This window comes from Acerihabitans sp. (genome assembly GCF_036398755.1).
Lineage (GTDB): Bacteria > Pseudomonadota > Gammaproteobacteria > Enterobacterales > Enterobacteriaceae > Acerihabitans.
The window spans coordinates 1-56,641 of sequence record NZ_DASWOM010000016.1 but is presented as its reverse complement, the minus strand read 5'-3'; the positions used below and the strand labels follow the sequence as shown (position 1 = coordinate 56,641).

General features: G+C 58.9%; 54 protein-coding genes and 3 pseudogenes. 24 read left to right on the top strand and 33 right to left on the bottom strand.

Going from position 1 to position 56,641, the window contains the following annotated elements; translation table 11 throughout:
* Window positions 1-209: 209 nt before the first annotated feature.
* The gene (locus tag VGC33_RS02675) at window positions 210-947 is read left to right on the top strand and encodes a GntR family transcriptional regulator (protein ID WP_331118755.1); all 738 of its coding nucleotides are present in this window, start codon (window positions 210-212) and stop codon (window positions 945-947) included.
* A gap of 72 nt (window positions 948-1,019) precedes the next feature.
* Here the strand turns inward: VGC33_RS02675 and VGC33_RS02670 are convergent, their stop codons facing one another.
* From VGC33_RS02670 to otnK, 8 genes are all read right to left on the bottom strand, one after another.
* Window positions 1,020-1,676: an aspartate/glutamate racemase family protein gene (locus tag VGC33_RS02670; protein WP_331118753.1), complete on the bottom strand. Its 657-nt coding sequence runs from the start codon at window positions 1,674-1,676 to the stop codon at window positions 1,020-1,022.
* A 34-nt stretch (window positions 1,677-1,710) separates the two neighbouring features.
* Window positions 1,711-2,133: a GlcG/HbpS family heme-binding protein gene (locus tag VGC33_RS02665; RefSeq protein ID WP_331118751.1), complete on the bottom strand. Its 423-nt coding sequence runs from the start codon at window positions 2,131-2,133 to the stop codon at window positions 1,711-1,713.
* 9 nt (window positions 2,134-2,142) lie between these two features.
* Window positions 2,143-3,486 (bottom strand): bile acid:sodium symporter family protein, encoded by a 1,344-nt coding sequence (locus VGC33_RS02660; RefSeq protein ID WP_331118749.1) that lies wholly within the window; start codon window positions 3,484-3,486, stop codon window positions 2,143-2,145.
* A gap of 72 nt (window positions 3,487-3,558) precedes the next feature.
* The gene (locus VGC33_RS02655) at window positions 3,559-4,365 is read right to left on the bottom strand and encodes a beta-keto acid cleavage family enzyme (RefSeq protein WP_331118747.1); all 807 of its coding nucleotides are present in this window, start codon (window positions 4,363-4,365) and stop codon (window positions 3,559-3,561) included.
* 50 nt (window positions 4,366-4,415) lie between these two features.
* On the bottom strand, window positions 4,416-5,195 hold the full coding sequence (gene otnI, locus VGC33_RS02650; RefSeq protein ID WP_331118745.1) for a 2-oxo-tetronate isomerase: 780 nt from the start codon (window positions 5,193-5,195) through the stop codon (window positions 4,416-4,418).
* A complete protein-coding gene (locus tag VGC33_RS02645) occupies window positions 5,176-5,979 on the bottom strand; it encodes a DeoR/GlpR family DNA-binding transcription regulator (protein ID WP_331118743.1) in 804 nt (267 codons plus the stop codon). Before VGC33_RS02645 ends, otnI begins: the two co-directional genes overlap by 20 nt.
* Window positions 5,980-5,984: 5 nt before the next feature.
* Window positions 5,985-6,638: a 3-oxo-tetronate 4-phosphate decarboxylase gene (gene otnC, locus VGC33_RS02640; RefSeq protein WP_331118741.1), complete on the bottom strand. Its 654-nt coding sequence runs from the start codon at window positions 6,636-6,638 to the stop codon at window positions 5,985-5,987.
* Between the two features lie 2 nt (window positions 6,639-6,640).
* Entirely contained in the window at window positions 6,641-7,909 is a 1,269-nt protein-coding gene (gene otnK / locus VGC33_RS02635) for a 3-oxo-tetronate kinase (RefSeq protein WP_331118739.1), read from the bottom strand.
* A 618-nt stretch (window positions 7,910-8,527) separates the two neighbouring features.
* Between otnK and VGC33_RS02630 the strand changes: the two genes are divergently transcribed.
* From VGC33_RS02630 to VGC33_RS02620, 3 genes are all read left to right on the top strand, one after another.
* On the top strand, window positions 8,528-8,797 hold the full coding sequence (locus tag VGC33_RS02630; protein WP_331118737.1) for a type II toxin-antitoxin system TacA family antitoxin: 270 nt from the start codon (window positions 8,528-8,530) through the stop codon (window positions 8,795-8,797).
* Complete coding sequence (locus VGC33_RS02625) at window positions 8,794-9,318, top strand: GNAT family N-acetyltransferase (RefSeq protein WP_331118735.1); 525 nt, start codon at window positions 8,794-8,796, stop codon at window positions 9,316-9,318. The genes VGC33_RS02630 and VGC33_RS02625 overlap by 4 nt, the downstream gene beginning before the upstream one ends.
* Before the next feature lie 186 nt (window positions 9,319-9,504).
* The gene (locus VGC33_RS02620; protein WP_331118733.1) at window positions 9,505-11,286 is read left to right on the top strand and encodes an EAL domain-containing protein; all 1,782 of its coding nucleotides are present in this window, start codon (window positions 9,505-9,507) and stop codon (window positions 11,284-11,286) included.
* 33 nt (window positions 11,287-11,319) lie between these two features.
* On the opposite strand, the gene VGC33_RS02615 is transcribed toward VGC33_RS02620, so the two are convergent.
* On the bottom strand, window positions 11,320-12,372 hold the full coding sequence (locus VGC33_RS02615) for a LacI family DNA-binding transcriptional regulator (RefSeq protein ID WP_331118731.1): 1,053 nt from the start codon (window positions 12,370-12,372) through the stop codon (window positions 11,320-11,322).
* A gap of 295 nt (window positions 12,373-12,667) precedes the next feature.
* Here VGC33_RS02615 and VGC33_RS02610 point away from each other — a divergent pair, with 295 nt between their 5' ends.
* Genes VGC33_RS02610 through VGC33_RS02595 form a run of 4 tightly spaced genes read left to right on the top strand, consistent with a single transcriptional unit; the run spans window position 12,668 to window position 16,135 of the window.
* Entirely contained in the window at window positions 12,668-13,561 is an 894-nt protein-coding gene (locus VGC33_RS02610) for a CoA transferase subunit A (protein ID WP_331118729.1), read from the top strand.
* A complete protein-coding gene (locus VGC33_RS02605) occupies window positions 13,558-14,400 on the top strand; it encodes a hypothetical protein (RefSeq protein ID WP_331118727.1) in 843 nt (280 codons plus the stop codon). The genes VGC33_RS02610 and VGC33_RS02605 overlap by 4 nt, the downstream gene beginning before the upstream one ends.
* A 21-nt stretch (window positions 14,401-14,421) precedes the next feature.
* Window positions 14,422-15,315, top strand: a complete 894-nt coding sequence (locus tag VGC33_RS02600) for a CoA transferase subunit A (RefSeq protein WP_331118725.1) — start codon at window positions 14,422-14,424, stop codon at window positions 15,313-15,315.
* A 4-nt stretch (window positions 15,316-15,319) separates the two neighbouring features.
* Window positions 15,320-16,135: a CoA-transferase subunit beta gene (locus VGC33_RS02595; protein WP_331118723.1), complete on the top strand. Its 816-nt coding sequence runs from the start codon at window positions 15,320-15,322 to the stop codon at window positions 16,133-16,135.
* Window positions 16,136-16,199: 64 nt separating this feature from the next.
* Here VGC33_RS02595 and VGC33_RS02590 read toward each other — a convergent pair whose 3' ends face one another.
* From VGC33_RS02590 to VGC33_RS02525, 14 genes are all read right to left on the bottom strand, one after another.
* Window positions 16,200-17,255: a LacI family DNA-binding transcriptional regulator gene (locus VGC33_RS02590; protein WP_331118721.1), complete on the bottom strand. Its 1,056-nt coding sequence runs from the start codon at window positions 17,253-17,255 to the stop codon at window positions 16,200-16,202.
* A gap of 163 nt (window positions 17,256-17,418) precedes the next feature.
* On the bottom strand, window positions 17,419-18,801 hold the full coding sequence (locus VGC33_RS02585; RefSeq protein ID WP_331118719.1) for an MFS transporter: 1,383 nt from the start codon (window positions 18,799-18,801) through the stop codon (window positions 17,419-17,421).
* A 120-nt stretch (window positions 18,802-18,921) separates the two neighbouring features.
* Window positions 18,922-19,857: a MaoC family dehydratase gene (locus tag VGC33_RS02580; RefSeq protein WP_331118717.1), complete on the bottom strand. Its 936-nt coding sequence runs from the start codon at window positions 19,855-19,857 to the stop codon at window positions 18,922-18,924.
* 22 nt (window positions 19,858-19,879) lie between these two features.
* Window positions 19,880-21,049, bottom strand: coding sequence for a CaiB/BaiF CoA transferase family protein (locus VGC33_RS02575; protein WP_331118715.1), 1,170 nt, complete (start codon window positions 21,047-21,049; stop codon window positions 19,880-19,882).
* A complete protein-coding gene (locus VGC33_RS02570) occupies window positions 21,046-21,672 on the bottom strand; it encodes a dihydroxyacetone kinase subunit L (protein ID WP_331118713.1) in 627 nt (208 codons plus the stop codon). Before VGC33_RS02570 ends, VGC33_RS02575 begins: the two co-directional genes overlap by 4 nt.
* Window positions 21,672-22,676, bottom strand: coding sequence for a dihydroxyacetone kinase subunit DhaK (locus VGC33_RS02565; RefSeq protein WP_331118711.1), 1,005 nt, complete (start codon window positions 22,674-22,676; stop codon window positions 21,672-21,674). The genes VGC33_RS02570 and VGC33_RS02565 overlap by 1 nt, the downstream gene beginning before the upstream one ends.
* Window positions 22,677-22,692: 16 nt before the next feature.
* Window positions 22,693-24,429, bottom strand: coding sequence for an acetolactate synthase catalytic subunit (locus VGC33_RS02560; RefSeq protein WP_331118709.1), 1,737 nt, complete (start codon window positions 24,427-24,429; stop codon window positions 22,693-22,695).
* Window positions 24,430-24,836: 407 nt separating this feature from the next.
* The gene (gene hpxK / locus VGC33_RS02555) at window positions 24,837-26,108 is read right to left on the bottom strand and encodes an allantoate amidohydrolase (protein WP_331118707.1); all 1,272 of its coding nucleotides are present in this window, start codon (window positions 26,106-26,108) and stop codon (window positions 24,837-24,839) included.
* Window positions 26,108-27,352, bottom strand: coding sequence for a (S)-ureidoglycine--glyoxylate transaminase (gene pucG, locus VGC33_RS02550; RefSeq protein WP_331118705.1), 1,245 nt, complete (start codon window positions 27,350-27,352; stop codon window positions 26,108-26,110). The genes hpxK and pucG overlap by 1 nt, the downstream gene beginning before the upstream one ends.
* A gap of 93 nt (window positions 27,353-27,445) precedes the next feature.
* Window positions 27,446-28,189 (bottom strand): amino acid ABC transporter ATP-binding protein, encoded by a 744-nt coding sequence (locus VGC33_RS02545; protein ID WP_331118703.1) that lies wholly within the window; start codon window positions 28,187-28,189, stop codon window positions 27,446-27,448.
* Window positions 28,170-28,826, bottom strand: coding sequence for an amino acid ABC transporter permease (locus VGC33_RS02540; RefSeq protein ID WP_331118701.1), 657 nt, complete (start codon window positions 28,824-28,826; stop codon window positions 28,170-28,172). The genes VGC33_RS02545 and VGC33_RS02540 overlap by 20 nt, the downstream gene beginning before the upstream one ends.
* Window positions 28,823-29,491: an amino acid ABC transporter permease gene (locus tag VGC33_RS02535; protein ID WP_331118699.1), complete on the bottom strand. Its 669-nt coding sequence runs from the start codon at window positions 29,489-29,491 to the stop codon at window positions 28,823-28,825. Before VGC33_RS02535 ends, VGC33_RS02540 begins: the two co-directional genes overlap by 4 nt.
* Before the next feature lie 13 nt (window positions 29,492-29,504).
* Window positions 29,505-30,296: a transporter substrate-binding domain-containing protein gene (locus tag VGC33_RS02530; protein WP_331118697.1), complete on the bottom strand. Its 792-nt coding sequence runs from the start codon at window positions 30,294-30,296 to the stop codon at window positions 29,505-29,507.
* A gap of 228 nt (window positions 30,297-30,524) precedes the next feature.
* A complete protein-coding gene (locus VGC33_RS02525; RefSeq protein ID WP_331118695.1) occupies window positions 30,525-31,370 on the bottom strand; it encodes a MurR/RpiR family transcriptional regulator in 846 nt (281 codons plus the stop codon).
* Between the two features lie 145 nt (window positions 31,371-31,515).
* Here VGC33_RS02525 and VGC33_RS02520 point away from each other — a divergent pair.
* The 3 genes and pseudogenes from VGC33_RS02520 to VGC33_RS02510 all read left to right on the top strand — a co-directional run.
* A pseudogene (locus VGC33_RS02520) lies at window positions 31,516-31,689 on the top strand (gamma-glutamyltransferase); the annotation flags it as partial.
* A 247-nt stretch (window positions 31,690-31,936) separates the two neighbouring features.
* A complete protein-coding gene (hpxX, locus tag VGC33_RS02515) occupies window positions 31,937-32,083 on the top strand; it encodes an oxalurate catabolism protein HpxX (RefSeq protein WP_331118794.1) in 147 nt (48 codons plus the stop codon).
* Window positions 32,084-32,085: 2 nt separating this feature from the next.
* Window positions 32,086-33,489: an AtzE family amidohydrolase gene (locus VGC33_RS02510; protein WP_331118792.1), complete on the top strand. Its 1,404-nt coding sequence runs from the start codon at window positions 32,086-32,088 to the stop codon at window positions 33,487-33,489.
* A 67-nt stretch (window positions 33,490-33,556) separates the two neighbouring features.
* Here the strand turns inward: VGC33_RS02510 and VGC33_RS02505 are convergent, their stop codons facing one another.
* Together VGC33_RS02505 and VGC33_RS02500 are read right to left on the bottom strand one after the other, a co-directional pair.
* Complete coding sequence (locus tag VGC33_RS02505; RefSeq protein WP_331118692.1) at window positions 33,557-34,297, bottom strand: aspartate/glutamate racemase family protein; 741 nt, start codon at window positions 34,295-34,297, stop codon at window positions 33,557-33,559.
* A gap of 120 nt (window positions 34,298-34,417) precedes the next feature.
* Window positions 34,418-35,134, bottom strand: coding sequence for a GntR family transcriptional regulator (locus tag VGC33_RS02500; protein ID WP_331118690.1), 717 nt, complete (start codon window positions 35,132-35,134; stop codon window positions 34,418-34,420).
* A gap of 178 nt (window positions 35,135-35,312) precedes the next feature.
* Between VGC33_RS02500 and VGC33_RS02495 the strand changes: the two genes are divergently transcribed.
* Window positions 35,313-36,809 carry an NCS1 family nucleobase:cation symporter-1 gene (locus VGC33_RS02495; RefSeq protein ID WP_331118688.1) on the top strand — a complete coding sequence of 499 codons (1,497 nt, stop codon included), beginning with the start codon at window positions 35,313-35,315 and terminating at the stop codon, window positions 36,807-36,809.
* 76 nt (window positions 36,810-36,885) lie between these two features.
* Here the strand turns inward: VGC33_RS02495 and VGC33_RS02490 are convergent, their stop codons facing one another.
* Window positions 36,886-37,869: an NAD-dependent epimerase/dehydratase family protein gene (locus tag VGC33_RS02490; RefSeq protein WP_331118686.1), complete on the bottom strand. Its 984-nt coding sequence runs from the start codon at window positions 37,867-37,869 to the stop codon at window positions 36,886-36,888.
* Window positions 37,870-37,987: 118 nt separating this feature from the next.
* Between VGC33_RS02490 and VGC33_RS02485 the strand changes: the two genes are divergently transcribed.
* A complete protein-coding gene (locus VGC33_RS02485) occupies window positions 37,988-38,875 on the top strand; it encodes a LysR family transcriptional regulator (protein ID WP_331118684.1) in 888 nt (295 codons plus the stop codon).
* An 83-nt stretch (window positions 38,876-38,958) separates the two neighbouring features.
* Here the strand turns inward: VGC33_RS02485 and VGC33_RS02480 are convergent.
* Window positions 38,959-39,334: pseudogene (locus VGC33_RS02480) on the bottom strand (zinc-binding dehydrogenase); the annotation flags it as partial.
* Between the two features lie 133 nt (window positions 39,335-39,467).
* Here VGC33_RS02480 and VGC33_RS02475 point away from each other — a divergent pair.
* Entirely contained in the window at window positions 39,468-40,271 is an 804-nt protein-coding gene (locus VGC33_RS02475) for a shikimate dehydrogenase family protein (RefSeq protein WP_331118682.1), read from the top strand.
* Between the two features lie 153 nt (window positions 40,272-40,424).
* On the opposite strand, the gene VGC33_RS02470 is transcribed toward VGC33_RS02475, so the two are convergent.
* Window positions 40,425-41,516, bottom strand: coding sequence for a LacI family DNA-binding transcriptional regulator (locus VGC33_RS02470; protein WP_331118680.1), 1,092 nt, complete (start codon window positions 41,514-41,516; stop codon window positions 40,425-40,427).
* A gap of 495 nt (window positions 41,517-42,011) precedes the next feature.
* On the opposite strand from VGC33_RS02470, the gene VGC33_RS02465 reads away from it, so the two are divergent.
* The 6 genes from VGC33_RS02465 (at window position 42,012) to VGC33_RS02440 (ending at window position 46,991) form a co-directional block, all read left to right on the top strand.
* Window positions 42,012-42,755: a glucosamine-6-phosphate deaminase gene (locus VGC33_RS02465; protein ID WP_331118678.1), complete on the top strand. Its 744-nt coding sequence runs from the start codon at window positions 42,012-42,014 to the stop codon at window positions 42,753-42,755.
* Between the two features lie 154 nt (window positions 42,756-42,909).
* Window positions 42,910-44,088 carry an extracellular solute-binding protein gene (locus VGC33_RS02460; protein WP_331118677.1) on the top strand — a complete coding sequence of 393 codons (1,179 nt, stop codon included), beginning with the start codon at window positions 42,910-42,912 and terminating at the stop codon, window positions 44,086-44,088.
* Window positions 44,089-44,161: 73 nt separating this feature from the next.
* On the top strand, window positions 44,162-44,695 hold the full coding sequence (locus VGC33_RS02455) for an ABC transporter ATP-binding protein (protein WP_331118675.1): 534 nt from the start codon (window positions 44,162-44,164) through the stop codon (window positions 44,693-44,695).
* Entirely contained in the window at window positions 44,696-45,232 is a 537-nt protein-coding gene (locus VGC33_RS02450) for a TOBE domain-containing protein (RefSeq protein ID WP_331118673.1), read from the top strand.
* Window positions 45,229-46,128 (top strand): ABC transporter permease, encoded by a 900-nt coding sequence (locus VGC33_RS02445; protein ID WP_331118671.1) that lies wholly within the window; start codon window positions 45,229-45,231, stop codon window positions 46,126-46,128. The genes VGC33_RS02450 and VGC33_RS02445 overlap by 4 nt, the downstream gene beginning before the upstream one ends.
* Window positions 46,129-46,151: 23 nt before the next feature.
* Window positions 46,152-46,991 (top strand): ABC transporter permease, encoded by an 840-nt coding sequence (locus tag VGC33_RS02440; protein WP_331118669.1) that lies wholly within the window; start codon window positions 46,152-46,154, stop codon window positions 46,989-46,991.
* A gap of 38 nt (window positions 46,992-47,029) precedes the next feature.
* Here VGC33_RS02440 and VGC33_RS02435 read toward each other — a convergent pair whose 3' ends face one another.
* From VGC33_RS02435 to VGC33_RS02425, 3 genes are all read right to left on the bottom strand, one after another.
* Entirely contained in the window at window positions 47,030-48,193 is a 1,164-nt protein-coding gene (locus tag VGC33_RS02435) for a metallophosphoesterase (protein ID WP_331118667.1), read from the bottom strand.
* Window positions 48,194-48,436: 243 nt separating this feature from the next.
* Window positions 48,437-49,030: a hypothetical protein gene (locus VGC33_RS02430; RefSeq protein WP_331118665.1), complete on the bottom strand. Its 594-nt coding sequence runs from the start codon at window positions 49,028-49,030 to the stop codon at window positions 48,437-48,439.
* A 972-nt stretch (window positions 49,031-50,002) separates the two neighbouring features.
* Window positions 50,003-50,881, bottom strand: a complete 879-nt coding sequence (locus tag VGC33_RS02425) for an AraC family transcriptional regulator (protein WP_331118663.1) — start codon at window positions 50,879-50,881, stop codon at window positions 50,003-50,005.
* Window positions 50,882-51,044: 163 nt separating this feature from the next.
* Here VGC33_RS02425 and VGC33_RS02420 point away from each other — a divergent pair, with 163 nt between their 5' ends.
* Both VGC33_RS02420 and VGC33_RS02415 read left to right on the top strand, forming a co-directional pair.
* Window positions 51,045-52,115 (top strand): aldo/keto reductase, encoded by a 1,071-nt coding sequence (locus VGC33_RS02420; protein WP_331118661.1) that lies wholly within the window; start codon window positions 51,045-51,047, stop codon window positions 52,113-52,115.
* A 111-nt stretch (window positions 52,116-52,226) separates the two neighbouring features.
* Window positions 52,227-53,072: an SDR family NAD(P)-dependent oxidoreductase gene (locus tag VGC33_RS02415; RefSeq protein WP_331118659.1), complete on the top strand. Its 846-nt coding sequence runs from the start codon at window positions 52,227-52,229 to the stop codon at window positions 53,070-53,072.
* 53 nt (window positions 53,073-53,125) lie between these two features.
* Here VGC33_RS02415 and VGC33_RS02410 read toward each other — a convergent pair whose 3' ends face one another.
* Entirely contained in the window at window positions 53,126-53,899 is a 774-nt protein-coding gene (locus VGC33_RS02410) for an SDR family NAD(P)-dependent oxidoreductase (protein WP_331118657.1), read from the bottom strand.
* 137 nt (window positions 53,900-54,036) lie between these two features.
* On the opposite strand from VGC33_RS02410, the gene VGC33_RS02405 reads away from it, so the two are divergent.
* On the top strand, window positions 54,037-54,918 hold the full coding sequence (locus VGC33_RS02405) for a LysR family transcriptional regulator (protein ID WP_331118655.1): 882 nt from the start codon (window positions 54,037-54,039) through the stop codon (window positions 54,916-54,918).
* A gap of 166 nt (window positions 54,919-55,084) precedes the next feature.
* A pseudogene (locus VGC33_RS02400) lies at window positions 55,085-55,479 on the top strand (transposase); the annotation flags it as partial.
* On the opposite strand, the gene fic reads toward VGC33_RS02400, so the two are convergent.
* Complete coding sequence (fic, locus tag VGC33_RS02395; protein ID WP_331118653.1) at window positions 55,479-56,555, bottom strand: protein adenylyltransferase Fic; 1,077 nt, start codon at window positions 56,553-56,555, stop codon at window positions 55,479-55,481. The pseudogene VGC33_RS02400 and the gene fic overlap by 1 nt on opposite strands.
* Window positions 56,556-56,641 lie beyond the last annotated feature (86 nt).

The window sequence follows — 56,641 nt, the reverse complement described above, 5'->3', positions numbered from 1 at the left end:
TTTGTATAGTCATCTTTAGGATGCACCTGGACGTGACTATACACAAGAGGTAAGCTTGCAAAGATGAACAGACAGGATTGCTTTACTGTAAAGCTGTTAACTTGATCACAATTTTCACGAGCAAGGCGCCGGAAAGTGATTTTTTGTCTCCCGGCCCGTAAACATTGCCATTGATACGCACAACCGATAACGCGGCGGAAGAGTTAGAGATGACCGACAATATTACGGAAAAACAGAAAGGGGTTATCGACTATATCCTCGCCAAAATCAAAGAAGAGGATCTGCAGCCCGGGGATAAGCTGGACACTGAAATCGCCATTGCCAAGGCATTGTGCCTCACCCGCGCCACGGTGCGCGAGGCGACAAGGATCCTTATCGATCAGCGCAGGATTTATCGCATCAAGGGGTCGGGTATTTATATTGGTTCAATCGGTAAAAATAACCAGTCCGGACGGTTCCATGCGCTATCCCCTTTTGATTACCAGGCGCAGAAAGGCGGGCATCGCGCCGGCCGAAAGGTGATTTCCGCCAGTATCGTCACCGTGCCCGATGCGGCGATGGCCCAGGCGTTGCGCATCAAAAATAGCGATTCGGTATATAAAATACTTCGGCTGATGAGCTTCGACGACATCCCGGTGTCACTGGAATATATCCATTTCCCGGTATCGCTGTTTAATTCGATAGAATTCAGCGAGCTGGAGAATTCCAAATATTCATATATCGAGCGGATCACCGGTAAAAAGGTGTATAAACGCGATCAAAACTTCCATGCGTTCAACGCAACGGATGAAGAGATGATGAAGCTGATGAATATAAAGCCTCATGACGCCATGATGGAATTGTACGAAGTGGTTTATCTGGAAGACGGCACGCCGTTTGAAGTGAATATCGCCATCGTGAATACCAATATGCTGCATCTGAGCCAGGTTTCGGTGCGCGGCGATTAATCATGGCGTTTAAAGGGTCGGCGCCCTTGCTGCAGGCGCCGATCACATCTAAAAATCAAGACCGGTTATAACTTACGCCTGCGCCAGCTGTTTTAGCCACAGCACCCCGCGCTCCGGCGACGTGAGCACCGGGATCGCCGGCGGCGTCGAGAGCGTCTGGAGCACGCGCGCCATGGAGGCCTGCGCCAGCATCACCACATCGCTATTGGCCAGCGCATCGCGCAGGCCGGCGGCAACGATGCGGTCATGGGCGGCGTTGTCGCCGGCCAGCAGCGCGGTGAACGCCTCGGGCATCAGTTTTGGTATTATCTCCAGTTCCTTACCGGCCGCGGCGGCCTTGCGGCGCACAAAGTCCAGCGTCGGCTCCAGGGTGGTGGCGACGGTGGCGAGTACGGCGATGCGCCCGCCCAGGGCGATGGCCTCCTCCACCATGGCGGTGTCGATCCGCGTCAGTTGCATGCTGGTCATAAACTGGCATTGTTCGACCGCGCCGCCGATGGATGAGCAGGCGGTCATGAAAATCTCGCACCCCGCAAGTTGGGCATTAGCGATATAACCCGCGATGCGGGCGCTGATGTCGGCGCTTACGCCGCCGTGCTTCATCACCTGTTTTATCATCGAGTCTTCAACAATATGCATCACCTCGGCCTGCGGCATATGATCGGCCAGCAGGGTCTGCATCATGCCAAGCGTCGCGGCGCTGGTATGGAATAGGGCAATTTTTTTCATGGTGTTATCCTTTACGTAATCAGGTAAACGCGGATTATTGCGCCAGCTCATGTACCCACTGGGCAACCTTTAGCGCCGCCTCATGGTCTTCCGCCGCCGATAAGCCGCCCACCGCCACGGCGCCGAGGCAGCGTTTGCCGGCGTCAAACAAGGGTATGCCGCCGGGCAGCGCGGTAAAGCGATCGTCGCCGAAATAGCCGATATCCAGCCGTTCGGTTTGCAGGCGCTGCAAAAAAGCGTCGGTGGCCGAACCCAGGCGGCTGCTGGTGTAGGCTTTGCGCTGCGTCAGCTCTATGGTCATGAGCTTGGCGCCGTCCATGCGGGCGAAGGCCAGTAAAAATCCCTGCGGGTCGCATACCGCCACGCTGAGCGGGCGGTTCTGGTAGTCGGTTTTCGCCAGCGTCAGCGCATGGTCGACGGCGGATGACGCGATGGCCGAGGTAAGATGAGTCAACATACAATGTCCTTATGAGTGGGATTCGGTGACGGAAGCGGACTGTGGCGCCACGGTGGCCCGCGCCCGTTGCCGGTTCTGATCTTGTTTGCGCCAGTAATTCGCCAGCAGCGAGCCGGTGACGTTGCCAAGCGGCGTCATTACCGCCGACGCCAGGCCGACCGTCGCCAGTTTGCCCATGGCGGCCGCCAGGCCGGAGGCCATGCCGCCGTTCTGTAAGCCCACTTCAAAGGCGATGGTGCGCGAGGATTCCACATCCAGGCGGAACACCCAGCGGCTCATGGTGTAACCGATAAGGAACCCGCCGCAGTTATGGATAAGCATCGCCACGCACAGCAGCACGCCAACCTGCACCAGATTGTCGCGGCCGGCGGCGGCGGCGGTGGTGGTGAAAAAGATAATGCCCATCATGGAAACCTTCGGCATCACCTGTTTGACCTTATCGGATTTGGTGGTCAGCCAGTTGTAGAACAGACTCCAGATAATGGCGCCGGCAAAGAAGTTGGCCACCACCGCCAGCATCTGCGCGTCGGCGGACGCCGCCTCGAACTGCCGATCCCAGCCGCCGAATACCATATACAGCAGCCACAACGCGCACAGGCCGGCAATGAACCGCACCACCCGGGTGGCGCGCGCGCCGGCATAGGTTTTCAGGTAGTCGTGCAAAATGGCGGCGCCGATGGGGATCATCACAATCTTGATAACATCCATCACCATCGACATCAGGTGCACTTCTATCAGCGAACCGGCCAGCAGGTTAACCCACAGCGGCGTCATTACGGTTGCGACCAGGGTCGACACGGCGGTTACCGAGATGGCCAGCGCCAGGTTGGCATTGGCGATATAGACCATCACCGTGGACGACAGGCCGCTGGAACAGGAGCCGATAAGGATGATGCCCACCGCCACTTCCGGCGGGAAATGAAACAGCAGCGTCAGGGAATACCCGAGCAGCGGCATGATTAAAAAATGGCAGAACGTGCCGACAAACACCGCCCAGGGCATTTTCGCCACATCGGCAAAATCCTTAATGGTGAGCTTGGTGCCCATGCTGAACATCGTCGCCTGGATAACCAGGAACACGATCCACTTATGGGTAATATTAAAACCACCCCAGATGATCAGATCTTTTGAGTAAATCATCGCCGCGACAAAGCCGGCAATAATCCACAGGGTAAACTGATAGCTGCGCAATCCCGGCCAGTAACCCGCGCCGACGGCGGCGCCGGTAATAAATATCACCAATCCCGGATGCCATAATCCGCTGGATTGCGTGACAAGCCCAGCAATGGACAGCAATACGCCCAATGCTGAAACGACTAATCCGGCTTTATAGACAGACGTGCTGATAGCCATGTAAGACCTCACTTGCCGCAAAAGGAATGCGGCACGTTAATAATAGGGTAAGAAGAAAGGTTAAATTAATAATTACTGTTCGTTGATATTCAGTAATTGCCTGGCTTGTTGTGGCGTGGCCACTGTTTTATCCATGCCGGTAATAATATCGGCCAGTTTTTTCACCAAAGGCGCGTTGCTGGTTACAATGTCGGTGGCGTTAATATAGCGGCTGTCTTCAAAACCGATACGCACTTCGCAGGCTCCCATACCGACCGCCGCGGCAATCAGCGAAAAATCACGCCGGCCGAAGTGGGTAATGGCCCATAACGCGTCGCGGGGAATAAATTGCCGCATGGCGATCAGGGCATCCACGGTGGCCGGAGTGGATCCCCGATGGCCCAGGACAATATTGAACAGCAGGGGGCGTTTGAAGTTTATTTTTTCCTGTAGCAGCAGGATATTATTAATCATGCCGAGTTCAAACACTTCGAATTCCGGAATGATATTTTTCTCCACGATAAGGCGGGAGCAATATTCCACATCCGGGGTGGGATTATAATAGACATGGTCGCCCAGGTTGACCGAACCCACGTTCAGCGAAGCCATGCCGATGCCACGACAGTGCAGCGGCGCGCAGCGCTGCTGGATATCCATGGCGGAAATGCCGCCGGTCGACGCCTGGATAATCAGATCGGTTTGCGCAAGCACAGGCGCGATGGTTGCTTCGAAATCACGGACATCCGGGGTGAGCTTACCCTGGCGATCGCGCACATGGAGATGCACGATCGACGCGCCGTATTCCACACAGGACAGAATATCCTGCGCGACTTCAGCCGGCTCCACACGGGTTGAATCCGCCGCGACCGGAGCAAGGGAAATAATGACTTGATTAGACATATTTTATTTCCTGAGATAAATGATGGTGTAGGAATTCCCTGATGGAGACGTCATTGTTTATAATTTTCCAACCAGCCCAGCCCGGCATGGGTTTCCGTGGCCGGCCGATATTCGCAGCCTATCCAGCCCTGGTAATCCTGCTGTTCCAGCTGTTTTAAAATCCAGGGCAAATGCAATTCGCCGCTATCGGGTTCCTGGCGCTGGGGTACCGATGCTATCTGGATATGGGAAATTAACGCCCGATAATGTTGCAGGGCGGCGCTCAGGTTCCCCTGTATTTTCTGGCAATGGTAAATATCAAACTGCAGGTAAATATTCTGCTTATTGCAATCCATGATTAATTTATCCGCCAGGTAAAATGACGGGATAAAATAACCCGGCATATCCCCGCCGTTCAGCGGCTCCACCAGCACGCGGATGTTGTCGGGTAAAAAGAAGTCCGCCGCGTAGCTCATCCTGTCTTTCAGCAGAATATATTGCCGCTCGAAACTGATGCTTTCATCCCGATTGCCCGCCATGACATGCACCTGACGGCAGCCCAGCGCGCGGGCATACTCCCGCGCCAGATGCAGGCTTTGCCTGAACTCTTCGTCCCGGCCCGGCAGGGACGCCAGCCCGCGTTCCCCCCGCGCCCAGTCGCCGGCCGGGGCATTGATCAGCACCATCTCCAGGCCGTTTTGTCGCCGCGCGTCGGCGATACCGCCGAGCGGTTCCTGATAAGGAAACAGGCACTCCACGCCGTTGAAACCCGCGCGGGCGGCCAGCGCAAAACGTTCGATAAAAGGCGCCTCGTTGAATAACCAGGTCAGGTTAGCCGCGAACTTGAGCATAGTGCTTGACCTCCGGATCCACTAAATGCAGCTTAACGCCGGCTTGTTCAATCTGCTGTTGCGCCGCCTCGGGTAATTCAGCATCGGAAATAATGTCGGTCAGCTGCTGTAGATTGCAGATATGGAACATGCCGTACTTACCGTATTTACTGCTGTCGGACGCCAGGACAGTGCGTCGGGACGCGCGCAGCACGGCGGCTTTAACCATGGCCTTGCCTTCGCTGGGCGTCGACATGCCCCGTTCCGCATCCCAGGAGCTGCTGCTCAGGAACGCCACATCGATATTAATCGCATTGAAAAAGTTGGCGGCGCTGTTGCCCAGGCAGGAGCGGTTGCGCCGGTCCACCAGTCCCCCGGTGTGGTAAAGGCTGATATGCGGCATATCCATCAGATAGCTGCTGATGGTGAAATCATTGGTCACCACCGTCAGGTTAAAACAGTTGCTGGCGGCAATGGCCCTGGCCACTTCAAACAGCGTGGTGCCGGCGTCGAGATAGAGCGTTTGCCCAGGCTCGACCAGCATCGCCGCCAGCTTGCCGATTTGCTGTTTGATCTCATGGCGCAGGGAGGACTTTTCGCTATAGGCCAACTCCAGCTTCAGCATATTGTTCAGCTTTACTCCGCCGTTGATGGACACCACTTTGCCTTCCGCCTCCAGCATCTGGATATCGCGGCGGACGGTCATATGCGACACATTCATCAATTCGGCCAGGTCCTTGAACGACGCCAGGGTATGCTCATGGACATAGCGATAGATAAAATCACGACGTTGTTCCGGGATCATGGTGGTCATCCTATGTTGTTGCGGTACGCTTGCTGCAACGCGCTGATATCCTGCGGCGCCAGCTGGGTGTAGCCATAGGGTTTCAGCAGGAAATAAAGCCGCGCCGTATCCTCCAGCTCCTCGGCGTTAAACACCGCCTCGCGCAACGTGGTGCCGCTGACCACCGGGCCATGGTTCGCCAGCAGCGCGGCGTTGTGGTCCAGGGCGATTTCGGCCAGGGCGACGGCGATGGCCGGATCGCCGGGTTTCATATAGGGCAGCAGGGGAAGCCGGCCGATGCGCATGACATAATAGGGTGTAACGGGCGGCAAACAGTTTTGCGGCGGGATATCCGCCAGGCACGACAGCGCGGTTAAATAGGGCGAATGCAGATGTACCACGGCGCCGCACCGCGGCCGCGCGCGGTACATTGCCAGATGCATCGGCACCTCTTTGGAAGGCTTGTCCCCACTGACGTGTAAACCCCCGGCGTCCAGTTTGCTCAGGGTGCGGCCGTCAAGCTCGCCAAGGCAGGAATTGGTGGGCGTGACCAGGAACCCGCCGTCGGGCAGCTTCGCGCTGATATTACCCGAACCGCCGCTGCTCAGGCCGCGCTGGAACAATGATCGCGCGTACCTCACCATATCGTCGCGCAACTGTTGTTCTGAAGATGAAATCATAGTCACTCCGCATACTCCTGTGCCGACATGAAGAAGTCTTCCGTGCCGAAATTGCCGGATTTAAGCGCCATCGCCAGGCCGCGTTCCTTATCCCGCACCCAGGGCACCCCGGGGGCGATGGAACGGCCTATCTCCAATTGGCTGACGCCCAGCTGTTTTACCACCGTGCCGGAGGTTTCCCCGCCCGCCACGATAAAAATAGTCACGCCGCGCGCCAGCAACTGCGTGGTCAGGCGGGCAAATGCGTCCTCTACCGCCGCGCTCGCCCGCTGTTCGCCATACTGGCGCTGGATTTGCGCGATAACCTCCGGCGGCTGGGTGGCGTACACCAATGGGGCAAGCCCGTCCGCCAGATGTTGTTCCACCCAGTCCGCCACCTGGGTGATATAGGACTCGTGCGCCTGGATGCATAACGCCACGTCCAGCATAAAGTGCGCGGCGCGTTGGCGATAATGCGCCACTTGTTGATTGGTCATCACCGAACAACTGCCGGCAAGCACCACCGCCGGTTGGCGCGCCGGAACAGAAAACGCCGGCGTGGCGTGTTTTTGGATCGTCGGCAACCGTTTCGCCAGGGCACCGGCCAGGCCCGAGCCGCCGGCGAGCAAGGGACTGTCCGTCAACGCCCCGGCAAGGATATCCAGGTCATCGGCCGTCAGGGTATCGGCAATAACGTGATCGATACCCCGCGTTGCCAGCGCGGCCAGTTGCCGCTCAATCGCCGCCGCGCCTTGTTGTATCACCGCCAGGTCAAGCGACCCGGCCGCGCCGCGGATCTGCGGCGACAACACGCGGATCAGATTGGCGTCGCGCATCGGGTTGATGGGATGGTTTTCCATCCCCGATTGGTTAAGCAACACGCCGTTGACAAACAGGTGTCCATGGATAACGGTGCGCAGGTTTTGCGGTAACGCCGGGCAGTGAACCAGTTGCCGGACTTCGAGGGCCGACATCAGGGCATCGCTCACCTGGCCGATATTGCCGCGCGGCGTCGAATCGAAGGTGGAACAGTATTTGAAATAAATCTGCCGGGCCGCGGCGGTTTCCCGCAGCCAGCGCAGGCAGTTCAATGATTGCCGCACCGCCACGTCCACGGCCGCCGAGCGGCTTTTCAGTGAGATGACTACCGCATCCGCATCCCGCGGGCAAACCGCGTCCGGGGACGGTTCGCCGATAAACTGCACGACTCGCCAGCCGTTGTCCGACATAAAACTCGCGATGTCGCTGGCGCCGGTAAAATCATCAGTAATGACGCCAAGTTGGATAGACATCTCAACCACTCCTGTAAAGCGTTTTGAATAGCGTCTATTGTTAAGTTTTGTGCTTCACATTGAGATGATAGTTATCACAAACCTTAAAATTGCGCCACCGGCTTTTTATCGCTTAACAACTTGTTAAATAACATTTTTAGTTAAATAAGGCAAAAATATCCGTTCACAGCCCGCTGTGAAATTTTGTGCGAATACGTTACGCCTATGCGGGAACCCGCTCAGGAAAGGGCGATAATGTCATGTTCCGTGAAAAATCCCATCGCCAGGCGGTATGGCCAATCCGTATTTCATCGTCTGCCGAATGGCCCGGGCCTTTTCGTGAAATCAGTTAATGATTAATCCTTCATAATTGCTATATTTTCGCAAAAATAGCATTTAAAGCTTATTTTAATCCTGACGCGCCGGGGAATATAGCAACGTTGCTTATCGCCTATCCCCGATTTTTAATAAAAAATGATTAAGATGTTTAATTGGAAAAATATTTTGCAACTCTTTTTATTTATTAAATCATATAAGCAGCGAGTAATTTATATCTCTAACAGTTATTATAAATAGAGATATAATTCAGATAAACTTAGCGTACGGCACATTGCCGGATTCTGAACAAGAGGGGTGATCATGGCAACAACCGCCAGGCTCGAAGCCCGTATCCCGCTGGAGCTTCACGCGTTAATAAGGCATGCCGCCGATCTGCAGGGGATCACCATCACCGACTTCATCATTACCGCGACCCATGGCGCCGCAAAACGGGCAATAGAGGAAGCGGCGGTCCTGCAATTAGCGGTGGAAGATCAGCTACGGTTTGCCGAGACATTACTGGAGGATCGCAAGACGCCGGCCGGCCTGCTGCGCGCCATGAGCCGGCGCAGGGAACTTGGGGGAAAATGAAGACACTTCGCGGGCTGAGCTTTACGCTGCTCTCGGCACGGCATAATAAAGCGCAATTCGATTGCGGCGTCCCCTGCCTGAACCATTATCTGGCGGAATATGCCGGTCAGGACATCCGCGAACGTTTTACCCAATGCTATGCGGCGGCGGATAATGATAATAACGTGCTGGGATTTTACACGCTCTCATCCTATGCGGTGAATATCAACGCCCTGACGGCCTCCGCTTCGCAAAAACTGCCGCGCTATCCGACGGTGCCCACCGCCCTGCTGGGTCGTCTGGCGGTGGATTTGCGTTATCAGGGCAAAGGGCTGGGCGGCTCGCTTATCGTCGACGCCATATATAACACGCAGCGTTCGGCCATCGGCGTGTGGGCTATTAACGCGCGGGTAAAAAACGCCTCGGCCAAATCCTTCTATATAAAATATGGTTTTTATTCCTTTGAAAAAAACCAGCAATCCTTATATTTACCCTTGCATAGCGATATCACCCGTAATATCTCTTTTTTAAACCTGCTTTAATCCGGCAACCCCTTCTGATACCGGCATCAATCACGTATCCCCCTGCTACCGGGGATCATCCGCCGCGGCGCGAGCATGTCTCCCGATGAAATGCTATGGTAAAGAGCACTCCGGCAATCCACTGCCGCCGTAGGCGTTAGATGTTAAACCGGCTTCCCGTGGGGATTGCCCAGAAAGAGTCCTATCATGCTGACAAATCTGAGTCATGACGAAAAAAAACGATTGGCGGCGATTGAACTGCTAAAAGCGGATGAGCATGATCGCGATGAAATCCTGGCCAAGATGACCCAACTGACCGGCAAAACATTGGGCATCGGCACCAGCTTTATTTCCATCCTTGACGGTGAAAAACAGTATTTGAAAGCGCCCTACGCGCTGCCGGTCGTGGTCAGGGAAACCCGGCGGCAGGATGCCTTTTGCCTGTTAACCGTTGCGGCCAACGACATAGTGGTCTGTCATGACATGCGCCTGGATCCCCGGTTTCGCGAAAATCCGTTTGTCCATGGCGAGCCTTATATCCGCTTTTACGCCGGAGCGCCGCTGCGGTCGCGCGATGGCGTGATTATCGGCACCCTGTGCCTTATCGATACCGCGCCCCATGGTTTTACTGACGAACAGACAGCGACCTTTCGTATTTTGGCCGGGCTGGTTTCGGCGTTCCTGGAAGCCTGGCATAACATCGGCTATATCGACGCGGTGACCCTGTTGCCCAACCGCCAGCGGTTGATGAACGATCTGCGCCTGCTGAGCGCGCCCGGCGCCACGGGGCGTTATCGCCTGATGCTGTTTGACTGCATCGACATGCCTTTTGCCTATGAGATTGCCCGCTCCCTGGGTATGACGGTGGTTGAGGACATGCTCAGGGATATGGCCACCCTGCTCAGGCTCAAGCTGGAATGGCATGATACGCTTTATAACGTCGCCACCGGCCGGTACGCGGTGATTATGGAGGATGCCGGCCCCTTATCACCGGCCATAATCACCGAGCGTCTGGCCGGGTTAAGCGCCCATATCAGCACGCAAATCAACATAGATCTGCATATTACCGCGGGATTGGTGAGTTTTACGCCGGGTGAGCTCGATCCCACTGAAATCCTGCGCCGGGCGGTAAGCGCCCTGCATGACGCCATCGGCCAGAAGAAACGGGTCATGGCCTACGAGGCCGCCGCCGATGCCCGTGAAAAACAGGATTTCCGGTTGCTCAATGATTTTTATCCCTATCTGCATGGCAAATCCGGCCTGTATCTGGTGTTCCAGCCCAAAATCGCCTTGCGGGACGGGCGGGTGACCGGGCTTGAAGCCCTTATTCGCTGGCAGCATCCGGAGCTGGGCAATATCACGCCCGACCGCTTTATTCCGCTGCTGGCCAAAACCACCCTGATGGCCGCCCTGACCGACTGGGTTATCAACGCGGCCCTGGACCAGATCAAGGCCTGGTCGGCGAAAGGCATACATTTGCCGGTCTCGGTCAACGTCAGCGTCAGCGATTTATCCCGGCCGCTTTTTGCCGATACCTTGCTGGAAAAAATGACGGCGTATGGCCTTCTGCCCGCGCTGTTGGGCATCGAGTGCCTGGAAACGGAAAGGGTTCTGGAAAACGCCGAGGCGCTTCAAGGCCTGGAAATGCTTAAACAACGGGGCTTTACCATTTCGCTGGATGACTTTGGCACCGGCTACAGCAACATCAGTTATCTGCGTAAAATGCCCATGGACATTATTAAACTCGATCGCTCCATTATAAATAGCCTGACCACCGACAAGGCCAGCCATATTATCGTCAGCCATGTGATAGCCATGATCAAGGCGCTGGACTATACCGTGCTGGCGGAAGGGGTCGAGGACGTGGCGACATTTACCGCGCTGCGCGAACTGGGCTGTGATGAGGTACAGGGTTATTATCACTCGCGCCCGCTGACGGCGGAACAACTGGAAACCTGGCTGGCGCATTATCAAACGGCGCAGGATTGATGCCCGCGGTTGCCCGCCGGCGCGGCGGCCCCGTCAGGGTTTTGCCGGCGCCGTGCTCTCCCCGAGAATTAACAGGGTCGGCAGGATGGTGATGGCTGACGGCGCCCCCGGTTGGACCATGCGTTTAAGCAAGGCATTGCCCGCCTGGCGGCCCAGCTCCCGTTTAGGCTGATCGATGGTGGTCAGGTACTGCGCGCGTAGCGGATACCGGCTGGCGGCGCCCTGCTTGAACGCGTCGTCAAAGCCGGTCACCGAGATATCGTCCGGCACCCGTAAACCCCGCTCATGTAAATAGGCGATAATCTCCAGGGCGACAAAATCATTGGACGCCAGAATGGCGGTGGGCCGGGGGCGGTTTTGCAATAAAGCCGCGGCGGCGGCGCGTCCGCTTTCGCCCTGATAGGACCCGTCGATAATATATTCATCCGGCACCGGGCAGCCGAGGCGCGCCATTTCCCTGATAAAACAGGCCCGCCGCTCCCGGGCGGTGGAGGATGCCGCCGGCCCGGCCACATAGGCAATGCGGCGATGACCCCGTTGGTACAGATGTTCCAGCAATTGCGTCACCCCCATGGCGTTATCGGGGCCGAGATAATCGCCGAACAGCGAGTCGGGCCGGCGATTGACAAAGACGCAGGGCGGGCCAGCCTGCAGAAGATCGAGCGTTTCCTCATCGAGGGTTTGCGAGATCAGGAGTAGCCCGTCCACCTGGCGGTCCAGCAGGGAACGAATCAACGCCCGTTGCTTATGGCCGTCCTCATCGGTGTTGCACAGAAAAAGGCTGTAGTTGTCCAGGGATACCGCTTCGTCGATGCCCTTCACGATCTCGGGAAAAATGGGATTGGTGATATCGGCAATCAGTACGCCGATAGTGGCGGATTTATGTGTGCGCAGCGCGCGCGCAATGGCCGAGGTACGGTATCCCAGGCGCGCCGCGGTGTCCTGGATAAGCTGCCGGCGCTGCGCGTTGACATAGCCGGTGCCGGACAATGCGCGGGCCACCGTCGCGCGCGACAGGCCGCATTCACGGGCAATATCCAGCAGCGTCGGGCGCTTGGCCGCCGACGTTTTATTTTCTGTATTCATTTCTCCCTCTTCCCGCCGCCCAGATGATGTTACGCATTGGGTTATACAATGGTTAACGATGTTAAAACTGGGATCGATCTCACAGCCGCCGCGCGTAAAGCCCGATAATTTATAAACAGGGCGATCGTTGCCCTTACCCAGTGCTTTATAGCACTGTATTAACGGCAGATCGATCTTTCACCCGCCCATACGGGTGATTTTTTGCCCTGCGTATGAGATCGATCTCATATCGAGAGCCGCCGCAATGCGGATTGCCGATGAACCAACGCTAAACGCGCAGGGCCCAGGGGGAATAATGAGCCGCACGACCAAACTGACCACGCTTGAAACCGCGGTGCGAACCGTGCGGGATGGGCAGCGCATTGCCCTGGGAGGATTCGCCATCTACCAGCGGCCCATGGCCCTGATGCGCGAGCTGGTCCGCCAGCAACGGCGCGGCCTGACCATTGTCGGCATCGTTAACGCCATTGAGGCCGATTGGCTGATCGGCGCCGGCGCCGTGGCGCGCATCGAGACGTCTTATGTCGGGCTGGAAAAATTCGGTCTGGCGAGGAATTTCCGCCGGGCGGTGGAAGCCGGCCGGCTTGAGGTGGTGGATTATCCCGAACTGCTGGCCTGGGACCGTTTTCGCGCCTCGCAGGAAGGCTTGCCTTTCTGGCCCTGCACCTTTCTCGGCGGCAGCGGCGTGGCGAAATACAATGCGGATATCGTGCCCTTCACCTGCCCCGTTACGGCGGCCCGGCTCTGGGCGGTGCCGCCCGCCCGGCCGGATGTGGTAATGGTGCATGCGCCGATTGGCGATGAATACGGCAACGTGGCGTTTCACCGGCGCAAGATGTTGCCGCAAAGCGTGGATATCACATTAACCCGCGCCTGCGATACGGTTATCGTCAGCGTGGAAAAAATCGTTACCCCGCGGGAGCTGCAAAAACAGCCGCATTTGGTGGAAATCCCGGCCTTTCGCACCACACATATCGTTGAAGCGCCCTTCGGCGCGCACCCTACCTCGCTGCCCGGGATTTACGACTGCGACGACGCGGCTTTTGACGAATACGTGGCGGCCAGCGCGACGCCCGGGCAATTCGCCGCCTGGCTGGCCGATACCCGGGCGCTGACGCCGATGGACTGGCTGGAACGCGTCGGGCTGACGCGGCTGCTGGCCTTGCGCAATACGGAGCTGCCGGCATGAACAATAACGTTTGTACGCTTGAGGAAATCATCACCATCACCCTTGCCAAGCGTTTTCGCGACGGCGAGGTCGGCTTTACCGGTCTTGCGACCGGCGGCGCGGCCGCCCTGTATATAACCGGCATTCCCTTGGCCGCCATGGAATTTGCCCGTCATACCCACGCCCCCAATTTAACCATCCTGCTGGCCGGCTGGTGTATCAATCCCGATTTTTCCGCCCTCAGGGCGCTGCCCACGGCGGAATTCGACAGCGCTTTGCAGGATGTGCCCTGCGAGGCGCAAATGCAAAGCTACCCCGGCCATTACGCCGTGCGGCGCGGCGATGTGGATTTTGGTTTTGGCTCCGGCGTGCAGGTAGACCGGCAGGGCAATATCAACAGCACCTGTATCGGCGACTATCGCCATCCCGACGTACGGCTGGTCGGCTCGATCCTGCTGCCGGAGCATATGACCTGCTTCGGCCGTGAATATCTGATGATGCCCCATCACCAGGCGCGCAGTGTTGTTGCGCAGGTGGACTATGTATCCGGCGTCGGCTATCCGGGCGGGCGCGACGGACGCAAGGCCCTGGGCCTGAGCCACGGCGGCCCGGAATGGATCGTGACGCCAAAATGCATTTTCGCCTTTGACGGCGCAACCGGCCAGGCGCGGGTCGCCAGTATCCATCCCGGCATCGACCCGGACGATGTGCGGCGCAGCACCGGTTTCCCCGTGACCCTGGAAGACGCGCCGGTCACCGCGCTGCCCAGTCGCGAGGAGCTCGCCATTTTGCGCCGCCGCGTCGATCCCCATCATGTGCTGCTCCCCCATGGATCGGGAAACGAATTTCCCACGGCATAACCACGACACAAGAGGAACACCATGAAATCAAAACTGACCACGCTGCCCGACGCGGTATCCCGTATCCCGTCGGGGGCCGCCATCGCCCTGGGCGGTTCGCTGCTGCGCCGCCAGCCGATGGCGTTAGTGCACGAGCTTATCCGCCAGGACATTACCGGACTGCATCTGCTGACCTGGGCAACCACCCTCGCCACCGATATGCTCGCCGCCGCCGGCGCCATCAGGCGCTGGGAGGGCATTTACGCCGGGTTTTTCCGCCATGGGCTGGCGCCCAATTTCCGCCGCGCGGTGCAGGACGGCACGATCGAAACCCATGATTATTCCGAGTCCGCTTTTGTCGCCCGCTTTCGCGCGGCGGGCATGGGGCTGAGCTTCCTGCCGTCGAAAGCCCTGCTGGGCACCGGCATGCGCGACAGCAGCCCGGAGGAAATCAAACCCATTACCTGTCCGTTCAGCGGCGACACCTATCTGGCGCTGAAAGCGGCGGAAACGGACTTTACCCTGTTGCACGGCTATGTGGCCGATGAATACGGCAACGTGCAGTGGCCGGTGGTGCGCGACAGCGACGATATCGACCAAATGATGGCCTCGGCGTCCAAACGCCTGATCGTTACCGTGGAGAAAATCGTGCCCCATGCGGAAATATGCCGGCGCCCGGCGCTGACCTACATTCCGCACACCCTGGTGGAGGCGGTGATCGAAACGCCTTACGGCGCGCATCCCACCGCCACCGATGGGTTTTACAACGAGGACGAGGCGGCGCTGAAAGCCTGGCTGGCGGCGGCAAAACAGCCCGGCGGCCCGGCGCGCTATCTGCGCGAGTATATTCTCGATACCCGCGATCGCGTCGGCTACCTGGACAAATTCGGTTCCTCCACCGCGCTTAGCGCCTTTGACGTCGCCAGGGAGATGTAAGCTTATGACCGCAGATGATTACACCACGGAAGAACTGATGATAACCGCCATCGCCCGCGAGCTGCGCGATGATGAGCTGGGTTTTGTCGGCCTGGGCACCGCCGCCCGCGCCTTTACCCTGGCGGTGGGCATCCCCATCGCCGCCGCGCGCCTGGCGCAGATCAAGCATGCGCCCGGCTTCTCCATCTACTGGGGCAACCTGCTGACCCCGTCCCTTGACGCCATTCCCGACGCGTTGCTGCAGGACGCCTATACCCGCTGGCCGGCCGCCGCGTCCCCCGCCGACGTGGGCTATAAAATCGATATGGTCACCCGCGGCCGGTTTGATGTGTCCTTTGAGTCCGCGCCGCAGGTTGATCGGTACGGCAACCTGAATATTACCGCCCTTGGCGGCGGCAGCCCGCCGAAAACCCGGCTGGTGGGCTGCCTGGCGCAAACCGAGCACCTGGCCTTTATCCAACGGCCGATTATCGTTACCGATCTGTCCCGGCGCGGATTTGTGCCGAAGGTGGATTTTATCACCAGCGTCGGCTACCTCGACGGCGGCGACAGCCGCGGAGCGCTCGGCCTGCCCGGCCCTGGCCCCAGCCTGTGCGTAACCGACAAAGCCATTTTCGATTTCCATCCGTTGTCGAAAAAGATGCGTCTGCGCACAATACATCCCGGATTTACCCTGGAGCAGGTGCTGGACAATATGGGGTTCGAGCCGGTTATTGAAGGCCAGCCCCGGCCAACCCCGCAGCCGACCGCGGAGGAGGTGCGTTTGATTCGCGAGGTGATCGACCCGCACGGCACGCTGTTCCAGCCAAGATCGGTCTAGCAAGGTTAGCGCGCCGGATCCGGCCGGGTAACCGCGCGCGGACCAGCACCCCTGACGCCGCCGGTCAATCCGTGCTGACCGGCCCGGTGGATCCGCGCACGATAAGCTTCATCGGGAATATTTTCTTCTTGGGCTTGGGCGTGCTTTTCTGGCGGATCATTTTCATCAGCAACGTGCTGGCCGCCGCGCCCATTTCGCGCCGCTGCAGGGCTATGGTGGTGAGATTTATCGGCGAAAACGAAGCCATCTCGATATCATCAAGGCCTATCAGCGAAAAATCGGCCGGAATGGCCAGCCCCGCCTCATGGGCGGCGTTCATCACGCCGATAGCGCTCATATCGTTGGCCGCCAATATCGCGGTGGGACGTGGGCGCATGGCAAAAAACCGCTTGGCGGCCTGGTAGCCGCCCATGACATGATAATCCCCCTGCACCACGTAACCCTCGGGGACCGGCAACCGATGCGCCGCCATGGCCTGGAGATAAGCCGCGTAGCGTTCATCGGCGGTGGAAGAGTCATCGGGTCCGCGAATCAGGCCGATGCGCCGGTGGCCCAGGCCGACCAGATGTTTGACCGCCGCGCCGATGCCTTCCTCGTTATTGGCGCCGACGTAGGTGTCTTCATGTTCCAGGGCACGACGCTGCAATAGCACATAGGGCGTATCGCCGGCCAGCAGTTCCCTGACTTCCGGCTGCCGGCAGTGCTGGGACAGCAACACCAGCCCGTCGACCCGGCGGTCGAGCAATACGCGCATCTGCTCAAGCTGTTTTTCCAGTTTGCCGTCGGTGTTGCACACCAGCAGGCTACAGTGTTCACGATCGGCCACATCCTCGATGCCGCGCAGGAAGTCCGGCGACGACGGGTTGGCCACGTCGGCCAGCAGCACGCCCAACGTAAAGGTGCGCCGCATGCGTAACGAACGCGCCACCACCGACACCCGGTAACCCAGCCTGTCCGCCGCCGCCTGCACCTTCAGACGGGTGTCCGGCCTGACATTGTCCTTGCCGCTCAGCGCGTTGGACACCGTGGACAAGGCCACCCCCGCCTCACGGGCCACATCATGGATGGAGACTTTGTTATTCGGGGACGGGCGATGGCCCGGCGCTGTTTTTTTTGCCATTCAATCCGAACCTTGCACTGTCAAGCGAGATGAGCCGTTAAACCTGCGTGGACGTTATTGTAACGTCGCGCACGGGTAAAAAAACGTTTTTATTCACATAATCAAACATATCATCGCGCAAAACCATGGCCGACGTGCCGGGCATTTGTCCCGGCACAGGCGATTACCGCGTTTTCAGCAGGTAAGATTCGGCATTACCTTTCTTCTTTTTTACCGGCATCATATCGCTGTTGAGATCGCGGCCAAGCGTTTCACCCGCCCCGAGGGCGCACAGCGCGGTGATCAGGCCGCAGACGATGATCATCAGGGCGATCGGCCAGAACGCTCCGCCGGCCCAGGCCACCAGCACGGTGGCCACCGCCGGGGTGAAACCGCCGAAAATACCGGCTATCTGCGAGCCGACGGATACGCCGGTATACCGCACTTCGGTGGAAAAAAGCTCCGACAGATAGCAAGGCTCAATGCTGTACATCGACCCGACGATAAAGCTGTAGGCCAGCACCAGGCCGGCATAAATCCCCCACAGGCTGCCGGTATTAATCAGCCAGTAAAACGGATAGGCCAGCAGGCACGAACCCAGGGAGCCGATTAAAAACACCGATCGGCGGCCGATCTTATCGGAAAGCATTCCCCACAGCGGGAAGGTGATAATCCCGGACGCCGCCGCAATCATGACGCCGACCAATACCCTATTGCCCTGCATGGCAAAGTGGGTAGTGCAATATTGCAAAACAAAGCTGATAACCAGGTAGCCGACCACGCTTTCACTGACGCGCAGCCCGGCCGCCAGGAAAATCTGTTTGGGGAACTTTTTAAATACCACCACGATGGGCAGCTTGTTCTTCTCGCGTTCCGCCTGCACTTTGCGAAACATCGGCGGTTCCTGGATTTTCAGGCGAATAAAAATACCGACAAACATCAGCACAATACTGGCGAGAAAAGGAATGCGCCAACCCCAGTCCAGAAAGATGTCCTTCGGCAGCGAAGAAGCCAGCGCAAACGCCATGGTCGAGACCAGCACGCCGAACACGTTGCCCAACTGGACAAAGGTGCCGTAGAAGCCGCGCCGGTTCGGCGGCGCGTATTCGATCATCATGGTGGTGGCCCCGCCCCACTCGCCACCCACCGCCAGCCCCTGGATTAAACGGGTGATCACCAGCAGGATGGGCGCGGCCACGCCGATGGTTTCATAGGTGGGCAGCAGGCCGATGACCACGGTCGCGCCACCCATTATGGTCACCGAGGCCAGCAGCATCGCCTTGCGCCCGATAGTGTCGCCGAAATGGCCGAATATCACGGCGCCGATGGGGCGCGTAATAAAAGCCACGCCGAGCGTGGCGAATGAGACAATCGTGGCGACGGTGGGCGGCATATCGCTGAAGAACAGATGAGGAAATACCAGCCCCGCCGCCGCGCCGTAAATAAAATAGTCATAAAATTCGATAAAAGTGCCAATCAGGCTGGCAAACGCCACGCGCGACAACTCCTTTTTATTTATTTTCTCCGCCGCGGGCTGTTGTGCGGTTTCATTCGTTACATTAGTCATATCGCCTCCGTCAGGAGCTATTAGTGTAGGGTGGTTTTTATGCGCGCGGTTTCCCGCACGCTTTATAAAGCGTGATGACGATAAAAAATAAAAATATGCCGTTAATTACCGCTAACGGCGTTACGCGTTATTTGCTTTATCGGCGCTGGCCCACCCCACGGCGGTCATGTCTCCATGCTGGTTCTCGGCCCAGACATGAAAGGTCACCCGTTGTCCCTCTATTTCCTGGACCACGGCCCGGCAGGTGATACGGTCGGCGCGATAGACCGGTTTGATATAGGCCATTTTTATCCAGCCCGAGGTATGCCACGACGGGCCGATAAAACCGGCCAGCATTTCGGCCACCCAGCAGGTTTCCATCATGCCCTGCGCCAGCGTGTCGCGAAAACCGGCTTTCAGGGCCACTTCGATATCGGTATGAATGTTGTACCACTGGGTATTGCCGCCGGAGAACACCGTCATCTGCCCCTGCTCCGGGCATTTGACGAGCGGCGTTACCGGCGTGCCGGGCCGCAGCGCGGCGTCCGCTTTTGCCGCCGGCGGCACGTGCTCCGGCCAATGCGGTTCGATATGGCCCGGCGCGGGCGCGGCGCGGGAACCGCCGGCGCCCAGCTGGATATTGTCCGGAATGCGCATGATCTCGGTGCTGACCTGGCGCACGTAGAGTATTCCGGTATCGGCGTCGCGGGCCTCGGTATCAAACACGGTATAGCCTTTGCCGCGCTTCATGTATTTATCGGTATATTTGCCGGTGTAATGCAGTTTGGCGTTCAGCGGCACCGGGTTCACGAACCAGATCTCTTCCTTTTGATGCAAACCGACGGTGCGGCTCGGATCATAAACGCTGCAAAACAGGGCCACCAGATCGCGGCCCAGCATGGCGGCCGGCACGTACGGCCCGGACGGCGCGCGATAGTCCCCACTGTAGTCATCCAGCGCAAAACAGGCGCGGCGACGGTAAGCCTCATCCGCCGTTACCGCCAGCGGGCCGATTAATTCGCCGACCACCACATTGTCGTAGGTCGGATCCCGAAGTTCAGGATTGATGCGGGCCATAATATCCTCCTCCTGGCGGCGTTTACGCCTTATTGGTATGGGTGATGCCGCACCATTCGGCCAGCACCTCGCCGGTATGCTCCCCCACCAGCGGCGGCGGGCGGCGAATCACTCCGGGGGTGTCGGACAGGCCGACGGTAACGCCATGGGTGGTGTAGACGCCGGCGGTGGGATGGGTAATATCCACCAATTGATTGCGCGCCCTCAGCTGCGGGTTTTCCAGCACTTCATCGATGGTGGCGACCTTGGAGCAGGGCACGCCGGCAAGATCCATGCTGGCCACCACCTCCTCCGCGCTATGGGTTTTTATCCAGTCCGCCACAATCGCGTCGATGGCGCGGTAGTTTTCCAGGCGCGCATGGTAGTTGCTGAAGCGATCGTCCGCCAGCAGGTCGGCGCGATCCATGGCCTGCGCCAGGCGGGCGAACAGCGTATCGGTGCCGGCGGACAGGTAAATCCAGGCGTCGTCGCCGGTCTGGTAACTGTTCACCGGCGCGGAGAAACGATCGAGATTGCCGATGCGCGACATGGTGCTGCCGAGCTGCGCCTGCTCCGGTATGGCCGAAATCAGCATACTGATGGCGCTGTCGAGCAGGCATGCCTCGACCAGTTGGCCGCGCCCGGACAGGTGACGGGCGTTCAGCGCCGCCAGCGTGCCGATGGTGGCGTACAGGGCGGAGGCATAGTCCACCATAAAGGTGCCGGACATGGTCGGCGGCCCGTCCGGCTGGCCGCAAATGCTCATCAGGCCGCTCATCGCCTGGGCGATGGCGTCAAAGCAGGGACGCTGCGCCAGCGGACCGGTCTGGCCGAACCCGGAGATGCGCACCATGATAAGGCGCGGGTTCAACTGTTTGAGGGTTTCCCACCCGCAGCCCATTTTTTCCATGGTGCCCGGACGGAAGTTTTCAATCAGCACATCGGCGGCGGCGATAAGCTTGCGCAGTTGCTCCTGATCGTCCGGGTCGCGAAAATCCAGCGCCAGGCTGCGCTTATTACGGTTGAACGACAGGAAGTAGAGGCTTTGCCCGTTCAACTGCGGCGTGTTCTGGCGCGTATCCTCCCCCTTGCCCCGCCGTTCGACTTTAACCACGTCCGCGCCCAGATCGGCCAATTGCATGGCGCACAGGGGACCGGCGATAAAACGCGACAGGTCGAGTACTTTCAGTCCTTCCAGGGATCCTGGCATCATGACACCTCCCGGGTGATGGCCGCATGGCCGGCCGCGGCGTCCACCAGATGGGCGAAAGCCACCATGCCGGGATCGTCCAAACCGATGGAGCGCTCGGCGAACATGCGCGCGCGGCCGATTTTATTGGGTTTTTGCCGGTATTCTTCCAGCGTGGCGCGCACCGCGCCGACGGCAAGGGCGGGATAATCGTCGGCGGGCGTCGCCTCATGCAGCGCGCGGCGCACCGCATCCAGCGGATCCAGCACCGTTTTATCGCCAAGGCTCGCCCCGCCGCGCGCCATCAGCGCCGCCAGCGCCGCCTCCAGCAGAGGCGCGACATCCCCGCGCTCAAGCGTGGTCTTGCCGGCGCAGTGTTTAGCCGCGGTCAGCAGCGCCACGCCCAGCAGGGTACCGAAGCTCGATCCCGAAGCGCGCACGCAGGCCATGGACGCGGCCTGGAACACCGGGGCGATATCCGCGGGCTTCGCCGCCAGCGCCTGATCGGTCAACCGCGCGCATTTCTCAAGCGTCGCGCCCAAATCGCCGTCGCCCAACTGGCCGTCCAGCGCGTTAAGCTCGGGTGACACCTGGCGGATTTTGGCGGTACATCGCGTCAACAGCGCGATCAATTCCTGATTGGTCATCAGAGATTACTCCAGTAGGGACAATGGGCCGGTTCCAGCAACAAGGATTCAAGCTCCCCGTCCAGCCTGATGATGGACAATGACATGCCGGCCATCTCCATCGAGGTGGCATAACGGCCGGTGCGCGGCGCCACGATTGTGATGCCCTGGCCGCGCAGGCGCTGGTCCACATGGCGATACAGTATAAACAACTCTTCCAGCGGCGTGGCGCCCAGGGAGTTAACCATCACCGATACCCGGTCGCCGGCGGCGAACCCGCCGTCACGCAGCAGCGTATCCAGCATTTCGCCCACCATTTGCTCGGCGCTTAACAGCGGGCCGCGGCGGATCCCCGGTTCGCCGTGGATGCCCATGCCGATTTCCATCTCGTCGTCACCCAGCGTAAAGGTCGGTTTGCCCGCCTCGGGAACGGTACAGGACGATAGCGCCACCCCGAGGGTTACCGTATTCTCCAGGGCGCGCGTCGCCACGGCGGCGACCGATTCAAGCGTGGCGTCGGACCGCTCGGCCATGGCGCCGGCGATTTTATAGGCATAGACCAGGCCGGCGACGCCGCGGCGTTTTTGCCGCTCCGCGCGCGGCGCGCTGCCGGCATCGTCGGCGGCCAGTACCGACGCCGTGCGGATATCCTCCGCCGCCAGCATCTCGGCGGCCATGGCAAAATTCATCCTGTCGCCGCCGTAATTGCCAAACAGCAGCAGCACGCCCTTGCCGGTATCGGCGGCGCGAATGGCGTCCATACAGTCCAGCACGGCGGGGCCGGCAAACACGTTGCCCACCGCGCAGGCATCCAGCAGACCCTGGCCGACATAGCCGGCAAACAGAGGCAGATGCCCGCTGCCGCCGCCGGAAACAATCGCCACCTTATCTTTTTTGGCGCCGGCGTTGCGCACCACGACCCTGCCCTCTTCCCCTATCTGCCGATAAAGGTGGGGATGCGCCAGGCACATGCCCGCCAGCGCTTCGTCGGCATAGGTTTCGGGGGAGTTGAGTATTTTTTTCATCTGATCTCTCCGCCTGTCAGTAATCCAGGTTCTTTTGCCCGTCGAACATCGTTACCGGGGGGTAGGCGCGCTGTTCGGTCATCACGTCGATAACCGTGGTGTTCGCGGCGCTGAAGGCTTTTTTCAGCGCCGGCAAAAAATCAGCCGGATTGTCGACGCGCACCCCTTCGCAGCCGCAGGCGCGGGCAATGGCGGCATGGTCCACCGGCCTGAAATCGCAGGCGTCGGAATAGCTGCCGAACAGGGTTTTTTCCGCGTGTTTTTCGTAGCCGAGGATTTCATTGTTCAGCACCACCAGCACCACGTTGACGCCCATGCGGCGGGCGGTCTCCAGCTCCGACCATACGTGGGCGAAACCGCCGTCGCCCACCAGCGCGAACACCGGGGCTTCGGGACAGGCAATCTTGGCGCCCACCGCATAGGGAAAACCCCAGCCCAGGCCGGCCAGGCCGCGCGGAGTCACAAACCGGGCGCCGACGGCGCGTGCCTTAAGGTAATTGGCTACCCAGATCGACGAATAGCTGGCGTCGGACACCACCACCGTCTGCGGCGTCAAGATCGAATCCAGGTCGAGCATCAGGCGCTCCGGGCGAATCGGGCGGGCGTCAAGATCCAGCGTCTGTTTCACCTCCGATTGCCAGGTTTCATGGGCGGCGGCGATCCTGGCGGCGATGGCGGAACGGGCGCCCCGGCGCCTGCCGAGATCCTGGCGTTTCATGGCCGCCGTCAGCGCCTGCAGGGTCAATTTGGCGTCGCCCACCAGACGCAGCGCATCGTAATTACGGCCCACTTCCTGGCTGTCGATATCCAGGTGGATATATTTAGCCTCCTGCGGATACAGGCTCCAGCCGTCGGTACCGTTCTGGTTGGTACGGTTGCCAATCAGCAGGATCACATCGGCGTTGGCCACCATATCGCGCAAATGGCGGGTGCGCCCGCGCGCGCCCATAAAATAGCCCACCACGCCCAACGAAAGCTCATGGTCCTCGCTGACCGCCCCTTTGCCCATGGCGGTGGTGGCCACCGGCAGGGCCGCCGCCTCCTGGAGCGCCGCAAGCTCCTGGGCCGCATCGGATATATGTACGCCGCCGCCGGCAATAATCAGCGGCGACGCGGCCGCGGCCAGCAGGCGCGCCGCTTCTTCAATCGCCTCGGGCGCGGCCACCGTGCGATCCAGCGGGAAATGCCCCAGCGAGGATGCGTGCCGGCGCGGGTTTTGCGCCGCGGTCTCGTTAAACAGATCGATGGGAACAATCAACACCACCGGACCAGGACGGCCGGACGCGGCGGCGGTAAACGCCATATCGGCATAATCGTCCAGCCGGTCGATTTCGGTAACGCGGCGGGTCCACTTGGAGACGCCTTTAAACAAATCAAGATGATCGAGTTCCTGGAAGGCGTTTTTATCCGCCATCTTACGGTGCACGTCCTGGACGATAGCCACCACCGGCACCGAGGCCTTGTAGCATTCAGCCAGGCCCGCCACCAGCAGGGTGGCCGCCGGGCCGTTCTGGGCGGTCACCACCGCCACTTTATGGGACAGGCGCGCATAGGCGTCGGCCATATAGGTGCCGGCGTTTTCAGCGCGGTAACCCACCTGGCGAATGCCGTAATCCGGCGTCGCCAGGAACAGCGCGGCCGGAATGCTTTGGCCAAAAATCACTTCCACGCCATGGCGTTTCAGCGCGGCGGCCAGGATATGCGCCCCGGTACTGCGCTGACCTATGATTTTTTCGCTACCTTCAGTGTCCATGCATCACTCCCATTCGTCGTTTTCGCGTTATCCGTGACCCGGCCATCAAACCAAGGTTAACAGGATGGCAACCAAGTCGTAACATAGCGCTAGCCTCACATAAAAACGTTTCTAATAAAAACGTTTTTATTGTGTTTTGTGGGACATGATCACAAAAAAAACACATTATGCAGTGCCGGAAAAATCGTAATTTATTGATTAAAAATGAGTTATTAATTCAAGGGGATTTTTTTGACGTTGCCCGGCACGGCTGGCGAACAGCCAAGCCGGCTGGGAACAATGAGTCGCGCAGTACGGGGTTAAACCTCCGGCTGCCGTAGCTCCGTTAGCGGGATGTTGGTTATGGCATAGCTGCCGTTGCCGGGCGAATCGGCGCTGAAATCGCCGATATCATGAAAAACCTTACGTCAGCGGCTTCCCTGGCATTCGGACAGCGCCAGCACCGCCTCCAGATAAGCGCGGACAGCCGCCGCCACGTCCGGCGCGGTCACCGCTTCATCGGGGTGGTGGCTTATCCCGCGGTCGCAGCGCACAAACAGCATGCCCACCGGCCAGCTTTGCGCCAGGGCTATCGCGTCATGTCCGGCGCCGCTCGGCAATGCCAGGCTTACGCCCTGTACTTTTCGCAGGCTGTCGGCCAGCAGGGACTGTAGCCGTTGATCGCAGGGCGTGGCGTCGATTCGGTAAAATTCCCCGCTGCTGAAAACACAACCGTACCGTCCGGCGATATCATCGGCACAGCCCAGCAGCCCGTCCAGTAACGCCGCCAGCGCCCGGTCGTCGGGTCCGCGAACGTCCAGGGTCAGGCGCACGTCTCCCGGGATCACGTTTACCGCGCCCGGCAAGCATTGCAGCTCGCCCACCGTTGCCACCAGATCCGGGCCGTGGGAGGCGACGATATCATCGATCCTGGCTATCCAGCGCGCGGCGGTATTAAGCGCGTCCCTGCGGCCGGCCATCGGTACGGTGCCGGCATGGCCGGCCACGCCGGTAAAACGGCAGTTCAGGCGCCTGGCGCCGTTGATAGCCGAAACCACCCCCAGCGCCAGGCCGGCACTTTCCAGGCAGGGACCCTGCTCGATATGCAGTTCCAGATAGGCGCAGAATGCGGCTTGCCCCCGTTTGGCGCGACCGATAAGTCCAGGGTCCAGCCCGGCGTGGCGCAGCGCCTGCCCGACGCTGATGCCTTCGGCATCCCGTCGATCAAGCCAATCCGCCGGCCAGTTGCCGGTGATACCGCGGCTGCCGAGCAGGGCGATGCCAAAGCGCGTGCCCTCCTCGTCGGCAAAACCGATGACTTCAATCGCCATCGGCAGGCGCAACCGCCGCTGGTGCAGATAATGCACCACCTCAAGGGCCGCGAGCACGCCCAGCATGCCGTCATAGCGGCCGGCGTTGCGCACCGTATCCAGATGGGAACCAAGCAGTATGGCCGGCAGATCCGGGCGCAGCCCTTCATAACGGCCGCACAGGTTGCCGACCTCATCCTGCCAGACGCGCATTCCCATCGCCCGCATCCATGCGCCGACCTGTTGATTGGCGCGCAGATGTTGCGGCGAAAGGTAAACCCGCGTCAGCTCGTCCGGCGCAGCGCTGATGCCGGCCAGGGTATCGCAGCGCGCCATTACCCTAAGCGCGGCGCTGTCGGCCAACTCCGCCGGCATTCTCGGTTCCGTCATTACGCCTCCGCCATTCGCCCGTAATGATCCCACGCCGCCTGCATGCCGGCGCCCTGGCTGCTGGCAAAGCCGAGCCGGTTCAGCACCGCTTCCAGCGCCGCCAGGGTCTGCATAACACAATCCTTGCGCGCGTTATAACCCATGGTGCCGATACGCCAGATCCTGCCGTGCAGCGGGCCGAACGAGGTGCCGATTTCAATGGCGAAATCATTTAGCAGCAGTTGGCGTACCTGTTCGCCGTTGATGCCGTCGGGTATCATCACTCCCAGCACGTTATTCATTTTATGGCTTATATCGCCGAACACCCCGAGCCCCAGGCCCTGGATGCCGGCCAGCATCGCCGCGCCGTGCAGTTCGTGACGGGCGATGGCGTTATCCAGTCCTTCCTGCAGCAGTATGCGTGCGCACTCGCGGGCGGCGAACAGCATACTGGTGGCCTCGGTATGGTGATTGAGCCGCTCCGGTCCCCAATAATCCATGATCATGCCGAGATCGAAATAGTTGGAGTAGATCATCTCGTCGTCGCCGTCCTGATGGGCGGCGGTCCGGATCCCCTCCTCCACGCATTTGCGCCGGCGGATCTGTTCTTCAAAGCGCGGACCCAGGGTGACCGGCGCGCTGCCGGACGGGCCGCCGAGGCATTTTTGCAGGCCGGCGGATACCGCGTCCAGGCCCCAGGCATCGGTATCCAGGCGATTGCCGCCGAACGAGGCGGTGGCATCGGTGTAAAACAGCACGTCATAACGGCGGCAGATATCCCCCAGTTCCGCCAGGGGTTGCAGCATGGTGGTGGACGTATCGCCCTGGACCGTAAGCAAAGCGCGCGGGCGGATCCGCTTAACGGCATCCTCGATTTGGCCGGGGCTGAATACTTGTCCCCAGGGTACCTCGAGGGTAAAAACCTCGGCCCGGCAGCGGCGGGCGATTTCGCACAACAGATGACCGAAGCGGCCAAACACCGGCACCAGCACCTTATCGCCCGGCCGGATGGCGGACAGCAGCACCGCCTCGATACCGGCGCGCGACGTGCCGTCTATCAGCATGGTCCAGCGGTTGGCGGTATTGAACAGGCCACGGTAGAGCGCCATCACTTCATTCATATAACCGGTCATTGACGGATCATACTGGCCGAGAAGCTGGCTTGACATGGCCCGCAGCACGCGCGGGTCGGCATTGATCGGCCCGGGTCCCATCAGCAGCCGGGCCGGCGGGTTAATCTGGTCATAGCGTGTAATATCCAACATGATTCATCCTTTCCGACATCAGTTTTCTTTTTTATCGATAATATAGACAGGGTTGGCCAGGAAATTCCCTGGCCGCGCCGGCCCGCGGCCGCCCTAGTCGTCGCCGAGGCCCCGCACCGTGGCGATAAACTGTTTTAGCTCGGCGGTCTGCGGCCGGGCCAACAGTTCACGGCTTTCGCCCTGCTCCCACACCCTGCCCTGATGCATAAACACTACCCGGTCGCCGACTTCGCGGGCAAAATTCATCTCATGGGTCACCAGTATCAGGGTCATGCCTTCGCCTGCCAGTTTTTCCAGCACCTTCAGCACTTCGCCCACCAGTTCCGGGTCCAGCGCCGAGGTAATTTCGTCGCACAGCAGCACCTTGGGATCCATCGCCAGCGCGCGGGCAATGGCCACCCGCTGCTGCTGGCCCCCGGAAAGGCCGGAGGGGTAATAATCCAGCCGGTCCCCCAGGCCGACTTTATTGAGCATCACTTCGGCCAGCTCGCGGCACTGCGCCGCCGTTTTACCCAGCACCCGGCGCGGCGCCAGCATGACGTTTTGCAACGCGGTCATATGCGGGAACAGATTGAAACTCTGGAATACCATCCCCACCGAACGGCTGATTTCCCGGGCCTGGGAGTCGCGATGAGTCACCGTCATGCCGCCGAGCTTGATGCTGCCTTCCTGATACTCTTCCAGGCCATTGATACAGCGCAGCAGGGTGCTTTTGCCTGATCCGCTGCGCCCGATAATCGAGACCACCTCGCCGGCGTCGATATCCAGATCGATGCCCTTCAGCACGTGATTCTGCCCGTAATATTTTTGCATCTGGTTAATGGTTATCAGCGGCATGAAACTTTTTCTCCAGATAATGGCTAAAGCGGGAAAGGGGATAACACATCAGGAAATAACCCAGCGCCACCAGGCCGAAGACCTTAAACGGCTGAAAAGTGACGTTGGTGAGCATGGTTCCCGCTTTGGTCAGTTCGACAAACCCGATAATGGAAGCCAGCGCGGTGCCTTTGATCACCTGCACCGAAAATCCCACCGTCGGCGCGATGGCGATGCGAATGGCCTGCGGCGCCATCACCCGCAGCAGGGTCTGGCCGAAGCTCAAGCCCAGGCAGCGGGACGCTTCCCACTGTCCTTTGGGCAGGGCGTCGATACTGCCGCACCAGATATCCACCAGGAATGCGCTGGTAAACAGCGTCAATGCCAGCGCCGCCGCCAGCCAGGGGCTGACATCAATGCCAAACAACGCCAGGCCGAAAAAGGCCAGGAACAGCTGCATCAGCAGCGGCGTGCCCTGGAACAGATTACTGTAGGCGCGAATGCCTTGCCTAAGCCAGCGACGGCGCGACAGGCGCATTAACATCAGCGGCAACGTCAGCAGGCCGCCGCCGATAAATGCGGCCAGCGACAGCAAAAGCGTCCAGCGCGCGGCCAACAGCAGGTTGCGCAGGATATCCCAATCGGTAAACGACGTCATGATTGCGCCGCGCCGAAGATCAGGCGGCCGGCCCGCAGCAACACCTGCCGCATCAGCAGCGACAACAGCAGATAGATCAGCGTCACCACCAGATATACCTCAAAGCTGAGGAACGTACGCGACTGGATGAGGCTTCCGGCAAAGGTCAGTTCCTCATAAGAGACCTGGGAGACCACCGACGATCCGAGCATTACAATCACGCATTGGCTGACCAGCGATGGATAAATACGTTTTAACGCCGGCGGCAGCACCACCCGCAGGAAAACCTGGCCGCGCGACAGGCCGAGCACCCGCCCCGCCTCCCACTGCCCTTGCGGCGTCACCTGGATGCCGGCGCGAATGATTTCGGTACTGTAGGCGCCAAGGTTGACCAGCATCGCCAGCAGCGCCGCCTCGCCGGCGGTCATTTTCAACCCCAGCGCCGGCAGGCCGAAAACGATAAAAAACAGCTGCACCACAAAAGGGGTATTGCGGATAAGCTCGACATAAAGCCCCCACAAACGGGCGGGCAAAACATACCGGCCGCCGCGGATAGCCGCGCCGCACACGCCGATGGCGATGCCGCCAACCGTCGCGACGGTGGTCAGCATCATGGTTACCCACAATCCGGACAGCAGTTCGGGCAGATAAGGCCACAGCGCGGGGAAATTAAGCTGATAGGTCATGGGCGCCCCGTTCTCAGGCGCCCAAATCGGCCGGCAGCGGCGCTTTCATCCATTTTTCGGACAGGCTGTTGAGGGTATTGTCCTTCAGCGCGCCGTCGATCAGGGCGTTAACTTTCTCCTTCAGCGCCGGTTCATCCTTGCGCATGCCGACAAAACAAGGCGAGTCCTTAAGCATAAATTTCGCCACCGGCGCTTTGTCCGGGTTCTGGCGGGCAATGGCGCTCACCACCAGATTGCCGGTCGCCACATACGCTACCTGGCCGGACATATAAGCGGACAGCGTGGTGTTGTTATCTTCATAACGTTTAATCTGCGCATCCTTCGGCGCCAGATCGGTCAATACCATATCCTCAACCGCGCCGCGGGTGACCCCCACCGTTTTGCCGCCCAGCCCGGCCGGCGCCTTCAGCGTATCGTCCCTGGGGCCGAAGACACCGAGGAAAAACGGCGCGTAGGCGCGGCTGAAATCGATGGTTTTTTCACGCTCGGCGTTTTTACCCAAACTGGAAATCACCAGGTCGACCTTATCCGTTTGCAGGTAAGGTACCCGGTTGGCGCTGGTCACCGGCACCAGTTGCAATTTCAGCTTCATTTTATCGGCCAGATAATGCGCCATGTCTATATCGTAGCCCTGGGGTTGCAGGTCGGTGCCGACCGACCCAAAAGGCGGAAAATCCTGCGGTATGGCTACCCGCAGCACGCCGCGCTGCTGGATTTGCTGTAACTGATCGGCCTGGGCCGCGCCCGCCTGGGTCAACAACAGGGCCGCGCCCGCCAGGGCAATAAGCTGCTTTTTGATATTCATGGTCGGTTCCCAAGGTAAATGATGAAACAAAGGATTCTCTGTTTAAACATTTGCAACTAATGTGCCAATTGAAACTATCGGTTCACCTTGGGCAGGAGAGCGCGGCGCAACGGCGGGTTCACGGCGGCGGAAGCAATGTTACGGTGGGCGGGACATCAGGCCCGGCCCCGCTGTCGGGAAAAGCGTGCACCGCTGGAGGGCAAGCGCACTGCCATGTCGCGTTGCTGTTCAAGAACCGCGCTGTTCAAGTTCATCCAGTTCGCCATACCACTGCGCGATGGTATGGATGCGCTGCCGCCCCCGCGCCAGCGCCTCGTGCAGCAGGGCGTTGCTGATAAGATTCGCCAGGCTCATGGCCGAAGAGTAGGAATCAAAGGCCGATACGCTGTCAATCGAGGCGGCAAAATGCCAGCGCGCCAGCGGAATCAGCGTCTGCGCCTGTGGCTCGCTTATCAGCAGTACCGGCACGCCGTTATTTTTAAGCTGTAATAATAACGGCCTGATTTGCGGCGTACGTCGGCGAAACGCCACCACCACCACCATATCGCCGGCGGTCAGGTCCACCGCCTCTTCGGCCAGGGTCTGCCCCGGCTGGGGCAGCAGGCTGACCTGCCCGCGCACCTGCAACAGTTGCTGGCGCAGGTGCATCGCCACCGGATAGCTGTTGCGCAAGCCCACCAGGCAAAGGCGCCGGGCATTGGTCATCGCCGTTATCACCTCCGAGAACCCCGCGCCGTCCAGCCGGTTGACCCAGAACGTCAGGTTGGCCATTTCCTGCTTGTAATGCCGTGACAATAGCGTGTTGCCCTGCACCGCGTCCCGGCTGTCGGTTAACGGCATCCCGCTTTGGCGCAGCACGCGCAGTTCGTCGCGCACCTGGCGATAGTTATCATAGCCTAGACGCCTGAACAACCGGCTGACGGTGGCCTTGGAGACGCCGCTTAACCGCGACAGCTCGGCGCTGTTATAACCGATCAGATCGTCGAAATGATCAAGTATAAACCCGGCGACCCGCTGCTCCTGCGGCGAAAGCTGCGCATAGCCGGCGCGCAGGCGTTCATCAAACTGCTTCATAACCCTGTCTCGTCTGCAACTTTTGTTTCATGATACCCTACCATATCCCGCCCCGGTGCGGGCAATTGATTCCGTCGCGCAGGTTGGAACGCCTCTTGCTTGACTGTTGCCAGACTCCGCACGTTAACAAGAGATATGGACACCTATGATTAACAGTACCATGGCGCCGATGGGCATGGCGGTAGCACCGCATCATCTTGCCAGTGAAAGCGCGCTGGCCGTCCTGCGCGGCGGCGGTAACGCCATCGAGGCGATGGTGGCCGCCGCCGCGTCCATCGCGGTGGTCTATCCGCATATGAACGGTCTCGGCGGTGATGGGCTACCCGCGGCTGCCGCTGTCACGCCTGCTGGCGGATGCCATTCGTTATGCCGCCAACGGTATGCTGGAAGGCGCGTTTGACCCGCGCGACAACGGCAGCGCCGCCGGATTTTAGCTTTAGCAAAACCTGGAGAACCCGATGAATACGCCATTAAAACCGACCGATTCAGCACCGATCGATGCAGTGCCGATCAATTCAGTACCGATCAATTCAGTACCGATCAATTGCGCGGCTTATCTCCGCCAGATGGAAACGGTGCTGGCGCTTGAGCTCGATGACGACAGGCGCGCGGCGCTGCTGGCGCAGTTCGAGCGCATCGCCGCCATGGCGGCCCCCCTGATGGCCTTTGCGTTGGATGACCGGCTGGACGTGGCGGGGGTCTATCAGGCATGAATATCGACACCCTTGCGTCATTATCGATAGCCGACATCACAGCCAAGCTGGCCGGGGGCGAGGTGTCGGCGCGTGAAATTGCCCGCGCCACCCTGGACGCCATCGACGCCGCCAATCCGGCGCTAAACGCCTGGACCCAGGTCACGGCGCAGAGGATGTTAAGCGAAGCCGATGCCCTGGACGCGCTACGCCGTGGCAACATACCCTTGCCGCCGTTGGCGGGGGTACCTTATGGGGTGAAAAATCTGTTTGATGTGGCGGGTGAAACCACGCTTGCCGGCGCCAGCCTGTACAGCCACCGCGCTCCGGCGCAACGGGACGCCTGGGCGGTGGACAAACTGGCCGGTAGCGGCGCCATGCTGTCCGGCATGCTGAATATGGATGCCTACGCCTATGGTTTTACCACCGAAAACAGCCATTATGGCGCCACCCACAATCCACGCGACCTGACGCGCATCGCCGGCGGGTCGTCCGGCGGCTCGGCCGCCGCGGTGGCCGCCGGACTGGTGAAATTTTCCCTGGGCAGCGATACCAACGGGTCAATCAGGGTGCCGTCGTCCCTGTGCGGCGTCCTGGGGTTAAAACCGACCTTCGGCCGGCTGTCGCGCGGCGGCACGCATCCATTTGTCGCCAGTCTGGATCATATCGGCCCGATGGCGCTGTGCTGCGAGGATCTCAGCGCGGTCTATGACGCGTTGCAGGGGGTCGACCGCGAAGACGGATTCCAGGCCGACCGGCCGGTAAGCCCGACGCTGCCGCTGCTGGGCCGGGGGCAGGAGGGGCTGCGCTGCGCGGTGCTGGGCGGCTATTTCCGCGACTGGTGCGATGCGGATGCCGCCGGCGCGCTAAACACCGTCGCCCGGGCGCTTGGGGCCGACGAAGAGGTAACTTTCCCCGACGCGGCGCTTGCCCGCTCGGCGGCCTTTATCCTCAGCGCGTCGGAGGGCGGCAACCGTTATCTGCCGGCGTTAAGGCGGGAGCCACACCGGTTCGAGCCGCTATCGCGCGAGCGCCTGCTGGCCGGCGCGATGATTCCCTCGGCGTGGTATATCCAGGCGCAGCGTTTTCGCCGCTATTTGCAGGAGCGGATCCAGCCGCTATTTCAGCACTGGGATATTTTGCTGGCGCCTGCCACGCCCTGCTGCGCCACGCTTATCGGCCAGGACAATTTTACCCTTAACGGCCAGGCGCTGCCGGTGCGCGCCAATATGGGCATGCTGACCCAGCCGGTGTCGTTTTTGGGCCTGCCGGTGGTTAGCGTGCCTATAAATACGGCGGGCGGGATGCCGATAGGCGTGCAGCTGATCGCCCCTGCGTGGCGTGAGGATCTCTGTCTGCGCGCCGCGCGGGCGCTGGAGCTAAGCGGCGTGGTACAAGCCACCGCCGCAGGCCGAAAGGCGGCGTGAAGACTGACGCCACAAGATTTGACTGGGCATGGTTATATCCCCGGTCGGCTGGATTTTATGGGCTGGTTTAAAGGTTTAGCCCGTTGAAATGGCCGCTGATCACTTTTGGCAGCGGATCGCCGAGATCGCCGTACTTGCTGGTGGACAGCCCCATGGCATACAGGGACTCGATAAGTTTGACGGCGGCGCTGACGCCGTCAATCACCGGTATTTGCAGCTCACGGGTAAGCTGCTCCGCCAAATCGGCCATGCCGGCGCAGCCCAGCACGATAGCGCCGATACCGTCGTCGCGCTTGGCGCGGATACATTGCTCACGCACCTGCCGCCGCGCCAGTCCCGACGCGTCCTCAAGCGCCAGCACCGGTAAATCAATGGCATGCAGCCGCGCGCATTGGCGTTCAAAACCATAGCTGTACACCAGATGGCGGGCGATGGTCAGGGTGCGCGACAGGGTGGTGACCACCGAAAAACGGGTCGCCACCAGCGTCGCCATATGCATCGCCGCCTCGGCAATGCCCACCACCGGCGCCCCGGCCAGCTCGCGCGCCGCCAGCAGGCCCGGATCGCCGAAGCAGGCGATCACATGGCCGTTTACCCCCTGCCCGCACCCTTGTTTCACCAGTTGCAGCACCCCCATGGTCGCCACCGCTTCATCGAAATGCCCCTCCACCGACGGCACGCCTTCCGCCGGACATACCGCCACGATCTCGGTACCGGGCGCGCAGACCCGGCGCGCCGCCGCCTGGATTCGTTCGGTCATGGCAACGCTGGTATTGGGATTGATCAGTTGTATACGACAAACGGCCATAATCGCGGCTCCTTTCCAGGCTTGTACCGAATAAATGGTAATGTTTATCCGGTTACGCCGCGGGCGGGTAGCCGGATATGGATAGGTAGTCCCCCGCGCGTCCAAGACAAAAGCGCTGAGCTACCCCTTTACCGCCGACGCGAATAAGCGCGCAAAATCCGGAGTGGTTTCACCACTGCGCTCAAAATGAAGATTTGCCAGGATATCGTCGAAATGCTGTTCCATTTGCCGCACCAGCGGCGCGGTGGCGCCCGCTTTCAACAGCGCGACCAGTTGCTGATGATCGTGGCAGCGGCAGCCCTGCTGCCACGGCGCGCCATAGGCGGCAATCACCAGCGAGGAGCGCAGGGTAAGCTGCGACACCATTTGCGTCAGCACTTCGTTGCCGGAAATCGCCTGCAGTTGCACATGGAACAGCGCGGAAAGACGAATGGCGGTGGCGCCGTCCCGTTCTTCATGCGCCCTCTCCTCCCCGGCCAACACATCCTCCAGCGCGCTGATATGCACCGCCGCGCTGTTAGCCACCACCTGCGGCAAATTCGCGCACTCCAGCATGCGCCGGGTCAACAAAACGTTGCGAGCCTCCTCCACCCCCGGCGTCACCACCTGCGCACCGCGTTTGGGCGTAAGACGGATCAACTGCACCGCCGCAAGGCGCTGCAATACTGTGCGAATGCCGGTACGGCTGATGCCGAAGGCCGTCGCCAACGCCTCTTCAGGCAATTTGCTGCCGGGAGGCAACTGATGTTCGACGATGGCTTTGACAATCGCGTGATAAATCTCATCGTCCTTATCCTGCGAAAAAATAGTGCTTTTCAGGCCGTGCCAGCTGGACATTCACAACTCCTGTATACGATTTTGATCTCTTTTCGTATACCAAAAATAAAAATTAAGTATACACATTTTTTCATATTGGCCTGGATCCTGCAATCACTCCCCAGTAAATGCCAGCAAACAGAAGCTTGGCAAATCAGCAAGACGACACACCAGGGTAGTGATAAGAGGAGCATATTTCATGCCAAACAATCACCAGGTAGCCGATAGCATTGGATCCATCGATCACAGCCATTACAGCCCCAAACTCTGCAATCAGGATCTGGCCCCCACCCGCCAGCAGGACTGGAGTTGGTACAATATTTTTTCCTTCTGGATGTCGGATGTCCACAGCATGGGCGGCTACGTGGTGGCCGCCAGCTTTTTTACCTTGGGACTGGCGAGCTGGCAGGTATTGTTATGCCTGTTGCTCGGCATCTGCATCGTGCAGATCTGCGCCAATCTGGTGGCGAAACCCAGCCAGATGGCCGGTGTGCCTTATGCGGTGATCTGCCGCCAGGCGTTTGGCGTGTTTGGCGCGAATATCCCGGCGGTAATCCGCGGACTTATCGCCTTTGCCTGGTACGGCATCCAAACCTACCTGGCGGCGAACGCCCTGATGCTGGTACTGCTGAAATTCGCGCCGTCGTTACAGCCGTTGACCCAGAGCCACTGGCTGGGGCTTTCCGCGCTGGGATGGATATGCTTTGGTGTGATGTGGGTATTGCAGGCCATGGTGTTCTGGCACGGCATGAGCGCCATCAAGAAGTTTATCGATTTTGCCGGCCCGGCGGTATACGTGGTAATGCTGGCGCTGGCCGGCTGGATCCTGTTCCAGACCGGTTTTGGCAATATCTCATTTACCCTGAGCAGCAAATCGCTGACCACCGGCCAGCAGGCCTGGGAAATGCTGACCGCTGTGGCGCTGGTGGTATCCTATTTTTCAGGACCGCTGCTCAACTTCGGCGATTTTTCGCGCTACGGTAAAAGCATGGATGAGATCCACCGGGGCAACCGCTGGGGACTGCCGTTTAACTTCCTGTTGTTTTCCATTGTCACCGTGGTGATCGTCTCCGGTACCCAGAGCCTGTTCGGCCAGATGATTACCGACCCGATTGAAACCGTTAGCCGGGTCGGCAGCAGCGTGGCGGTGGCGCTGGGCCTATTGACCATGATCATCGCCACCATCGGCATCAATATCGTGGCGAACTTTGTCTCGCCCGCGTTCGATTTTTCCAATTGTTCGCCGCAAAAAATCAGCTTTCGCACCGGCGGCATGATTGCGGCGGTGGGGTCGGTGCTGCTGACGCCGTGGAATCTGTTCCAGTCGCCGGAATTGATTCATTATACCCTGGATGTGCTGGGCGCCTTTATCGGCCCGCTGTTCGGCATCCTGATTGCCGATTTCTATTTAATCAAGCGTAGCAAGATATCGGTGGACGACCTGTTTAACGCCACGCCGTCTGGCCGTTACTGGTATAACAACGGCTTCAACCCCAAGGCGATCATGGCCCTGGTGCCGGCGGTGCTGATAGGGCTGGCGATAAGCTTCACCCCCAGCCTGCACCAGGTGGCGAACTTCAGCTGGTTTATCGGCGTATTCCTTGGCGCCGGCTGCTACCGTTATCTGGCGCGCCGCGATATCGTGACCCGTACCGGCATGAGTTACGCGGGCCTGGCGCCGGCGCCGAAAGAGTAAGCATGCGTGAAGATAAACCCGCCCCGGACTTGATAAAAGCCGGGGCGGGTTTATCCGCGGGGGATGAGCCGTCCCTTCACCGCGCGGTAAGACATCCCAGCCCCATCAGCGTCGTTTCCACCGCCTGCTCCAATGGCGTGTGGGGTTCGCTGCCTAGCATCGCCATCAGGCGGCGGTTATCCAGCCTTACCGGCTGGCGCCAGAGATAGCGCATTTCCCGCAATTCCCGCAGGGTGGGCGCCAGGGGCGCCAGCAAAGAGGTAAGCCACCACGGAAAAGCGCGCAAGACCGGTTGTCCGCCATGGCGCACCACCACACGGCGAATCGCCTGCGCCATTTGCATGCCGTCATCATCCCAATGCCCCGCCATATGAAAGGTGCTGAAAGGGGATAATGCATCGCGCCGCGCCAGCAGCACGACCATGGTATCGGCGATATCCGGCAGATAACACCACTGGTGGCCGATACCGGCCTTGCCGGGCCGGTTGATCACCTTCACCGCCCGTCCCGGTTTGATAACCCCCTGTGAAAACCAGTTATTGCCCGCCCGCGGGCCAAAAAAATCCCCCGCCCGCACCACGATGGCCCGCGCTCCCCGCTCGGTCGCCGCCCGCAGCCGCCGTTCAAGCTCGACGCGAATGGCGCCCTTGCGCGTCAGCGGATGTTGCGGCGCATCCTCATCCAGCAGCGGGAACGCGTCCGGTCCGTAATTGTAGACCGTGCCCGGCAGCATAATGGTGGCGCCTTCGGCGATGGCGGCGCGGATGCTGTTGTCGATCATCGGCAACACCAGTTCCTCCCAACGGCGGTAGCCCGGCGGATTGACGGCATGCACGATCACACCGCACCCCCGCGCCGCGCGCAGTACATCCTCGCCGTTCATCGTATCGCCGCGCAGCCAGGTTATGCCGTCGCGGATTTCACCGGCGGCCGGCGCCTGACGATAAAGCGCCCGCACCCGCCAGCCGGCGCGGTGCAACCGGTGGGCGGCTTCTCCGCCTATGCCCCCGGTTGCGCCCAGGACCAAAACCGTATTGGCCGGATTGCCGGTCATGTTCATATCGTTTCCCCCTTGGTGTAATGCGGGAATTCTAGAACGGGGGTTGATAAAAAAAAATTGTCGATGATGAAGTATTATCTATACATTAATGTATGGTCAGCGACATGGGCGCCTTATTATGGTCAATACTATCGGTTGGGAACTTTACCGCACCTTTCTTGCCGTGCTGACCGAGGGATCGCTCTCGGGCGCGGCGCGCGCCCTCGGCATTACCCAACCGACGGCGGGCCGTCATATCGCGGCCCTGGAAACCGCGTTCGGCCAGCCGTTGTTTATCCGTTCGCGGACGGGATTATCCCCGACCGAAGGCGCCATTTCATTACGGGGGTATGCCGAGGCCATGCGGGACACCGCCGCGGCCCTGGAGCGGGCGGCCACCAGTCGTGGCCAGGAGGTCACGGGTACGGTGCGGATTTCGGCCAGCGAGGTGATAGGGACGGAAGTATTGCCGCCTATGCTGGCGCGGCTGAAACACGCGCATCCACAGTTAAGGATTGAACTGGTGCCCACCAATCGCGTGCAGGATTTACTCCGGCGCGAAGCCGATATTGCCGTGCGCATGACCCAGCCCAGACAAGAATCGCTTATCGCCAGGCGTGTGGGCGACGTGAAGCTCGGTCTTTACGCGCATAACGACTATCTGCGCCGGCATGGCATGCCGGCCATACCGGCCGACCTGACCCGGCATGCGCTGATTGGATTCGATGAAGAAACACCCTACCTGCGCGCCGCAAGCCGGCAGCTGCCGATATGGACGCGCGATGCTTTCGCCTTTCGCACCGACAGCGATTTGGCCCAACTGGCGCTTATCCGCGCCGGCTGCGGCATAGGCATTTGCCAGACGGCGCTGGCGGGAGGGCTGGTGCGCGTACTGCCGGAACAGTACAACTTTACCTTGGCCACTTGGGTTACCCTGCATGAAGATCTGCGCGCCAGCCCGCGCTGCAAAGCGACCTTCGACGCGCTGGTGCTTGGCTTGCGGAACTATACCGGTGAATCCGGGTAAGGCTGGGTTATTGTCGCGCCGGGGACACAGGCAAGATCATCTTTGGCCCCGGCATCAGGGGTAGCGAAACGCGCCATAAACCGAATCCCTTGCCTGGCGCAAAAATCCAGCATTTCCCGGGTTTCGGCAATACCGCCCGACGGTGAGCCGGTAATACGCCGGCGTCCCATAACCAGCGGCAGGCTGCCAAAGCCCGCCATATTGCCCAGATTGCCGACAATCACCAGCGCGCCTTCCACATCCAGCAGTTGAACATAGGGCGACACATCATGTGATACGGGAATGGTATCGATAATCACGTCAAAAGAAGAACCCGCCGATGCCTATCACGCCGACACGGCTCCCCGGGCCAACGTTCCAGGTGCGCAATGGGGAATACACGGTAATCCCGGCGCAAAGCAACGGCGCGGCCCGTGAGGGATCAAGCCCCTCGGGCAATGCCAGGACAAACGCCTCCCGCGCGCTGTCGGCGTCAGCCCGACCCTTCCGGATTATCGCCTAAAACTCTTGCCCGTTAATACGGCCCCGCTAATGCATGCCCCCGGCTTTTGTTTTATGCTCATATGGCACGCAATCATTCACGGGCCTATGTATGGACGAACTCAATACGGTAAACGGCAAACTGCGGTTTATGGGCATCATTGGCGATCCGGTTGCACAAGCCAAATCCCCCATGCTGATCAATACCGCGCTGCGCGAAAGACAGATCCCCGACACGTTGCTGATTCCTTTGCATGTCGGTTCCGCCGGCTTAACGGACGCCATTAACGGACTGAAAGCCTGTCGCAATTTTTGCGGCGCGATCGTCACCATGCCGCACAAACGCCACGTGTTGCCTTTGCTGGATACGGTGTCCGACACAGCCAGGGCCATCGGCGCCTGTAACGTGTTCAAGCGTGGTCCCGACGGCAGGTTAAGCGGCACGATGATGGACGGCGAGGGATTTGTCGCCGGTTTGCAAAAACGGGGTTATGACGTTCAGGGTAAAAGCGTTTATCTGGCCGGCGCCGGCGGCGCGGCGGCGGCGATTGCGTTTGCGGTTGCCGCCCATGGCGCCCGCCGGCTGGTTATCTACAATCGTACCGTCGGCAAAGCGTCCGCGTTGTGTAAACAACTGCAGTCCCTTTACCCCGCGGTGTCGATTGAAACGGGCAGCGAATTCCCGCGGGACGTGGACATTGCCATTAATGGCACCTCCGTCGGCATGGGTAATGACCCCGCCCTGCCCTTTTCATTGCGGCACCTGGACTTGGCGACGGTGATTTGCGACATCGTGGTGTTTCCCGAGCTAACGCCCCTGCTTGCCAACGCCGATCAGATCGGCTTTCCGGTCCACTACGGCAAGGAAATGATCATGGCGCAGGTCCCGCTGCTTATCGATTTTATGCTCAATTAACCAACGCTGATGCCTCGGCTGCGGACAATTAACAGGAGAGCCAATAAACAGGTCATTTAATGATGATGCAGTAATGAGCGTTAAGGTCAGCGCCCTCTGTCCATTACCCGCCAGGTTGTTGAAGACGATGGCCATCGTTTTTAATTTACCGGGTCACTGCGACGGGACGGCGATAAATTCCGCCTTGCCGCCTTCAGGGCCGCGCGGCTCCCCGTCCACAACCGGACCGCATGAGTCCCGGCGGATGAACTGGGTGGGCATCATCAGCCGCCGGGATTCAAGGCGCGGATTGGCGATGCGCTCCAAAAGCAGCTCCGCCATATGCCGTCCCATCTGTTCGGGGAATTCGCGGATGGTCGTCAGGCTGGGGTAAAGCAAATCACCCACCGTATCGTTGCAGCCAACCACGCTGATATCTTCAGGAATGCGCAGGCCCTGTTCCCGCAGCCCTTTATACACCCCACAGGCGGTCGCGTCGTTGCCGGCGAAAATGGCCGACACGCGTTCACCGGTGGAGAGTAGGTACTTGGTGCCCAAATAGCCAATCTCGGTGTCATCTTCCGAATCGATACTGCTTAGCCTGGGCGTCAGCGCCGCCTCGTCCATGACCCGGCAATATCCTTCGTAATAACGGGCGAACCACGGAAGGCGGGTATTACCGACAAACCAAATATCCCGATGGCCAAGACTGAGGAGATAGCGGGTCACGTCCTCGCCGCCGCGTGTCTCATCGGAGAAAACGACATCGTTTCCAAGCGTGGGAAACTCGCCGAGAATATTGCTGCCGAGCACCACATAACTGATGCCTTTTTGCTCAAGCAATTCGATAAGGTTAGGCGAGGGATTTCCCGCCAGGATGACGCCGCGCACCCTCTCGCCGCGTTGTATCAGCTTGGGCAGGTGCAGTTCGCGCGCGCTGGCCGTGGGAGGATAGGACAGGGAAACAAAATAAAGATCCCAACCATGGGCGGCGCAGTAGGATTCCGCGCCCGCCAGGATGCTGGCGTGGAAAGGCGGCAGCATCGCCCGGTTACTGAGCAGGAAGACCAGGGCGCCGGTCCTTTCCGGTTGCGCGGTGTCGATGTTCAGTTTGGCCGCCGCGTCCAGCACCTGCTGGCGCATGGTGGGGTCGACGCGGTCATTACCGTTCAACACCCGTGACACCGTGGCGATGCTGACGTTTGCCTCGCAGGCAATCTCTCTAAGGCCGGCGCCCCCATGTTTAGACTTACGCGTTTTGGCCATCACCTCACATCCTATTATGCCGTTTCTTACCCAGAGGAAGATTATCAACGGGTTGATTGCATTTTGAGAAAGGTTACTTATCGTGAAAGTAAATTGCAAATGCAAATTGACGCCAAATAAAGCAATTTTCCCTATTTAGCCCCCCGTTGCGCACAGCGATTAAGGACTCCAGGGCTTCCACCGTGGGAATATCCGCCGGGAAAATCGCCAAATCAGGAGTTTAGCGCGGCTCCGTCTGGCCGTCCGGCAAAATGCCTTTCAGTAAATTTACTGGATAAAATAAGAAATACGTATCTCAAACGTGTAATTTTACCATTGACGTTATCGTATTCCGATCATACCTTGGTTTAAAATTCATACAAATAACGCGTCCAGGCCTATTGCCGGCGCGGCGCTTACCCACCGGGAAGCGTTAGGCCCCGCAAAGCCATCAGTACGGAAATAACAGCGGAAAATCCGCGCATAAAACGGCGGCGTCAGTCACCTGAGGATCCCATGATTATTATTCATAAATGTGCCACCACGTTGCAAGCCGCCGGCGAGGCCGCTGCGGCCGGGGCGAAGGCAATCGCCGGGGCCATCGCGGAAAACGGCGCGGCGAACATCGTTTTGGCCACCGGCGCCAGTCAGTTTGCCTTGATCGACGCGCTTATCGGACATGACGAGATCGACTGGTCCCGAGTGACCGCTTTCCATCTCGACGAATATATCGGCATGCCGGAAACGCATCCGGCCAGCTTTCGCCGCTATCTCCAGGAGCGTTTTGTCGCCAGGGTGCCAACGCTCGGCGCCTTTCACTTCGTCCGGGGGGATGCCGCGGATCTGGATGAAGAACTGCGCCGGCTCGGCGACCTGCTCGATAGGCATCCCATCGACGTCATGTTCGCCGGCATCGGCGAGAACGGCCATCTCGCCTTCAATGACCCGCCGGCGGATTTTAGCGCCGCCGAGGCCTATAAGGTGGTCGACCTGGATGAGGGTTGCCGCCGGCAACAGTTTGGCGAGGGCTGGTTCGCCACCCTTGAAGACGTGCCCCTGCGCGCCATCTCCATGACGATCCGGCGCATTATGGCCAGCCGCATGGTGATCCTGACCGTGCCGGACGAACGCAAGTCCGAGGCGGTGCGGGAAGTGTTGGAAGGGCCGGTCACCAACGCATGGCCGGCCTCTATCTTGCAGCAACACGCGAACTGCCTGCTGTATCTCGATGGCCCCGCCGCAAGCCGGCTTACCCGCTAGCCGATGGCTGCGGGACGGTCGGGCGATGCCCTGGCGCGCCGAACTATTTCAATCTGTCGCTGTATCAGCCATGCGCGGATATACCCCACTGTACCGGCTACCGGTGCGCAAGAAACGAAGAACCTGATTTAACAATGATATAAGGAGTGGAGTCGTGAAAAAAAACAGCACTGCCATTTGCCGTCTGGCCGCCCTGGCGGCGACCCTGGTTCTCTCGTCTCTCGCCGGTTCGTTTCAGGCCTTCGCGAAACCCGTCACCATCAATGTCATTGATGTGGCCGGCGACCTGCAGTTAAGCCAGCCCGCGTTCGAGAAATTCAAGGCCGAGCACCCCGAGCTGGTCAAGGATTTTGTCTTTACCCAGGCCACGGCGCCGGAACTCGCCGGCAAACTGAAGGCCCAGCAGGACGCCGGACGCGTCGATATCGACTTCGTGCTGACCGGCAACGACGCGCTCGCCGCAGGCCAGGGACAGGGCCTGTGGATGCAGATCCTGCCGAAATACCAGGACAGGTTTCCGCAGCTTGACCAGCTTTATATTCATGGCGCCTATCTGATGCAGGAGATGGCAAAGGGTCAAGCGTTTATCGTGGATTGGACGCCGTCCGGTCCGCTGCTTGAATATGCGCCGGATCGCGTGAAAAACATGCCGGACACGACGGAAAAATTGCTGGCCTGGTGCAAGGCCAATCCCGGCAAATTCATGTACGCCCGTCCGTCCAACTCCGGCCCGGGCCGGACCTTCGTGATGGGACTGCCCTATTTGCTCGGCGACAAGGATCCGCTCGATCCGATCCACGGCTGGGACAAGACCTGGGCCTATCTCAAGCAGCTTGACGGCTGCATTGAATATTACCCCGGCGGCACCACCGCCACCATGAAGGAGCTGGCCGAGGGTACCCGCGACATCATCGCCACGACGGGCGGCTGGGATATCAACCCGCGTTACCTGGGCATCGTGCCCGCGGAGTACAAAGTCGGCACCCTGAAGGGATTCCATTGGGTAGGCGATGCCAATTACATGGCCATCCCCAAGGGTATTGCGCCAGAAAAACTGGATGTGGTGCTGCAACTGATGGCTTTTATCCTGAAACCGGAACAGCAGGCCTTTATGTACGATCACGGCTACATGTACCCCGGTCCGTCCGTCAAAGGGGTCACCCTCGACATGGCCCCGGCGGAAAGCCAGGACACGATAAAAACGTTCGGTCGCCCCGAATACGCCGATCTCATCGCCAACAATCCGACGGAACCGCCGCTGGATTCAAAGCAACTTGTCGCCATGTTCGATAAATGGGATCGCGACATCGGCGCGGCGAAGATGCAGAAATAGACAGTACGCGGGAGCGGTACCGCCAGGCTCCCGCACCACCTTTTGACACCAGATTCAACTGAGGCAGCCAACCATGGCCATAACATCACGGGACTTTCGTGAACTGCGACTGGAAAATATCAGCCGCGCCTTTGGCAGCCACAATGCGCTAAGGGATGTGTCGCTAACGGTCAAACGCGGAGAGTTCATCGCCCTCCTCGGCCCATCGGGCTGCGGCAAATCGACGGCGCTCAATTGCCTGGCGGGCCTGTTGTCCCTGACGGGGGGCGGAATTTGGCTCGACGAGCGCCGTATCGACATGCTGAAACCCGAGGAACGGGGGTTTGGCATGGTTTTCCAGAACTACGCGCTGTTCCCGCATATGAGCGTGCGACGCAACGTGGGTTTCGGCCTGCAAATGCAGGGCATGGCAAAATCCGAAATCAACCTGAAGGTAGAAGAATCCCTGAACGTGGTCAGGCTGGCGCAGCAAGCCGATAAACTACCGGCCCAGCTTTCCGGCGGCCAGCAGCAGCGCGTCGCCATCGCGCGCGCCATCGCGGTGGAGCCGCCGCTGGTGCTGATGGACGAACCCTTGTCAAACCTGGATGCCAAGCTGCGGCTCTAAATGCGCGCCGAGATCCGACGCATCCACCGGTTGCTGGGTTCCGCCACCATCTATGTCACTCACGATCAGGACGAGGCGCTATCGCTTGCCGATCGGATCGTGGTGTTGCGCGACGGCGGCGTACGCCAGATAGGCACGCCGCAACAACTCTTCAATCGCCCGGCGCATCTTGATGTGGCGGAGTTCATGGGGTTTCGCAACGCGCTGCCCGCCACCATCGTGCGCAAGCAGGGCGATGACGTGGAAATGTCGCTCTCCGGCGCATTCTTGCGCGGCAAAGGGATGGACCAGGCGGCCGCCGGCGCGGTGGTCGCCGCCATCCGGCCGGCCGACCTGGTTCCGCAACCGGACGGCGCGATTGTGGCCACCGTCACCGGGATGGAGTACTCCGGCGATTATTTCCTGGGATCCGGCCGGACCGCCGAAGGATACGAGGTTTTTTTCAGGGCGCGGGACGCTATCGGCCAGGGAGAGCAGGTGCGTCTGGGCGCGCCGGCCGATCGTATTCTGGTTTACGCGCGGGAGGAAGGACAATGAAGCCGGCCGGTGCGGATTTGGTGGGCAACCGCGGCAGGCGCAGGCTCGCGGACCACGGTTTCGATGGCGTAACGCTGCTGATTTTACCGGCGGCGCTGTTCCTGCTGCTGCTCTTTATTTACCCCTTTTTCTATGGGCTGGTGCATTCATTTATGCCCAAGAGCGGGGAATGGTATGCGAACTACGCCAGATTTTTTTCCGACCCTTATATATACACCACCATTTGGCTGACCCTGCAGCTCGCGCTGCCGGTTACGCTTGTGAACATTGCGCTGGCCGTGCCTATCGCCATGCGCGTGCGCCTGATGCGCCACCAGCGTGTGCTGACCACCCTGCTGGTCATTCCGATCACCCTCGGCACCGTGCTCATCGCCGACGGGCTGCTGAACTACCTCGGCCCCCAGGGCTGGTTCAACCGGGTGCTGATGACCATCGGCCTTATCGATCGGCCGGTGCGCCTGGTCCATAATTATACCGGGGTGTTCCTGTCCCTTATCATCACCGGATTTCCCTTTACCTTCCTGCTGGCCCTGTCGATGATTTCCGGCATCGACCCGGCCCTTGAGCACGCCGCCGCAACGCTCGGCGCCCGCGCGCGCCAGCGTTTCCGGCATGTCATCCTGCCGCTTATCCTGCCGGGCCTGGCCGTCATTTTCTGCCTGTCTTTTGTCGACGCCTTTTCGGTCTTCCCCTCCGCCGTTATTTTGGGCGCGCCGGCGGGAGCAACGCGGGTTATCTCCATCGCGGCCGCACAAGCGGCGTTCGAGCAGTACGACTATTCCTTCGCCTCGGCCATCGCCATGATCATGGCCACCGTCCAATTCGCTATCGTCGCCATCATCCTTACGGCGCGCAGCCTGTTCTATAAGGGGCCCGCGGGTGCGGGCAAGGGATAAACCATGAACCTGGAAAACACATTATGACCCTGGAAAATATCCTGGACAGGCTCTGGAAGGCCGCCATCTGGGCCTTTGTGATCTTCTTCATCATCAACCTGCTGGCAATGATCGCAACCGTCGCGATAAATTCGTTCGGCACGCGCTGGTTCGGTACCTGGCTGCCGGCCGGTTTTACGGTTCGCTGGTATTTCTCCGCCTGGCGGGAGTTCCAGCTGGGTAATGTGCTGCTGGTCACTTTCCAAATCGTCGGCACGGTGGTCGTCCTGTCGGCGCTGATCGGGGTACCCGCCGCCTATGGACTGGCGCGCCGCAATTTCCGCGGCAAATCGCTGGTGATGGCGCTGTTTCTGCTGCCGCTGCTGGTGCCGCCGATCACCTTCGGCATTCCGCTCGCGACCCTGCTTTATCGCCTGGGCCTGGCGGGAACCATGAACGGCGTTATCCTTGCCAATCTGGTTCCGACCGTGCCGTTTGTCGTAGTGCTGATGATCCCGTTTATCGAGCAAATCGATCCGCGCATCGAGGCGGCGGCCCACGTCTTCGGCGCCAACACCGGCAAACTGTTCATCCATGTCCTTGTCCCCATGCTGCTGCCCGGCATCCTGGCGGCCACCCTGCTGTCACTGGTCCGGACCATTTCCATGTTTGAACTCACCTTCCTGACCGCCGGCCCTTCCAGCCAGACGCTGGTGGTATCGCTTTATTATTCCGTTTTCGCGGCCGGGGTAAGGGCCGGCCAATCCATTGATGCCATGGCCGTAATCTACACCGTCAGTTCGCTTATCTGGCTTATTGTGGCGCTACGCTTCGTCAACCCAACGCAAATCGTGGCGCGGGCGCGTAAAAGCCCGACCCGCTAATGGTTAGCTAAAAGACGGGGTTGGTATGATGATGGAGATTAAGCGATAGGGGGAGCCGCAACCAGGCGCAGGAACGTGATTTCAGACGGTGCGGCCAGCCGTATCGGCGGCCCCCAATAGCCCGTGCCGCGGCTGGTGTAAACCCAAAGGTCGTTGAGCCTGTCCAGCCCGTGCACAAAAGGCTGCTGCAACCGGATAAAAAAATTCCACGGCAAAAACTGGCCGCCGTGGGTATGGCCGGACAATTGCAGGGTAAATCCCGCGGCCGATGCGGCCGCCGCACTGCGCGGCTGATGGGCCAGCAGCAGCCGGAACAGGATATCCTCCGGCGCGCCCCGCATGGCTTTCGCCGGATCGCTGGCGTGCGCCGGGTCATGGCTGCCGGCGCCGTAATCCGTCACGCCCGCGACGATTGCCTGTGCGCCATCGTGATTGACGATCACATGCTCGTTCATCAGCACCTTGAAACCAAGCCGGCGAAACTCGGCGACCCAATTATCCGCGCCGGCATAGTATTCATGATTTCCGGTGACGAAAAAGGTGCCGTGACGCGCCGATAACCCGCCAAGCGGCCGCGCATCGGCCGCAAGCTGAGGTACGGTGCCATCGACGACATCACCGGTCACCGCGATCAGATCCGCCTTCAGCCCGTTTACCGTCGCGACGATTTTCTCGACGTAACCACGCTTAATGGTCGGGCCGATGTGGATGTCGGTGATTTGCACGATCGAAAAGCCATTCAGCGCCGCCGCCAGTCCCGCGATGGGGACATCGATGATTTTCACCGGCGCATTGCGACGCGCGTTGTAGACGCCCAGCAACGTCAGGGCCACGGCCAACACCGGCACGCACGCCGCGCTCGCCGAGATGACATCCGCCGCGGCGCTGTTCCCCCGCAGGCTGTTCACGGCCAATAGCACCAGCAGCGCGATATCGCGCAGCGCCGTCAGCACCAGCAGCGACGAGAAAAAGCCCATGACAAGATAGCCGGTCCACGCCAGCAGGTCCGACAGCGGCTGTTGTTTGATATTGCGCGCGGCCATGCCGAGCGGGATAAGCAAGACAGACAAAACCAGCAGCGCCGCCGCACCCCATTTGAACGGCGAACCGACAGGCAGGGCGGGAATCAGCCGCGCGCCGATATACACATGCAAAAGAATGACGATGCTGATGAGGCGAAGGAAAAAAGCGGAGCGAAGCATAAAAGTCATCCCACGGCGAAATACTGTACTGTCGCAATATGCCTAACCCAGCGGGATTTAGACAGCCATAAAATGCTGTGCGGTGCTCCCGCGCGATCCGAGATCATTAAAGACCATTCGGTCCGAATCAAACCTTATGACACCGCATAGCGCCCTACCCTCGCCGGTGGCCGGCGACGCGTTGACACAGCCCGGGCCGCCATTTCGCGGCCAAATGGGCGGCGCGCCCAACGGATATAACGTTTATCGATCAAAACGCTGTTCGTTAATGATGATAGGCGGAAGACCGGAACACAGCGCATCATTGACATCAATATTACGAACTTGCTGCAGGTAGACGGAATACAGCAGGCCGCCGATGCCGCCGGCAGAGAATCCCATCAATGCGCCGATGAGCAATGGGCGCCTTACAGATTCGTCAGCGCGATGGGTATTATTGATATCTTCCCGCATTACAGATTGGTCAGCGCGATAGGTATTATTGATATATCCCCGAAGAAGAGCCGCCACGATCGATCCGGAAATGATGCCGCCGGGTATGCCATAGGTGATGCCCGCGAGCATCACCTCGCGATAAGCCTGGGGGGATAGGGACAGGCACGGAGCCAACAAGTCGTTTATATCATCAACAGCGTAAGAGATGAGCGTGGTGCCTAAACCAGCGGATGCAATGAGCACGCTGCCGGCAAGGGCGGTCACAAAGGAGGGATCCCGCCAAAGGGCGACGTTGGACACGCCTTGTACCAGAGCGCCTATGCCGCGTTTGCCTCTTGATAAAAGCGTCCTGATGGCGATGGGGAGATGATCAGTGGTGATGGGGTTAGAATAAATGGACATATTTGTCTCTCTACGTCTTCGTGAATCCACAGTCGGCAATAAACGATGCGCCGCCGGCAATGCCGATCAACGCGCGGCACATTGCCGCCCATGCCGGGTGTTCATGCTTTTAACGAATAGGGTGTTCCTTCGTTAAAGGACCTGTTGTGTAATAATAGCGATATTGAGTATATTTCGAATAAAAATGCCAGGCTGACTTAATTATTCTCTCTAGCAAATAATAACCCGAATAGATTAACATGTGTGGCCGCCTCGCTATTTTTCTATTTCAACGGTGATAAAAAAGCAATACAATAAGTATAATTATTATCGTAAGTGATGATGTACAGAGGTATGTTGTCATACCTTCCACAGTGATATTATCAAAGCTTAGGTTATCGGGCGATAGCAATACCACCGCATTGGCCAGAAAAGAATAGCCTATGCCTTTGTAAAGGCTGCAACGATTCAGTCCATGCCTGCGCACCGTAAAAAACATCGCTGTCAGGACATAGGTAAGCGGCATATATATTTTCATTAACATCAATATCATGCCTCTGGTATTTCCGGCATTAAAATATAACAGGTCAGGATATTATTTGTATATCGTCTTTACCGAGCTGGTACAGAAATTAATTGTTTAACGCAACTTTATTATTGTCTCCCGCGCCTGTTTCACCTGCCCCTCGCCGGACGATGGCCGGCGAACTTTGGTTGCAGAATAATGATTACCCTCCGTCGACATGCATTAGCCAATAGTTTATTAACGACGTTATCCAGTACCGGCGCAGTGGCATGTCGAGAACCGCCGCGTGGATCCGATCGCCGAGGATTATTACGCCGCCATCGGCGATGGTTTTGACCCGCCCCCTGGTCTGGTGTCACCCACCCTGGCCCCAGCACACACCGTTGCCGTAGCCTCACCGGCGCGCCAACGCGCCTGGCTGCGCCAGCACGGAAATATGCCGTCGCCCGATTTCCCACGACCCCCTGTTATTGTCGCAACAGGCTGGCGTGTCTGGCAGGCGGCATGCCGAAGAGGCGCGCATAGTCACGGCTGAACTGAGACGGGCTTTCATAACCGACGTTAAAGCCAGCATTAGCGGCATCCATCGCATCTCTGACCATCAGCCGGCGGGCTTCCTGCATACGTAAGTGAGTTCGGAACTCGATGGGACTGAGCGTGGTGATCGCCTTGAAATGAAGATGAAAAGTAGAGCGGCTCATGCCGGCGATTTCCGCGGCCTGCTCTATGGGGCAGGGTTCGCGAAAGTGCGTTCTGATCCAGATGATGGCGCGCGCAATCTGATTGAGGCGGCTATCGGCCTGAGCCATATGCCGGATGATGCTCCCCCCCGGTCCCGTCAGTAAGCGGTAGAGAATTTCACGGTTAGCCAGCGGGGCCAACGCGTCAATATCGCCGGGCGCGTCCAACAGCTCCGCCAAACGGATCACCGCCTCAAGCAATTTCGGCGTGGTTTTGTTCAACATGATGCCAGCGGGGGGAGAAAGCGCCGCTTCGGGCGATGCCGGGTAATGAATTGCCAGTTCGGAGAGTTCGGCCATATCGAAATCAAGCTGTAAACAAAGATACGGCTGGTTTGCGCTCGCCTCAATCACCGATCCCATGATGGGCAATTCGACGGACGCCATCAAATAGTTGGCTGCGTCATAACGATAGGTCGTTTCACCGAGATTAGCCTCCTTTGTGCCCTGCGCGATTAGGCAAAACGTAGGGGTATAGATCACCGGCATCGGCGTTGTCGGCGAAGAAGACCGTATCAGTTTTACGCCAGGGATCGCGCAGTGATGACTGCCATCCGTCAGGGTATGGCGATCTAGGATGTCTACAAGCGTATTTAGTCTGTTCATGAATCGTTACCCTGCGCCCGAAGGGACGTTTTGAAAAAGAGGCGTTATATACACGGACGATCGTGCAAGCATTACGGATTTCCAGGCTATCAGGATCAGACCCATCCGCTAGATGATGATACCCGGAGTCAGTCATCCATTTTGTCATACTCAGGAGATAAAAATGACGACGGTGAATGCTTTAGATCAATATCGTTTACTTGGCCGCTCGGGCCTGCGCGTCTCCCCTCTGTCGCTGGGCACCATGACCTTCGGATCCGATTGGGGTTGGGGGGCGGATGATGCCCAAGCGCAGCGCATCTTTGACGCCTACGTCGAGCGCGGCGGTAACTTTATCGATACATCGGTCAACTACACCAATGGTACGTCAGAAAAAATCCTCGGCGGCCTGATCAAAGGAAAACGCGAGAGGGTGGTTCTTGCCACGAAATTCACCATGGCGCGTGATAAGGGCAATCCCAATTCCGGCGGTAACCATCGGTTTAATATGGTCAATTCGGTCGAGACCAGCCTGCGTCAGCTCGATACCGACCGTATCGATCTCCTTTACCTCCACGCCTGGGATTTCACCACTTCCCCTGAAGAGGTGATGCGTTCACTGGATGATCTGGTGCGCTCAGGGAAAGTCCTCTATCTCGGCATTTGTAACACGTCAGCCTGGCGCATTGCGCAAATGCAAACACTTGCCGACCTGCGCGCCTGGTCACCGTTTGTTGCCTTGCAAATCGAATATAGCCTGGTCGAGCGAACAGTAGAACATGAGCTGATCCCCATGGCCCAGGCGCTCGGTCTTGGTGTCCTGCCCTGGTCGCCGCTTGGCGGCGGCATACTCAGCGGGAAATACAGCCGGACAGATTTAACCCATGAGAACGCGGCCGATATCTCGCCAACGCGTAAGGGCGTCATCGCATCGTCGGGCCACTTGACCGAACGCGCGCTGGAAATCGCTGACGTCGTGCTCGAGATCGCCGCAGAAATCGGTGTTACACCGTCCCGGGTCGCGCTGGCATGGGTTCTGCGCAATCCCGCCGTCGTGTCTCCGATCATGGGCGCACGCACGCTTGCACAAGCGGAAGACAATTTCGGCGCATTAGATATTGTTTTCACCGACGAGCAGTATAACCGTTTAAATCAGGCCAGCGCGATTGCGCCGATTTTCCCCGATCGCTTTATTGGTCGGCCAATGGTGCAACAGCTCATATTCGGCGGCTCAACGGTTAAAAGCGGCAGGTGATCGCCAAGCCGCGGTAGATGGCCATCGCCATGTTCAGACTGCCCAGGTCGTTGCAACACGCGCGATATAAACTACTTAACCCGTAAGTTTCATCAAAAAGAGGTCTGATTAATGAACGGATCGACGGCGTTATCCCCTAAAGTCTGGTTTATTACCGGCATTTCACGCGGTTTTGGTAAAGCGCTTGCCGGCATATTGCTTGCTCGCGGCGCAATAGTGATTGGCACCACCCGTGACGGCGCCAGCGACATTGACAACACCTCCCGTCAACTGCATGTTCTTCCTCTTGAATTGACGGATGCCAACGCCATCGGCGATGTCGTACGGCAGGCATTTGCCCTCCACGGCCATATTGATTTCATCGTTAATAATGCAGGATATGGCTTGCTGGGGTCGATTGAAGAAGCAACAGATGAGCAGGTTACGCACCTTTTTGAAGTCAACTTTAATGGACCAAGGCGCATAATTCAGTCCGCATTGCCCTATCTGCGGGCCCGTGGCTCTGGTCATATCATCAATATCACCTCCATTGCCGGCGTTGCGCCCGGAGCGGGGTCGGGATTTTATGCCGCGGCAAAGTGCGCGGTGGAAGGCCTTTCGCAAAGCCTTGCCAAGGAACTCGCGCCCTTGGGCATCCACGTCACGCTGGTGGAACCGGGTGCTTTCCGGACCGATTTCCTCTCTGCGACCTCCATACGAAATAGCGAAAATCTTGTGGATGACTATGCGGATACCGTTGGCGCCGTGGTATCCAAACTGGCGAGCATGGAGGGAGCGCAGCGCGGCGATCCGGCGAAAGGCGCCCTGGCTATCATTAACGCGGTAGAAAGCGCTGCGCCTCCGCTTCATCTTGTCCTGGGGCCGGATGCCCTGGCGCGGACGCGCGAAGTACTGGCGGCATTTTCAGCCGAACTGGATATCTGGGAAAACGTTGGTGGCAACACCGATTTTGACTGATCGTGAACCCGCGGCGGTAAGCCAAAACGGCTCTACCGCCGCACCGCTTTTGATCAGGCAATGGAATAACCAGCATCGACAAGAAGGCCATGGCCCGACACAAAAGATGCGTCATCCGACGCCAAAAAGGCCACAACGGTAGCCACCTCTTCGGGCAAGCCCGCCCGTCCAGGAACGGTCGATGCCGCGAAAGCATCCTTCGCCTCGTTGCTCGGCCAAATGCGGTCCTGGAATGGTGTATCAATGATGCCAGGGTTAACCGCGTTGACGCGCACCCCCTGCTTGAACAATTCAATCGACGCGGTTTTGGTCAGCCCCAGCACAGCATGTTTACTGGCGATATAAAGCCCTGCGTTCGCAAAACCTATCACGCCCCCCATCGACGCATTGTTGATGATAACCCCGGCTCCCTGCGCCAGCATGGCTTTTGCCTGATGCTTCATCGACCAGAAAACGCCGCGAACATTGGCATTAAAAATGGTGTCGTAAACTTCATTTGACTGTTCAACAAACGGGGTGAACTCACCTTCGGTGCCGGCATTGTTAAAAGCGATGTCGATTCGGCCATAGGTCGATATTGTTGTCGCCACCAAATCAATCACATCCTGTTCAATATTGATATCAGCAACCGCGGCGGTGGCTTCATGCCCTTCGCTTCTGATTTCAGCAACCAGTGACTCGATTTCCGAACGGCGGCGGGCACTGGCGACAACTTTTGCTCCACGGCGGGCCAGTTCAAGGGCCGCGGCGCGGCCGATGCCTGAACTTGCACCGGTTACCAGCGCGACTTTCCCAGACAGGGTTTGGATAGGCAGGTTGTTATTCATGTATTTCTCCAGAGGGTTAGCGTTAAACTTTCGAGCAAGAGAACGGCATTCGCTCAATTCGTAAAGGACATTCTGAAGTGTTATATTGATATGATAAAGTAGCCAATGCTTCTTACTATAGTGAACAAGACTCACCAATGGAAACCGCAGAACTCGCCGAACTGACCGTGTTCGCTTCGGTGGCGAAACATCTAAGCTTCCGTCAGGCCGCCACAGAACGAGGCACTTCCGCCTCGGCGGTAAGTCATTCGATACGCAGCCTTGAGTCGCGGGTGGGGGTGCGCCTATTTCATCGCACCACGCGTAGCGTGTCCATGACAGAAGCCGGAGAAGCCTTATACGCCCAATTGCAGCCAGCGCTGGCCGGAATGCAACATGCCCTGGACGGGCTGAACTCATTTCGCGCGTCGCCCTTCGGCACCATACGAATCAATGTGCCCAATTCCCTCGCGCCATACATTCTGGGCGACGCAATGGACCTCCTGGCAAAGCATCCTGGACTGAAGCTGGAAGTCGTCTCTACCGACTCACTGGTCGATATCGTTGAGGAAGGTTTTGATGCGGGGATCCGCTTAGGGGAGCGACTGTCGCAGGATATGATCGCGGTGCGCATCAAGCCGAAATTTCGCTTTAGCGTGGTCGGTTCACCCGGCTATTTCGCGCAGCACCCCGCGCCCCTCACGCCGCACGATCTGCATCACCATGCATGCATTCGCTATGCTTTTCCCAGCGGAAAGATCTTGAATTGGGCGTTCGCCAAGGACGGAGAAATGATGGAAGTCGAGGTGACCGGCCCCTTAACGGCCGATAGCCAGGAACTGATGGCGAATGCGGCTGCGCGGGGCGTGGGCCTGGCTTATATTTGGGAGGACCGCGCGGCGGCCTATCTGCACGGTGGTCATCTTCAGCGCTGCCTTGAAGACTGGTGTACCCTCGAAGAAAGCCTGTTTCTCTATTTTCCCAGCCGTAAGCATCAATCGGCGGGACTTAGGGCCATTATTGATGCCATGAAGGCCTGAGTAGGTTAGTAGGTGGTAAGCGGCGCGCCAAAACCGGCGGTTTTTAACAAAAGCCGGCCACACCCCGTCCGCCCCCACGCGTTTACCTGTCCCTATGGTAATCCCCCCGAAAAACCGGGGTACTGATAAGTAGCGTTTTCTCGTAACATGAATCGAGGAAATTCGGATGAAAAAATCACGTTTTAGCGACAGCCGGATCATGGCCATGTTGAAGCAAGCCGAGGCCGGCACACCGGTTTCGGCGCTTTGCCGTGAACATGGCATGTGCAATGCCAGTTTTTTATACGTGGCGCTCACGCTTTGGCGGTATGGATGCCTCGATGATGGCCCGCCTGAAAGAACCGGAAGATGAAAATCGGCGGCTCAAAAAGATGTATGCCGAAGAGCGTTCAACATCCGAGATCATTCAGAATGCCATGCAAAAAAAGTAAAGATATCTCTATCCGTGTGGCCTGTTCCACTTTTGGCCTCAGCGAAAGTGGTTACCGCTATTGCGCTAAATTGCGTGATGAAAATGTGCAAATAGCCAACTGGCTTACCGATTTAACGGCGCGGCACCGTTACTGACCCAATTCACGCAGCAGCCTGGTGTTGATATACAGCTTTTCACGGCCAACAGTCATTTCCTCCAATACGCCAATATTTACTAACTGTTTGAGGTATGTTGATGCCGTTTGGCGTTTGGCCACACCTCGTTTTACAAGGTTATCGATCCGGCAATACGGCTGCGCAAAAAGCGCCTGGATAAGTTCATGGGTGTAGATTTTCGGCAGTTGCTCGCGCACATAGGCTGTGGTTTCTGCCATCAATTCTCTGACAACCGATATCTTATCAGTCGTCCACCGAGACGTGTTCCTCACTGCCTCTAACATAAATAAAATCCACGATTCCCAGTCCCCCTCTTCTGTCACCCTGCGCAGGAATGTGTAGTAATCATCACGCCTCTCCAGGATGAAGCGGGACAAATACAATATAGGCAATGAAAGCAATCCAGTCTGGATCAGGTACAGGATATTCAGGATACGGCCCGTTCGTCCGTTCCCGTCCGGGAACGGGTGGATGCACTCAAACTGATAGTGTGCAATAGCCATTTTCACCAGCGGATCTAAATCATCATCACCGTGTATAAACCGCTCCCAGTTCGCCAGTAAGTTACGAATGGCGTCTTCCCCCACCGGCGGCGTATAGACCACGTTATTATTCTGATCACGCAATACCGTACCCGGCCTTTTCCTGATATCGGTTTGCACCGCGCGTAATGTGGTGCAGATAGTTACCGCTGTGTTTGTGCAAAGTGGATAGTCCTTAAGGCGGGTATAGCCATCATAAAGCGCTGTACGATAGCGCAGCGCTTCTTTGGTGGCCGGATCCGCGCCATCTGCGCGGTCAGCATACTGAAAGAGCCGATCGCTGGTCGTTACGATGTTCTCAATGCGCGAAGAGTCTTTCGCTTCCAGCAACGGAAGGATGCTTATCAGCAAACCCTGATCGGGTATCAACTCACCGGCGGTTTTCAACTCTGCGATTGCTGCGCGCGCACTTATGCACGCTTTGAGTATGCTGCGGGTTTCAACGCGCTCCAGTTCAGGCGGCAGTATCGGCAACGCGTTGTGGGGGGTTTCTGGTTTCCAATTCATATGTTTATAAAAACCGTTTTCATCGACATATAGCCATACTATGTCGATGCTATAAACATGTCACGCCATCATGTTTAAAAAATCGC

Excerpts from the sequence above, each read along its gene's own strand:
- otnK (WP_331118739.1), bottom strand. The coding sequence starts at position 7,909 with ATGTCTATCCAACTTGGCGTCATTACTGATGATTTTACCGGCGCCAGC.
- VGC33_RS02505 (WP_331118692.1), bottom strand. The coding sequence starts at position 34,297 with ATGGCCGTTTGTCGTATACAACTGATCAATCCCAATACCAGCGTTGCC.
- VGC33_RS02470 (WP_331118680.1), bottom strand. The coding sequence starts at position 41,516 with ATGGCCAAAACGCGTAAGTCTAAACATGGGGGCGCCGGCCTTAGAGAG.
- VGC33_RS02665 (WP_331118751.1), bottom strand. The coding sequence starts at position 2,133 with ATGTTGACTCATCTTACCTCGGCCATCGCGTCATCCGCCGTCGACCAT.
- VGC33_RS02405 (WP_331118655.1), top strand. The coding sequence starts at position 54,037 with ATGGAAACCGCAGAACTCGCCGAACTGACCGTGTTCGCTTCGGTGGCG.
- hpxK (WP_331118707.1), bottom strand. The coding sequence starts at position 26,108 with ATGACGGAACCGAGAATGCCGGCGGAGTTGGCCGACAGCGCCGCGCTT.
- VGC33_RS02445 (WP_331118671.1), top strand. The coding sequence starts at position 45,229 with ATGAAGCCGGCCGGTGCGGATTTGGTGGGCAACCGCGGCAGGCGCAGG.
- VGC33_RS02590 (WP_331118721.1), bottom strand. The coding sequence starts at position 17,255 with ATGGCAAAAAAAACAGCGCCGGGCCATCGCCCGTCCCCGAATAACAAA.
- VGC33_RS02585 (WP_331118719.1), bottom strand. The coding sequence starts at position 18,801 with ATGACTAATGTAACGAATGAAACCGCACAACAGCCCGCGGCGGAGAAA.
- VGC33_RS02605 (WP_331118727.1), top strand. The coding sequence starts at position 13,558 with ATGAACAATAACGTTTGTACGCTTGAGGAAATCATCACCATCACCCTT.
- VGC33_RS02530 (WP_331118697.1), bottom strand. The coding sequence starts at position 30,296 with ATGAATATCAAAAAGCAGCTTATTGCCCTGGCGGGCGCGGCCCTGTTG.
- VGC33_RS02525 (WP_331118695.1), bottom strand. The coding sequence starts at position 31,370 with ATGAAGCAGTTTGATGAACGCCTGCGCGCCGGCTATGCGCAGCTTTCG.
- VGC33_RS02565 (WP_331118711.1), bottom strand. The coding sequence starts at position 22,676 with ATGAAAAAAATACTCAACTCCCCCGAAACCTATGCCGACGAAGCGCTG.
- hpxX (WP_331118794.1), top strand. The coding sequence starts at position 31,937 with ATGGAAACGGTGCTGGCGCTTGAGCTCGATGACGACAGGCGCGCGGCG.
- VGC33_RS02455 (WP_331118675.1), top strand. The coding sequence starts at position 44,162 with ATGGCCATAACATCACGGGACTTTCGTGAACTGCGACTGGAAAATATC.
- VGC33_RS02465 (WP_331118678.1), top strand. The coding sequence starts at position 42,012 with ATGATTATTATTCATAAATGTGCCACCACGTTGCAAGCCGCCGGCGAG.
- VGC33_RS02580 (WP_331118717.1), bottom strand. The coding sequence starts at position 19,857 with ATGGCCCGCATCAATCCTGAACTTCGGGATCCGACCTACGACAATGTG.
- VGC33_RS02475 (WP_331118682.1), top strand. The coding sequence starts at position 39,468 with ATGGACGAACTCAATACGGTAAACGGCAAACTGCGGTTTATGGGCATC.
- VGC33_RS02440 (WP_331118669.1), top strand. The coding sequence starts at position 46,152 with ATGACCCTGGAAAATATCCTGGACAGGCTCTGGAAGGCCGCCATCTGG.
- VGC33_RS02410 (WP_331118657.1), bottom strand. The coding sequence starts at position 53,899 with ATGAATAACAACCTGCCTATCCAAACCCTGTCTGGGAAAGTCGCGCTG.
- VGC33_RS02575 (WP_331118715.1), bottom strand. The coding sequence starts at position 21,049 with ATGATGCCAGGATCCCTGGAAGGACTGAAAGTACTCGACCTGTCGCGT.
- VGC33_RS02540 (WP_331118701.1), bottom strand. The coding sequence starts at position 28,826 with ATGACGTCGTTTACCGATTGGGATATCCTGCGCAACCTGCTGTTGGCC.
- VGC33_RS02675 (WP_331118755.1), top strand. The coding sequence starts at position 210 with ATGACCGACAATATTACGGAAAAACAGAAAGGGGTTATCGACTATATC.
- VGC33_RS02485 (WP_331118684.1), top strand. The coding sequence starts at position 37,988 with ATGGTCAATACTATCGGTTGGGAACTTTACCGCACCTTTCTTGCCGTG.
- VGC33_RS02535 (WP_331118699.1), bottom strand. The coding sequence starts at position 29,491 with ATGACCTATCAGCTTAATTTCCCCGCGCTGTGGCCTTATCTGCCCGAA.
- otnC (WP_331118741.1), bottom strand. The coding sequence starts at position 6,638 with ATGATTTCATCTTCAGAACAACAGTTGCGCGACGATATGGTGAGGTAC.
- VGC33_RS02495 (WP_331118688.1), top strand. The coding sequence starts at position 35,313 with ATGCCAAACAATCACCAGGTAGCCGATAGCATTGGATCCATCGATCAC.
- VGC33_RS02450 (WP_331118673.1), top strand. The coding sequence starts at position 44,696 with ATGCGCGCCGAGATCCGACGCATCCACCGGTTGCTGGGTTCCGCCACC.
- VGC33_RS02545 (WP_331118703.1), bottom strand. The coding sequence starts at position 28,189 with ATGCCGCTGATAACCATTAACCAGATGCAAAAATATTACGGGCAGAAT.
- VGC33_RS02645 (WP_331118743.1), bottom strand. The coding sequence starts at position 5,979 with ATGATCCCGGAACAACGTCGTGATTTTATCTATCGCTATGTCCATGAG.
- VGC33_RS02600 (WP_331118725.1), top strand. The coding sequence starts at position 14,422 with ATGAAATCAAAACTGACCACGCTGCCCGACGCGGTATCCCGTATCCCG.
- VGC33_RS02595 (WP_331118723.1), top strand. The coding sequence starts at position 15,320 with ATGACCGCAGATGATTACACCACGGAAGAACTGATGATAACCGCCATC.
- VGC33_RS02620 (WP_331118733.1), top strand. The coding sequence starts at position 9,505 with ATGCTGACAAATCTGAGTCATGACGAAAAAAAACGATTGGCGGCGATT.
- VGC33_RS02660 (WP_331118749.1), bottom strand. The coding sequence starts at position 3,486 with ATGGCTATCAGCACGTCTGTCTATAAAGCCGGATTAGTCGTTTCAGCA.
- VGC33_RS02570 (WP_331118713.1), bottom strand. The coding sequence starts at position 21,672 with ATGACCAATCAGGAATTGATCGCGCTGTTGACGCGATGTACCGCCAAA.
- VGC33_RS02490 (WP_331118686.1), bottom strand. The coding sequence starts at position 37,869 with ATGAACATGACCGGCAATCCGGCCAATACGGTTTTGGTCCTGGGCGCA.
- VGC33_RS02610 (WP_331118729.1), top strand. The coding sequence starts at position 12,668 with ATGAGCCGCACGACCAAACTGACCACGCTTGAAACCGCGGTGCGAACC.
- VGC33_RS02670 (WP_331118753.1), bottom strand. The coding sequence starts at position 1,676 with ATGAAAAAAATTGCCCTATTCCATACCAGCGCCGCGACGCTTGGCATG.
- pucG (WP_331118705.1), bottom strand. The coding sequence starts at position 27,352 with ATGTTGGATATTACACGCTATGACCAGATTAACCCGCCGGCCCGGCTG.
- VGC33_RS02630 (WP_331118737.1), top strand. The coding sequence starts at position 8,528 with ATGGCAACAACCGCCAGGCTCGAAGCCCGTATCCCGCTGGAGCTTCAC.
- VGC33_RS02625 (WP_331118735.1), top strand. The coding sequence starts at position 8,794 with ATGAAGACACTTCGCGGGCTGAGCTTTACGCTGCTCTCGGCACGGCAT.
- VGC33_RS02415 (WP_331118659.1), top strand. The coding sequence starts at position 52,227 with ATGAACGGATCGACGGCGTTATCCCCTAAAGTCTGGTTTATTACCGGC.
- VGC33_RS02615 (WP_331118731.1), bottom strand. The coding sequence starts at position 12,372 with ATGAATACAGAAAATAAAACGTCGGCGGCCAAGCGCCCGACGCTGCTG.
- VGC33_RS02430 (WP_331118665.1), bottom strand. The coding sequence starts at position 49,030 with ATGTCCATTTATTCTAACCCCATCACCACTGATCATCTCCCCATCGCC.
- VGC33_RS02500 (WP_331118690.1), bottom strand. The coding sequence starts at position 35,134 with ATGTCCAGCTGGCACGGCCTGAAAAGCACTATTTTTTCGCAGGATAAG.
- VGC33_RS02435 (WP_331118667.1), bottom strand. The coding sequence starts at position 48,193 with ATGCTTCGCTCCGCTTTTTTCCTTCGCCTCATCAGCATCGTCATTCTT.
- VGC33_RS02655 (WP_331118747.1), bottom strand. The coding sequence starts at position 4,365 with ATGTCTAATCAAGTCATTATTTCCCTTGCTCCGGTCGCGGCGGATTCA.
- VGC33_RS02560 (WP_331118709.1), bottom strand. The coding sequence starts at position 24,429 with ATGGACACTGAAGGTAGCGAAAAAATCATAGGTCAGCGCAGTACCGGG.
- VGC33_RS02420 (WP_331118661.1), top strand. The coding sequence starts at position 51,045 with ATGACGACGGTGAATGCTTTAGATCAATATCGTTTACTTGGCCGCTCG.
- fic (WP_331118653.1), bottom strand. The coding sequence starts at position 56,555 with ATGAATTGGAAACCAGAAACCCCCCACAACGCGTTGCCGATACTGCCG.
- otnI (WP_331118745.1), bottom strand. The coding sequence starts at position 5,195 with ATGCTCAAGTTCGCGGCTAACCTGACCTGGTTATTCAACGAGGCGCCT.
- VGC33_RS02425 (WP_331118663.1), bottom strand. The coding sequence starts at position 50,881 with ATGAACAGACTAAATACGCTTGTAGACATCCTAGATCGCCATACCCTG.